The sequence below is a fragment of the Mucilaginibacter sp. A3364 genome (assembly GCF_059690715.1).
On the sequence record NZ_JCAWED010000002.1, the window covers coordinates 402,548 to 460,218 of the forward strand.

Consider the following 57,671-nt stretch of genomic DNA (forward strand, 5'->3'; position numbering starts at 1 on the left):
GCGGGTATTGAAGCCGGTATGGTAAATGGCAGCTTTGGCGAACAATACAAGACTGTTTTCGGTGGTTCTTTAAGGCTTGATTATCCTGTATTGCATAAATTATATGTTACGGCCAATGTAGGCTTTAACCTGATGAACCCTGCCGGCAGCTACACCGGTAATCAGGCCATTGCCGGCGTTTCAACCGCTGTTTTAAAAACTATCCCGGTAAAACTGGGCATTAAATACATATTATTTGATGGTTTTTACGCGCAGGGCGAAGTTGGCCAAACCCTGCTAACCAATCGTAAAGAGGCTTATGCCATTTACAGCCGCTCGTTTACTTTCGCACCGCAATTTGGCATGCTATTCCCTATACGCAACAACAAGGCTTTTATCGATGCCGGTGTACGCTACGAGCAGGTAGCTTCATTTTACAACACTAAAGACGGCTTTAATTTTTGGGCCGCTCACATCACTTATACCTTCAAGCTCTAATATTTAATACATTCTTACAGGCTTTGTTATTAACTATTTAACGGTAGCAATAATTGCTATTGCTTTATAAAAATTTAGTATAATTAGCATTTTTGTGTAACTTAACAGCTGATTACATTTACCTGTTAACACTTATTTGCTGGTATGAAAAAAATACTCATCATAGACGATGAAGTTAACGTAGCCCTGCTGCTATCAAAATTTTTAACGCGCAATGGTTTTGATGTAAGTACAGCATCTACAGGAAACTCCGGGCTTGAGTACCTGGCCAATGATGCTTTTGACCTGGTGCTGTGCGACTTCCGCCTGGAGGATACCGACGGCCGCGAAATGTTGCGCAAAATAAAAACCCAATACCCTAAAACGGGCGTAATTATTATAACCGGCTACTCGGACATTAAAATGGCTGTGGAGCTGATCAAGATGGGGGCCTATGATTACATTAGCAAACCCCTATATCCCGACGAGATTTTAAACACCATTAATAAAGCTATTGAAATGCATAACGCCATTATCAATAGCGAAGATGAAGCACCCGTTGCAGCCGCCAAGCCCGGCAAGCAAAAAACCGGCAATACTGATTACGTTGTAGGCGGCAGCCGTGCTTCAAAAGAATTGGCCCGCCAGATAGAACTGGTGGCCCCTACCGGTTATAGCGTTATTATTTTAGGCGAAAGCGGTACCGGTAAAGAAGAAGTGGCCAAAAGCATCCACATGCACAGTCACCGCCGCAATCAGCCATTTATCGCGATGGACTGCGGATCATTAACTAAAGAACTTGCCGCAAGCGAATTCTTCGGGCACGAAAAAGGATCATTTACAGGTGCTTTTGCAACTAAAATCGGTCACTTTGAAATGGCTAATGGCGGTACTTTATTTTTGGATGAAGTAGGTAACTTATCTTACGAGATACAAGCAGCGCTGCTGCGTACCGTGCAGGAGCGTAAGGTAAAACGCATAGGCAGCACCAAAGAAATTGATCTGGACGTACGCATCATTGTAGCCACTAACGAAAACCTGCAGGACGGCATCCAAAAAGGCCGTTTCCGCGAAGATCTTTACCATCGTTTTAACGAGTTTGGCATATACATGCCGCCACTGCGCGAGCGTGGTAACGACATCATCTTGCTGGCAGAGCATTTCCTGGAAATGGCTAACAAAGAGCTGGAGCGCCACGTAACACATTTCTCGCCCGAGGTGATTGAATGTTTTATGAACTACCGCTGGCCGGGTAATGTGCGCGAACTGAAAAACATTGTACGCCGCGCTGCTTTAATTAGCGAAGGTACCGAGATCACCACCAAATCATTACCGCTGGAAATATCAAACTATAAACTGCCGGTATTTGATTATTCGCAGCCGGCAAACCATGGTGGCGGTAATGATGCCCCCGAGGTAAAAGCGGCCCCAAAACACGACCTGAAAAACGCTGCATTGGAAGCCGAATACGAAACTATTTTAAAAGTACTACGCGAGGTTAATTTCAACAAAACCAAAGCTGCCGAGATACTGAAGATAGATCGTAAAACGCTTTACAATAAAATGAAAGCTATCAACTTAAAATAGTTGTACATGAGCGCTGATGAGGAAAAGCTGAAGATAATGAGGCATGATATTAAAAATCAGCTTTCAAACATTCAATTGGCTTTAAATTCGCTCAAATACGAAGTTGCTAACCCTACCGATGATGTTACCTTTTGTATTGACACGATCGCGCAAAGCGCAAAAAAAATTGATGAGCTTTTAGGGCAAATAGATTAAGCCTTACTTAACAACGATATAATACTGAACGTCAAAACTTTTTGGCGTTTTTTTGTTTTATAGGTGTTGCATACATAGCACCCCATATGTCAATTTTTAACTATAAACAACGTAACACCATTATCCTGGTAAGCATTATTGTGCTGGGATGCTTTTTGCTGTACGCACTAAGCGGCTTCTTCAGCTCTATTTTAGGAGCTGTGGTATTGTTCACTATTTTCAGGCCGGCGTACCTTTATCTAACCGAGCGCCGCGGATGGAACAAACCGGCTGTTGCTGTATTGGTCATTTTATTCTCCTTAACGGTTATTGTATTGCCCTTTATAGCGCTTAGCTTTATGGTAATAGGGAAGATATCCGAAATAAACAGCCGCACCTTCCCGATAGAACAATGGCTGCAAAAAATAGATCACTTTGCAGGCACTACTTTTAATCAGCCCCGCTTTGCCGAAAACACTATTCAAAAATTGGGTACTTACGTTACCGATCTGTTTCCATCCCTGATAGGCAGCGCGGCCAACATTATATTAACGCTTTTGGTAATGTATTTCCTGCTTTACTTTATGCTAGTGCAGATGCGTCAGTTTGAAGCAGGTATGATGAAATATGCACCCTTCCGCGAGCAGTATGCTTTGAAATTTGCGATGGAGCTACGTAACTCAACCTACTCTAACGTGCTGGGCCAAGGGCTTATCGCTATTGTACAGGGCGCTTTACTGGCCAATGGTTTTTGGTTATTTGGCATAGCCGATCCTATTTTCTGGGGCGTTATAGGTGCCTTTATTTCGTTTTTACCGGTTGTTGGCGCGCCTACGCTAACCATCCCTGCAGGCCTGATGTTGTTTGCCGATGGCAAAGAATGGCAGGGCATTGTGCTCATCGCATATGGGGTGTTGTTTATCGGCAATATTGATAATGTGCTGCGCCTTATTATTAACAAAAGGGTAGCAAATACGCATCCGCTGATATCGGTAGTTGGGGTATTTATCGGGTTGCCGCTGTTTGGCATTCTAGGGTTGGTGTTCGGGCCGCTGTTGTTGTCGTACTTTTTATTACTGGTTGAAATTTACGAAACCAATCGCCTGGCGGCAGATAGGCTTGAAAGGATACAAACCAGCCCCGAAACGATACAGACTAACCCCGAAACCTAAATTCATATTGTTCTAAACAATTTTGTGCAGGCTACTGTTAGAAATAATGTAAATATAGCTTAACTTAACAAAAAAACGGTTTGACTATATTTGACTTGACATTTGAGCCGTTATAGATCAAGAACCGAATGTTCAACTTAAAAACTTATTTAATATGAATGATAACACAAAAGTAGTTGTTGCCTTACTTGCAGGATTAGCAGCAGGCGCGGCTTTAGGAATTTTATTTGCCCCTGATAAAGGTGAAGAAACACGCGACAAGCTAAGCGAATCATTAAAAAACCTTGGCGACTCGATAAAAGAAACCGCTGCTGCCGAAATTGAAAATTTGGTTGGCTTTAAAGACAAAGTTGTAGAGAACATTAAAACAAAAATTAAAGGCGCCGAAGAAGAGTACCAGGACGACCTTGAACACGCATAAGGCTATTTTATAAACAGGGAGGTGACTCATCTGCACCTCTCTGTTTAAAAACTCACAACCTATCTATGGAAAACGAACAACAAGCACAGCAGCAGGAGCACGAACAACAACCGCAACCGCTGCTTGACCAACTGAAGGATTATGCCGAGATACGCTTTAAAATAGCCAAATTTAAAGCTATTGACAGGGGTACATCCATAGCAGGCAGCTTGATTGCCGATGTTGTTGTTGTATTGGGGATTTTGCTGGCATTCATCTTCGCCAGCTTTACCTTGGCCTTTTACCTGGCGGATGTTTTACAATCAACCTGGAAAGGTTTTGGATCGGTAGGGTTAATATACCTGCTAATTGCCATCATAGTAAAACTGGGCAAGGGTGCCATTTCAAGATTCCTGGCAAGCACACTTGTTCGCAAATTATTTAAAGACTAGCTATGAACATCTCTCCTATATACAACAGCAATGATCTGCGTGCCGAAATAGCTAGATTGGAAAACCTGGAACGCGAAAAGGGAGCTGTCATCAAAAAACACTTCAGTAGCCCGGGTGCTATTTTTTCTACCGTGATGTCTTTATTTAAAGGCGATAGCAACGAGAAGGATAACGACGGCGGCATATTTAAACAGGATTTTATAGGTTTAATATCCCGCTTTGTATTGCCTTTGGCATTGAATAAAACCCTGTTCAGAAACTCCAACTTTATCATTAAAGCTTTGGTGGGCCTGGTATCGCAAAAAGCCTCAACCTTTATTTCCGAGGATAGCGTAACCGGCGTTTGGGATAAAGCAAAAGGCTTGTTTGGCAAATTATTTCATAAAGAGAAAAAGCCTGCGCCATCTTTTAAAAAAATCAAGAAAGATTAAGCGTATAATCAAATAAAACAAAAACGGCCTGTTGATCAACAGGCCATTTTTGTTAGCAGAATGTTTTAGCGGCAATACTTATTGATCGCATCCTTACCCTCTTTCGACCCTAAACCAGCGGCAGTAGTAAAATCCTTACATGCCCCTGTCAGGTCGTTTTCTTCCATTTTAGACATGCCTCGCTTCACGTAAATATCAGCATTCTTAGGGTCGCTATTGATGGCTAACGTATAATAAGTTATCGCTTTACCGTGATGCCTTAAATTGATCTCGGCCTGCGCGCGTAACAGGTATATCTCTTCGTTTTTGGGTTGCAGTTTCTGCGCGTAATCAAAGTCTAGCGTCATGCGCGCCTCGTTTGGCACCAGGCTTTGGGCGTACGCGCGGGCCGCGTAGGCTTTAATGTTATCCAGGTTAACAAACAAGGTAGTATTATAATCGTCTACAGCGTCTGCATAATCCTTCTGCGCCATTTTTACCGTAGCGCGCATAAAGTATGCCTCATCGTTATCTTCGTTTATCTTAACGGCTTTATTCAGGTCTTCAATAGCTCCCTTATAATCAAGCAAAGCCGTTTTGGCGCTGCCGCGATTTTGATAAGCATATGTTGAATTCGTATCTATTTGCAGCGCCATATTATAATCTTCAATAGCGCCGGGCACATTGCCCAGGTTTTGGCGGGCTACCCCGCGACCAACATAGTACTGCGGGTTTTTAGGGAACTTTAAGATCAAGCTCTCAAACATGGCCTGGCTTTCTTTAAAAAACTTACCCTCGGTCATCACATGCCCCAGGCGCACATTCAAACTTGAGTCGCGCGAGTTCATGGCGGCTATGTGTTTAAAATCAGCCAGCGCGCCCGTTTTATCGCTTACACGCAAACGGGCGGTGCCGCGTTTCAGGTAGTTTTCGGTATTACTACTGTTGTATTGTACAGCCTTGGTATAATCGGCCAAAGCACCCTGGAAATTACTCTGCTTCATGCGTAGGTCTCCACGCACCGCGTAAGGGTAATCACTACTAGGGTTTATGGCGATAGATTTATTCAGATCGGCCATCGCGCCAACAGTATCTTCCTTCTTGATCTTGATCAACGCGCGAACAGTATAGGCAGCGGCGTTATTTTCATCAAGATCAATAGCCTCGTTGGCATCTTCCATCGCCTCATAATATTGCTTGATGCTAAACCTGGCATCAGCGCGGTACTGGTAAGCTTCCGAGTTGTCTTCCTTCAGTTCAATGGCTTTATCAAAATCGGCAATGGCGCCTGCTTTGTCATTTAAATTGGCACGCACCATACCGTTGTATAGGTAAAGTTCGGGGTTTTCGGGGTGAGCTTTGATCAGATCGCCGAAGAACGCAAGCGCTGTTTTTTCATCGTGTCCATTGGCTAACGCATTGGCGACATAGCGGTAAACGTTTTGCTTTTTAGGATCGAGCGCAATAACATTTTTGTAGTCGGTTATGGCTGCATCATACTCACGCAGGTTGCTGTAGGCATTACCACGGTAAAAAAGGGCATCGCTGTTTTTTGGGTCAAGCGCAAGGGCTTTGGTATAGTCGGCAATGGCACCTTTATAATCAGGGATATTTCCTTTCGCGTTAGCACGATAGAATATAGCCTCGGCGTTATTGGGCGATAGTTTTACCGCCATATCATAATCAGCAACAGCACTTACGTTATCGCCTAAATTAGCTTTGGCAACGCCACGGTACATGTACAAACCTGCGTCAGTCGGCTTTATCTGGATGGCTTTGGTGAAATCTTCCACTGCCGCTTTGTAGTCGCCCATGTTTGATTTGGCGTCAGCACGGTAGTGGTAAATATCCACGTTTTTAGGCATCAGCGTTAGTGCCTTGCTAAAATCGGCGATAGCCTCTGCGTAGTTTTTATTGGCATTATAAGCGTTACCGCGATAAAAAATAGCGAAGGGATCGGTATTACCCAGTTCGATGGATTTGGTAAAATCGCTGATAGCCGAAGGGTAATCTTTGGTATCAGAATAAGCATTAGCCCTATAATAGTAAACTTTGGCATTTTGTGCATTGAGCTCAATGGCACGGGTATAGTCGGCAATGGCGCCTTTATAATCTTTAGCGCCCGCCTTGGTACTGCCAGATGTTATGTACTGGTCGGCTGTTTGCGCGGCGCACCATAAGGGTAAAAACAAAAAGGCTATGAGTATTTTATACATAGTTTTATTCACTAAAACGGCTTGATGATAAACGCTGCCGAGCCACTTGAACCATGACCCGTGTTACGACCGTCAACAAATGTACCGACGGTTAAAAATAGCGACAATCTTTTGTTAAACGAATAACCATAGCTTGCCGATACCTGGTTAAACGCGAAATTTTTATTAGCGGCTATTTTAGTAGGATCATAACCCGAGCTTAAACTACTGGTTGAGTAAAACCCACCGAACGATGCCGAAAGCTGGTGCTTAAAGCGACGATCCAAAGTCATACCTACTGTTGCAGTATACCTGTCTTGTAACGGCCCCGAATCGCCGAAGTATTGGCGTATGCCGTTCTCAACCGTAAAATAATAGTTCTTACCTAAAAACTTGCCGCTGCCTGCAAACGATAACTTAATCTCGGCGCCTTCCTGTCCGTAACCTAAGTTTACGTTATTGCGGTAGGTTGGCATAATAAATGTACCCTGCAATGAGAAATAATAAATGTAATTAATATTGGCCAGGTAATATTTAATACCTAATTCCAGGTCGGTAAGGCCATTGGTACGGCTTTCGTAGCCGGTATCATCTACGTAATGGTTCATTACATAAGGCATCACCGCAACAGCACTAAAGCGTTTGCTAATACCATACTCGGCAAATAACGAATAGCTTATCGACTCGAACTGGCCACCATTTTTAAACGGAGCCTGCACACGCAGCGAATCCCAACCTTTATTGGCATAAAAGTAGTTTACAGACGGCGACAGCATAAAGCTACGCGGCCTTACCGGGAACCCACCTGCATGGCTATTGTTATTAAAAGCAAAAAGAAGCATGGCCGTTGCCAGCACAAACTTTAAACGCATTGTAGTAAATTTCATATCCATAGGTGCTTAAAATAAGGCAAACGCGTCTCGCATCCACCGTCCTTCTAATTCTTTATATGCCTGGTTAATTTCGTGGCCCAGATCTTTAAATACCATTATGCGTTTGTTGCCTTTTATGTTGTTATAAGTGGCATACTCGTTAAATGGCGGCGCAAAAGGGTCAAGCAAACCTATACCCATAATAGTAGGGCATTCCAGGTTGTCGGCAAAGTTTTTGGCGTCAAAATAATCCAGCTCGGTCAACACTTTATTTAGTGTAAGGCCGGGTTGTGTTCCTATATATTTTTTTATACTGGTCATGGGCCATTCATCATCCCACACCAGATTACGTACATCGCATAAAATTGGGTTCTGGGCCGAGCATAGTTTAACCCGTTTATCTAAACTTGCTGTCGCGATAGCTAAATAACCACCCATACTACCGCCCGATACCAGGATCTGGTCGCTGCGCAGGTCATCCCGCGAAACGATGAAATCAACCGCGCGCAAACAATCGGCCACTACACCACGCATTACATAGCGGTTACGGTCTTCAATATGGTAAAATATAAACTCGTCCTTACGGGTATTAATAGGCCCGCGACTAGTACCCTGCCCCCGCACGTTAAGGGTGATAATAGCCAGGTCATCATCCTGCCCCATGAGTGGCTTCAGGTCAACCTGGTAGCCCGGTAAACCTAACAATACCGAGAATTTTTTGTTCTTTTTAACAATGGGTATCGTCATCCAGCCGCTAATGGTCATATCGCCTAACGATTGCATCTCGAACATGTACACATGGCGGTTGTCCTTATCCATCTCGGGGTGTGCCGTAACACGGAAACGTGGAGCAACCTGCGCCAGTTCGCCTTTTAACCTGGCCCAAAAGCTGTCAAAATCGGCGGGTTTTTTATTGGGCGATGCTATTTTTTCGGGTTTTATACCAAAAACGCGGCGGGTAGTATCATCATACTCGCTCACGTTGATCATAAAATTCACTTTGTAAAAACCTACGCCGTTTGCCGGTATCTCGAAGTTATATTTGGCCTGGCTTTTTTTGCCGATCTTAACCGCTATCGAATCTGTGTGCAACAGTTTACCTTGATCGTTACGCAGGGTATAGGATACTTTACCCACCTGTTCGGTACCCGTTGGGTTAAACACCTCGAAGGTATATTTAGCCTTATCCTCAAACAACGCATTTTTATTGGCCGGGGTTAAAACGGTTGATATCTCCTCGCCGTGTTCTTCACTTGTTTCCTGTGCAAGGGCAACGCCGCTCCATGCAAGCATCGGCATAAAAAAAGCTAAGCTTAAAAATTTGTAAAGCGTTCTCATCATACTATAACATTCTATTTATAAGCCATGGTTAAAATAAGCCAAAATTATCGCGTAGCCAACGGCCATTATAACTCGTGTATTCCTGCCCAATCTCGTGCGCCAGATCTTTAAACACGATAATGTGTTTTTTGCCCGGTATATTGTTGTAAACCGCGTAAGCATTGGCAGGCGGCACCAGGTTATCTAACAAACCAATGCCTAATAACGTTTGGCACTTTAAATTGCTTGCAAAATTTTTGGTGTCGAAATAGTCCAACACGCCAAGCACTTTTTCAAAGGTAAGGCCGGGCTGTGTTTTTATGTATCGTTGGATATCCTCGATGGGCCAGTCAACCTGCCCCTCTAAATTACGCACGTCACTCATTATCGGATTTTGGGTAGCGCATAATTTAACCCGGTTATCCAGCGAAGCCAAAGCTATAGCCAAAAAGCCGCCCATACTACCGCCCGATGCCACAATCCTGTCTCCATCCAACTCGGGGCGCGACATAATAAAATCAACCGCGCGCACGCAGTCCATTATCGCCCCGCGCATTACATATTTGTTTTTATCATCAATATGATGAAATATGTATTCATCGCGCGTGGTATGTATTTCATCACGGCTCAGGCCCTGTCCGCGAACGTCCAGCGTCATGATGGCCAGGTCCTCATCATCGCCATACAGCGGCGCTACCGATACCTGGTAACCCGGCAAACCTAACAGCACCGGGAATTTTTTATTCTTTTTGGTTGATTTTGGCACCGTTAAATACGCGTTGATGAGTATACCATCTAACGAGCGCATTTGTATCTGGTAACCTTGTCTGTTCCCGCTTTTATCGGTAGCGGGCAACTCGGTTACTTTAAACTGTGGTACTACGCGGCCCAATTCGCCCAGGGTACCTGCCCAAAACTTATCAAAGTCTTTTGGTTTAAGGTGGGTTGACCTGATCTCTTCCGGGCGGATACCAAACGCTTTGCGGGTGGTGTCGTCATAATCGGTGGTGTTGATCAGGAAGTGCACCTTGTAAAAACCTGCCTTTAAGCCCGGTATATCAAAATTATAGCTGCTGCTGCCTTTGGCAGGCACCTTAACTTTTACCGATTGTTGCTTTAAAGTATCGCCCTTCCTGTCGAATACGCAATACCCTACGGTGCCTTCCTGCGGACGGGCATAGGTGTTTTTAACCTCGAACTTGTAATTGACCGACTTATCAAAAATTGCATTTTTAGTGGCCGAAGTAAGGAAAGTTTCCACCTCGCCCTCTTCCTCCCCCTCGGCATGATCCTGCGCCACAGCGCTGCTCATCCCCACTAAAAGAATAAAGCAGTAAAGTATAGCTAAAAATTTATATGCCCTGGTTGCCTGCATGCTGTTGTAAAGCGCTTTTTATTTTATTTGTGCCGATTCGTTTTCCGGATTGCGCGGCTTGTTTTTGATTAAAAAGTTTGACTTGCGGATGTAATGGTTCAGCGGCTCCTCGATCAACTTAAACAGGGTAACGGCTACTATGTTTAAAATGATGAAAGCGTACAACAAATTCAACTTATCAAACTCGAAGGGCGATTTCCAATCTACCCCCCATTTATCGTACAACTCAAACGCGTAATCGTTCAGCTTATCCCAACTGGTATGCAGCAGGGTATACATCCAACCTAAATGGATCAGGTAAAATATGTACGAGCTTTTACCTAGCAGTTCAATAAATGGTAAAGCCAGGAAGCGTTTAATTAAAGTATTCTCGGTTAATATACCGTAAAAGAATATCGCCACCGCTATACATAAAAAGTAATTATTGGTAATTATACCCGTAGGGCTTTGCACCCCGGCCACCCAGCCTTGCGGCACCGGCTGAAACGCCATTACCAGCACACACAGCGCCATCAGCAACAGACCGATATAGGTATAGGCAATTTTGTTGGTACGCTCAAAGCCCTTGTTCAATATTATCCGCGCCAGCTGCACCCCTACAAAAAATTCAAAGCAACGCCCGAAGAACGTAAACAGCATTACAAACGGAAAATTACCGAAGAAGCCATGCCAGTTAACATCTTTAAATATGAGCACCATGCCAATGGCAAAGGCCGTTATCACAATGGGCTGCAGGTAAAACTTATTGTATTTTTTGGCGATGAGGAAGATGACAGGCGCCGAAAAGTAAAAACATTCTTCTACCGTTAAGCTCCAGCCCTGGGCTATGCCGGTATCCCAAAACTGGTAAAAGAAACCACGAATGAAGGTGATGTTGAGCACCATCAGCAGAATCGGGTTATCATATCCTTTGGTAACCGCCTGGTCTTTGGTGATGAAATAATAAACAAAGGCCGCTACCGTGAGCAAAAAGTACATGGGATAGATACGCGCTACCCGGTTTTTGAGGTATTGCTTAAACCAATCGGTTGTAAGATGAAAATTATTATAATATCTGAAGGTGATCAAAAAGCCCGAAAGCACAAAGAAAATGGACACCCCAATGTGGAATTCGCCCAAAAAACGCTGCACTATATGGGGAAAAACATCATCAAACACATAGTAGTAATGCGAGATAAATACCAGGTATGCGGCCATTGCACGCACGCCCGTTAATGCCGGAATGTAGTTTTGTACAGGTTTTGATGCCAATGGGCTAAAATTTAATTCCCCTAAAAATACTGGTTATAGTTTTAAGTGCAAAATTTATGCCGATACCCCGTTACCCCACCCCAGCCCTCCCCGAGGGGGAGGGGGCTTTTATGAATAGTTTTAGATGCGTTGAATACCCGTTTGCTAAGAGCTCCTCCCCTTTGGGGAGGCCGGGAGGGGTTAAAGCGCGCTGCCCTGCACCACCCCGCTATTCAATATTTTCTGATCAATATAATACTGGATCTCTGATTTTTTCAAGCCCCAATTAGGCGCTATCAGCAACTCACGATCGCTTAGACCGAAGAGACGTTGGATCACTACATCGGGGCGTACCAGTGGTAATAATTCGCAAAGGAACTGCGCGTACTCATCCAGCTCAAAAAGTTTGAATGGGTTGCGTTTGTATCTAACACCCATTACCGAGCCTTCTACCACATACAGGTGATGAAACTTCACAAATTTTATCTGCGGATGGCGGTTGATCTCGTCAGCATATTTGAGCATCATCTCCCTGCTTTCGCCCGGGAAGCCGAATACGGTGTGCACGCAAATATCCAGCTTGCTATTTTCTACCAGTTTTAGTGCCGTTAGCAGGTCTTCATGACTACAGCCACGATTTATTTGATCGAGGGTTTCGTTGTAGATGCTTTCCATGCCCATTTCCAGGTCAACGTCAAAGCGATCTGTATAGCTTTCCAGCAGGGCCACTTTTTCGGCGTCTATACAATCGGGGCGTGTGCCTATGCTCAAGCCCACAATGTCTTCGGTGCCATAGCTCAGCGCCTCGTCATACATCATTTTTAAATAATGCGCCGGGGCGTAAGTGTTGGTATTGGGTTGAAAGTAGATGATAAATTTATCGGCCTTGTTGCCACGACGGGCACGCTCCATACCATCAATAACCTGCTGGCGCACGGTTGGCGCATCGCGGGTAACGGATGGGGTAAACGAGTCGACATTGCAATAGGTGCAGCCGCCATAGCCTTTGCTGCCATCGCGGTTAGGGCAGGTAAAACCGCCGTCAACTATCACCTTAAACACCCGGTGCCCCTTATACTTCTCCTTTAACCACGGCCCGTAGTTGTTATATCCCTTTTCCCAAATAGTTGCTGTAGTGTCTGTTAATTGCATTGCGGGGGCAAAGATACGGAATGATGTGCAGATGTGCGGATATGCAGATGTGCAAATTGCAGTAGGTCAACAAATCACCGCGAAAAATAACCCCGGAACCGCGGGGAGCGAAACGATACTTACACCAGCAGGCAACAATTTATAGACCACACCAATGTGCCTGTGGTTTTGCGTAAGTACCGCTCCGCTCCCCGCAGCCCGGGGTTATCGAAGTGTAAGGCGGACAAACATACACTTAACAAAAAACCGCCCTTACTTCCAGCCGCCGCCCAGGTCGCGGTATACGCGGGTTACGGCGTTTAACTGCTTCTGCTTGGTTTCTATCAGTTCAAGCTTGGCCTCAAGGGCATCTCGCTGGGTCATTAAAACCTCTAAGTAATCAGCTCTCGCGGCGCGGAACAGGTCGTTCGAGATATCTATCGAACGGTTGAGCGCAGCCACCTGCTGTTGCTTTAAACTGTAGCTTTTTTGCAGATTGCCCACAGCCGAAAGTTGGTTTGCAACCTCGATGTAAGCGTTTAGCACTGTTTTTTCGTAATTGTACAAAGCCTGTAACTGCTTCGCGTTAGCATTTTTAAATTCGGCCTTGATGGCGTTGCGATTGATCAGCGGACCGGCAATATCGCCCACCAACGAGTATAAAATAGACTCGGGGAAGGTTACCAGGTACGATGGTTTAAAAGCCTGCACACCTACCGCTGCCGATATATTCAGCGATGGATAAAACTCGGCCCTGGCAACTTTTACATCCAGTTTAGCGGCGGCCAGTTCCAACTCGGCTTGTTTAATATCCGGGCGCCGGGCCATCAGTTGCGATGGGATGCCCGCGCTAACCGTTGCCGGGTTCAGGCTCAAAAATTCGCCGCTGTAGCGTTGCACATGCTGCGGGTATCGCGCCAGCAAAAAGTTAATTTTATTTTCGGCTTCCTGTATCTGCTGCGCGATGTCAAACTCCAGGCTTTGCGATTTTAAAACCTCCGCCTGGAACTTTTGTACCGCCAGTTCGTTGGCACGTGCCGCCTGCTTTTGCGCTTTAATAATTTCCAGCGCGTTTTTTTGCAGGCTGATGTTTTGCTGCACTACCGATAGTTGGTTATCTAAAGCCAAAAGCTCGTAATACGACGCCGATACCTCGCCCACCAAACTGGTGATCACAAAGTTTTTACCCTCAACGGTTGACAGGTAGCGGATAACGGCTGCCTTTTTAGCGTTGCGCAGTTTCTTCCAAACGTCAACCTCCCAGTTGGCCTGGATGGCCGCGGTAAAATCGGGCAGCGGGTCGGGCGTCTCGCGGCCCGGCTCTATCTCGGTGGTGGCATCACCGGCACCCTGGCTGGTGTAACGGCCTACTTTTTCCACGCCTGCGCCTATCCGCGCCTCCACCGTTGGCACCAATTTGCCGTGGCGAAGCTTGATATCGTTTTGCGCCATTTCAACCTCCTGCAAGGTGGTTAGCAGTTCCTGGTTGTTTTTAAGGGCGGTATCTATCAGCGTTATTAAATTATTATCGGTAATAAAGTTGCGCCATGGCTGGGCGGCAACATTGGTAGTATCGCCACCGTTGGCATAGCCCTGCGGCACGGCGATGTTGGCCTCGCGTTGCGTAACGGCCGGTATTTTACAGCCTGCGGCGGCCAGGCAAAGGCCGGCCACTACTAAGCTTTTATATATGCTGTGCTTATACATTATGATCAATTTCTTCGGTTAACGGATTCTCATCTTCGTGTTTAGGCTGGTAACGCTCGGCTATGCGGCCAAATATGTAGTACAGGCCCGGGATAATTAATACCCCGAACACGGTACCGAATATCATACCTCCGGCGGCAGCCGAACCAATGGTACGGTTACCAATAGCACCCGGACCGGTAGCGAATACCAACGGTATCAAGCCGGCGATGAACGCGAACGAGGTCATCAAAATTGGCCTGAACCTTACGGCAGAACCTTCGATAGCGGCCTGCAATACCGTTGAGCCTGCACGATGCTTCTGCACCGCGAACTCCACGATCAATACCGCGTTTTTACCCAGCAAACCAATGAGCATTACCATGGCTACCTGCGCGTAAATGTTATTCTCTAACCCGGTTATCTTCAGCAACAAAAAAGCGCCGAAAATACCCGCAGGTAAGGATAGAATAACCGGGAACGGCAGCAGGAAGCTTTCATACTGCGCAGCCAGTAACAGGTAAACAAAGCCCAAACAAATCAGGAAGATGTAGATAGCCTGGTTACCACGCGCCACTTCATCGGCAGATATACCTGCCCAGGCAATACCAAAGCCACGTGGCAGCTTAGCCGCCGCAACCTCGTTAACGGCGTTGATAGCCGCGCCGCTACTGTAACCGGGGGCCGCGGCACCGCTTATCTCGGAAGCGTTATACATGTTATGGCGGGTGATCTCTGAAAGACCGTAAACTTTCTCCAAATGCATAAAGGCCGAGAAAGGCACCATTTCATCCTTGTCATTCTTAACATACAGCTTCAGCACATCCTCAGGTAAGGCACGGTATTGCGGCAGGGCCTGCACCATTACCTTGTACTGGCGGTCGTACTTAATAAAGCTGGTTTCGTAGTTACTACCTATCAGGGTTGATAGCGTGTTCATCGCGTTTTCAATGGTTACGCCTTTTTGCTGCGCGATGTCGTTATCAATGCGCAACATGTATTGCGGGAAACTGGCGCTGTAAAAGGTAAACACCGAAGCAAGCTCGGGGCGTTTTTCCAGTTCGCGCACAAAATCGCGGCTTACGGTTTCCATTTTCTTGTAATCGCCGCTACCAGCTTTATCCAACAAGCGCAACTCAAAACCACCCGCGGCACCATAGCCTGGTACGGCAGGCGGTTGGAAGAATTCGATAGTTGCCCCGGTGATATCTTTTGATTTTTCTTCTATCTCGTTAATAACCTCCTGTACCGAGTGCTTACGGTCTTCCCAGCTTTTCAAGTTGATCAAACAGGTACCCGAGTTAGCGCCTGTACCTTCTGTTAATATCTCGTAACCGGCCAGTGATGATACCGATTTTACGTCTTCAATACCTTCGGCAATTTTTTGCAGGCGTTCAGATATCTGGTTGGTACGCTCCAATGACGAACCCGGCGGCGTTTGTATTACCGCGTAAAACATACCCTGATCTTCGTTAGGGATAAAGCCTGCCGGTACGCTGTTGTTCAGGAAGAATATACCCGTACAAAAACCTATCAGCATTAAAAACGTAAGCGAACGGCGGTTAACAATTTTAGTTAACACATTTTGATACCTGCCCGCAACGCGGTTAAACCAGCGGTTAAAAGCATCAAGGCCTTTATCCAACACAGATTTCTTCCTGGCTTTACCATGGTTGTTTTTCAGCATCAGGGCGCACAGGGCCGGGGTTAGGGTTAACGCCACTACACCCGACAATATGATGGACGTAGCCATGGTGATGGAGAACTGCCTGTAAAATATACCCACCGGACCAGACATGAACGCTACCGGGATAAATACCGCCGCCATTACAAAGGTGATAGCGATAATAGCGCCGCTAATTTCGTGCATGGCCGCCTGCGTGGCTTTCAATGGCGATAGGTGCTTCTCTTCCATATTGGCGTGTACGGCCTCAATTACCACGATGGCGTTGTCCACTACAATACCGATGGCCAGTACCAGCGCGAAGAGCGTAATCAGGTTCAATGTTATGCCGAAATACTGCATAAACATGAACGTACCTATCAACGATACCGGCACCGCGATGGCGGGGATTAGGGTTGATCGCCAGTCGCCCAGGAAGATGAATACTACAATACCCACCAGGATGAAAGCCTCAACGAGGGTGTGCAGTACTTTTTCTATTGATGCGTCCAAAAACTTAGACACGTCATAACTGATCTCGTAATCCATGCCCTTAGGGAATGAACTTGCTTTGATCTCTTCCAGCTTGGCTTTAACATCTTTGATGGCCTGGCTGGCGTTACTGCCGTACGATTGTTTTAACACGATAGCTGCTGAAGCTTTGCCATTCAGGTTAGAATACAAATCGTAAAACGAGCTACCGAACTCGATAGTAGCTACATCTTTCAGGCGCAATATCTCGCCTTTATTGCTTGATCTGAGGATGATGTTTTCATAACCCTCTTTGGTATTGTACCTGCCGGGATATTTCAATACATACTCAAAAGCTTGCGAGCGCTTGCCCGAGCTTTCGCCCGTTTTACCCGGCGATGCTTCTAAACTTTGTTCATCCAAAGCTTTCATCACCTCATCGGCCGATATCTTGTAGGCCAGCATGCGGTCGGGTTTTAACCAGATACGCATGGCGTACTCGCGGTTACCCAAAATATCGGCGAAGCCCACACCGTCCACACGCTTGAGCTCAGACAGTAAATTAATATCCGCGAAGTTGAACAGGAATTTCTGATCCATTTTAGGATCAGTACTGAACAAGTTTACATACATCAACATGCTCGATTCCTCACGGGTAATTTTAACACCCTCGCGCACTACCAGTGGTGGCAGTTTATTAATTACCGAAGCCACCCGGTTTTGTATAGCTACCGATGCCAGGTTGGGATCTGTACCCAAATTAAATACTACCTGTATGGTGGCCTCACCGTCGTTACCGGCATCGCTGGCCATGTATTTCATGCCGGGTGTACCGTTAATGGCACGCTCTAGCGGTATTAAAACCGATTTGGTCATCAACTCGCCGTTGGCACCGGGGTACTCGGCGGTTACATTCACCTTTGGCGGCGATATGGAAGGGAACTGTGTAATAGGCAAGGTAGTTATCGCCAGCCCGCCCAAAAACACAATCAGGAGCGATATTACGATTGATAATACCGGCCTGCTTATAAATTTATTAAACATTGCTTTCTACGTTTTAAATACCTACTCTGCCTTTAACTGCAGGCTACCAATCACCTCTTTAGGCTGGCGGTATTCTGCCTCTATTTTGTCATCATCCTTCACTTTTTGAACGCCTTCAAGCAATATCTTGTCGCTGGCGGTAATACCGCTGCCTACGATGTATAGGTCGGGCATTTGGCTGGCAATGGTAATGTTGCGGGAGTGTACCACGCCTTTACCGTCCACCACAAAAACGTAAACCTTATCCTGAATCTCGTAAGTAGCTTTTTGCGGGATAACCAGCGCGTTACGCAAAGGAACCGTCATTTGTACTTTGCCGGTTTCGCCGTTACGTAGCAGCCTGTCGGGATTAGGGAATTTAGCGCGGAAGGCAATGTTGCCGGTCTCGCTGTCAAACTCGCTTTCGATGGTTTGCACATCGCCTTTGTATTTTAATAAGGTATTGTTGGCCAGCAGCAGGCCCACTTTGTTATCGGCACGACCTTTTACATCCGTTTCATAGTTCAGATATTCCGGCTCGGAAACGTTGAAGTAGGCAAACATGTTCGAGTTGTCGGACAGGCTGGTTAACAGCGCGCCTTCGTCAACCAGGCTACCTAATTTCAATGGGATACGGTCAATCGTGCCATCAAACGGTGCCCTGATCTCGGTAAACGAAAGGTGGGTTTTAGCCATAGAAGCCGCCGCTTTGGCCTGCGCCAGTTTAGCCTGCGCCATAGCCAGTTCGTTTTTTGATACGATGTCTTTATCGCTTAACGAGCGGGTATTTTGCAGCTCAATTTCGGCTGCTTTGGTTTCGGCCTCGGCACGGTCGGCTTCGGCTTCGTAAACTTTAGGCATGATACGGAACAGCAGCTGACCGGCCTTTACCGCCTGGCCCTCGTCAACATAAATGTTCTGTAAAAAACCTTTCTCCTGCGCCCGTATCTCAATGTTGCGCACCGAGCGTATTTGCGAAACATATTCTTTGGTGTACGAAGTATCCAGCTGCAACGCACTCGTGGTGGTGTATTTGTAGGCTTCTTCCTTCTCTTCTTTTTTTGATGTGCAGCCCGTAGCGTATAACAGCGCGCACAGGCCTATCAGCATTACATTTTTATTCATGATAATTAAGTGTTGTTTAGCAATTAAATTGTTAGATGCCCGGGGCGGGAAATTTGAAACCAGCGCAGGGCCAAAGCGGCGTACGGCGCAGGTAGCTTATGCTAAACCAAAGGTTATTGCTATAAAAATGTAATGGATATTTGCGGCCACCGCAGGCCGCTTAATCACATTGCTCTACCTGTACACGTAACGCGGGGGGAACGTGCGAATATCAGATACGCAATGCGCTTAGTATCGGGCTATAACCCGGGCCAAAAGCCAGCATATGCCCGCGGGGATGCAGGCTTTCTTTTATTTTATCAAAACCAAAAAGCACGAAGGCGGCATACACCATCACTAGCAAACTGCGCGAAGGCATGGCCAGTTTCCTGCCGAAATCAGCGTCCTCATCCTCATCGTCGGCTTTTACTATGTTAAGTTTGTTTTGGGCGGGGGTAGTGGCAGTAATTGCCGCATCGTGATGGGCAAATTCGTCAAAACGTATTACAGGGGCTTTTTCTACAGCGTGCGTTTTTGAATGCCCGTGGTTAAGTGTACGTCCGTGGGCATAGCGGTAGCCGCCAAACAGAAGGAGGCAGCAGCTTACCATATACACGATCAGGGTTTTCACGTTTTAATTGAGTGCAAAATTAGTACCGGGGGCCAAATGTAAAGCATTATTAACATTTTTTAACATACGGTATGTAATATGTTGGTGGCAATTGGGTTTGAGGCGGTTGGGGGATGTGGTGGGTGTTGCTTTTTTTGGGTAGGAGAATCCCCGAGAGATAGCAACTACTAATTGCCCGGCCTTAGCTGGTAAGATAACAGGCTAAGGCCGAAACGAGGCTATAATGCTACAAACTCACCATAATGTATTTTCGTACCCTTGAAGTATAAGCTATGGGTTGAGTTGTTTCGGTTGTAAATCCGGTAATGTTGTCTCTAAATATAAGTGTCAGCATTTTCAGGTCGTCAGATAGCGTGAACTCAACTTTTATTGTGCTCTCGGGAGCTGTAAATGGAGATTTGTACTTGTCGGGCTGATAGTAAAGATAGTTTTTGCCATTTTCAATACGCACGTCGGATGCCGTGTTATCGTTAATCGGGCTTTCGCCGCTTGCGTAGCTTACCGCGGTATAGCTCGGGTTAACTACTAAACCGTCACCAAATAGCAAATAAGCATTAGCGGGAACCGCTTTTGCAAAAGTACCAATCTCTATTGCTCCCGAATAATAAGTATAATAAACCTGCTTCAGGTTTTTGTTGCTGCCCTGGCTTAGTTTATTTAAAAGTATGCCTTGGGGCGTGCTATGGTCATATCCGCGCGGCGACTCTTCCGGCGTTTTGGTTTCAGCCTTTTTACATGAAGAAATTAATAGAAATAAGCAGACAATAGGGAGCAGTAGATTTTTTATCATGATGTGGTTTAAATTTAAGCGAAAGTAAAAAAAATATCCTAATACTCACGCAGCATTTGATAATACAAAGACCGGTAAAGTGCTGGCGTAACGATACCCGGCCCCCGCGCGCCGGCCACGTTAGCGATAGGAAGGGTTAGCCACGACGAAGGAGTGGCCGCAGCGAAGCGGAGCCCTGGATAGCGCGGGCCGCAGGCAACGCCCTACTTTAAATATCAAGTAGCTAGACAATGAAAAGCCCGATGGCTACCTAAAAAGTCCTGCTACCTGATACTAAATACATGATATTAATATGATAACCGTGTCAATGCGCCCATTTAAGGCCTTCAACATTAAATTCCATTTGCTGGTTACCTGATTGGTAAAACTCGGCTTCCAGGATAACTTTTTTGGCCGCTTTACATTTTTTGATGAACTGGCTTGCCGAGTTGATGAATAAAACTTCGGTACTACCGTCGGACGGGCCGCTGCAGCTATAGGTTTTCGGCTTTTCGTCATCAAACTTGGCCCGGATGCTGCAACCGTCGTACGAATTACATAGAAACTGGCCTTTTGATACGATCAGCATCACATCCGTACTGCCTTCTTTATTTCGTATAGAAATTGCAGCTGTAGAACCGCCGTCGTACGGAAATTCAAAATTCAACAACTCGTTGGCCACAACGCGGGCAAAATAGGATGGTTTACCCGCCATCTTATCCTCCTTTTCAGAATATTCCCAGGTGTTTGCAGCCGCCGCATCCGTTGTATCGCTGCCGGCAGCCAAGGTGGTGGTATCTACCAGTGTCGAATCGACAACTAAACTATCTGCAGCCGAAGTGTTTTTATCAGGAGCGTTACAGCCCATTAAATATGCCGCGCAGGCAATAAGAATTAGTTTTTTGTTCATGTTATTGTAATAAGGATAGCACAATATAAACACAATGCAACTACATACCAAATTTTTTAGCATTTTGCCACATACGGTTGGCGTACCTCTAAGCCATTGTTCAATAAACTATCGCGCAACCAAAGTCATAAACCTCAACCCCAACAACTTAACTAAAACAATTTCGGCAACGTTTGCGTATTAAGTAATAATCAATTTATCACCCTCCCGCACCCCCAAACCGGGACTAACCAACAAATCCCTACAATTATGAAAAAAGCATCTATGCTATTTTTAGGTCTTTGCCTTGCCTTTACCTCGTGTAAAAAAAACGGCACCGAACCGCAAACCGAAGCCGAAAAACTCGCCGGCGAGGAAACCGAAACAGTAAAAGCCAACCGCCTTGCCGTAGCAGCTTCTGTTTACTGGAACACCGCCACCGCCAACACCGCCTGGACCGCCTTTAACAACGCCTGCTACAACCCTACCGGCAAACTGTACTACGGCACCACGCAAAAAACCGGCGTGGCCGCCATATGGACCCAGGCCATTTTCTGGGACATGGCCATGGACGTGTACCTGCGCCGCAAACAGGCGGCCGACCTTACCCGCGTTACCGACATGTATACCGGTAACTACAACCAATATGCCGGGTACGACTGGAACAATACCACCGTTTGGTTTATTTATGATGATATTATGTGGTGGGTTATTGCCCTTGCACGCGCCCACCAAATTACGGGCAACGCCACCTATTTGGCCAAGGCCCAATCGGGTTTTGACCGGGTTTGGAACGGATCATACGACCCCGTTGGCGGCGGCATGTACTGGGATTTTAACCACACCGGCAAAAACTCGTGCATTAACTTCCCTACCGTTATTGCGGCCATGCGTTTGTATACCATTACCGGTAACAGCGCTTACCTAACTAAAGCGCAGAACATCTACTCATGGTCGAAAACCAATTTGACTAATACTACCACCGGCAAGGTGTTCGACAATAAAATTGGCAGCAACCCGCCGGGGGGCCAGGCCTATACCTACAACGCGGGCACGGCTATTGGCGCAGCGTATATGCTGTACAAGCAGTCGGGCAATGTGGCTTACCTTGACGATGCCAAACGCTATGCCGATTACGTGAAGAACACCCTTTGCACCAACAGCATACTGCCTGCCGAAGGCGACTTTAACGAACAGGGCACCATGAAGGCCATTTTTGCCAACTACATGATGCAGCTCATCAACGAAGGCAAGCAAACCCAATACCTAAGCTGGATAGAAACCAACGTTGATACCGGCTGGGGCAACCGCGACGCCTCGCGCAACCTAACTTACCGCAACTATGCCGTGCCATGCCCTACCGGCTACATACAAACTTACGAAGCCTGTAGCCTGGTGGCCTTTTTGCAACTGGCGCCGGGTGTGGTGTTTTACCAAAACACGCTGTACGGCGGCACAAGTTCGGGCATATTGCCTAAGGGGAATTACACCATAAGCCAACTACAAGCCCTGGGCTTTGTTAACGACTGGGCATCATCAGTAAAAATTCCACCGGGCTGGACCGTTACCATGTACAAGGATGATAATTTCACGGGCCAATCATGGGTGCTAACGTCTGATACGCCGCACTTCCCTAACCTATCGCCTACGGCTAATGATGTGGTTACTTCGGTGAAGATACAGTAATGAGGTTTTAAAGATTAAAGATTGGTTGAACTATCCAACTGATCTTTAATCTTTACTAACCAATCTTCAATAGCTGACCTTAATCCGCCAGTTCTATAATTACCGGGTGATCGCTTGTGCTTAGTATTACTTCGTTAGTGTTTTTTCGCGTAGCGATAGTTTGTGTGCCCGTGGTTGGGTCATACACATTCGCCCGCTTAAACTTTTTTCCGAGGCTGATTTTTAGCTCGTCGGTGGCGGTGGCGCGTTCATTCCAGATGATGAGATGCAGTTTGCCATTGCTATTTTGCAGCAGCAGATCGTGCACGGTTTCGGGTTGGTTGTATATGTAGTAAGCCAGTGATGTCAGCTTTTTAGGCGTTGCCCTGTCCTGCAATATGGTGGTAAAATTATGCAGGTAGCTGGCTGCTTTGCGTGGCTTATAATCTTTTGTGTAAAAGCCGAAGGTTTGGTTGCCGGCCTCGTCGCTCCTGTCGCGTAGTAAATAGATGGCGGTATGGCTGTAACCGCGTTTAAACTGGGCGAGGTAGAGGTTAAGGTACAGGCGGGCCTGTTTCTCTTCGGTAAAATCGCCACCAATGGTTACGCCGGTTTCGGTAGTAATGCGGGGGAGTTTGGCCAGCTCGTCATCATTATAACCTTTAAACTTTTTGAGCCAGGTGGTGCCGTAGTTGCCGTATAGTCCGTCCACTTTACAGTCCCGTCCGGGTGCTGCAGCGTTCCAGGTTTGGTTATCATACAGGCCCGGGTGCGAAGGGTGCGAAAAGTAATTATGCACATTGGCAGCATCGGCGAAGTGAATATTTCGGCCCGACGGCGTTTCTATATACTGCAGGTTTTGCAGACCCACGTTATCCGTCTGCGCGCCATTCTCGCTGATACTCCATACTGGATATTTACTAAGCGCGGCGTCAAACTTAACCGCGTTATAGAGGTCAGCCTGCAGGTTGGCTACGGCTTGCCAGCTTAGGTTTTTGCCGCCTTTTGTGCCTTTGTAGGTAATTGGCCAGTTATTGGGTTCGTTAACGCCCTCGAAGGCCAGCAACGCATCGGCATCTGCCAGTTGGCGACCACCTTGCAGCAGGCGGGCAATGTCGGTACCGCCACTCATCAAGCCGTAGCTAAATTTAGCCCCCGCCTCCCGGCGCAGGCGCAGGTAATCAGCCATAGGGGCATTCCCTTCATAGCCGCTACGGATCCAGCGCAGGCCGGTGTATTGCATGGCCTCAATGGTTTTATCAATCTTCTCGCCGCGTGATGAGATGGCGCTGTTAACGCCCATGCTATTTAAAAACGTGTTGGTAGCTATGGGCTGCACTGGTATCACCACGAGCTCATTGGCCCCCAGCAACATTACCGAAACGCAGGCCACGGCCAGCAAGCCTAAAGTTCTTTTCATTTCGTCGCCTCTAAAATTTCATAACTATACAGCGCATAAGTATGCTTCCCCGGCAGGGTAAAAAAAGCTTTACCTTCGGCATTGGTGGTAATGGTTTTTTGGGTACCGCTGCCCAGTAAAGGCGTTAGCTTAACCCGCTTGTTGGGCGGAAGCCAGGTTTGCAGTTGGGCGCCGGCGGCGGAAGTATATTCGCGCAGCAAAAGCAAATAGCCTGTGTTGCCTTTAATGGATTGAAAGCCGGTGAAACTTGCCCCGCTTGGTTCATTGCCTATGGGGAATATCCTGCCGGCATGAATATCGGCCTGCAGGCTACGGTATTTTTTAATTACCGGCGCCAGTGCAAAAGCCTTCTCAGGCAAACCCGTAGCCTCAAACCAGGCCAGCGGCTGGGCCATCATGGTCAGCGCGAAGGTGTATTCAAAGCTGATCTTCTGCGGAGCCAGCACATCCCCGGCAGGGTATTTATCGGCGTTGCGCGTGTTGTTTAAAAACTCTATCTGCAGGTTTTGCGCGGGTACGTAGCGCGATAGCATCCAAAGGTTGCGCAGCGTGGTGTGGGGGTAATAGTTGGCCCAGTCGGTGTAGCGGTTTTCCAGGAAAATGTTGCCGTACTCGTTAAAATAATGGTAGCCGTAGCGCCTGCCGGCGGTAACATCCAGGTTAAACATCACGCGGTTATTGCTGGCCGCCATTACCGTATCAAACATATGGCGCAGGTTTACTTCGCCTTGCTTATCCAGCACCTGCACGCCGTCTATCTTAAAAATGTTGATACCCTCGCGGTGCAGGGCCAGCAGGGCATCGGCGTCATTGCGCCAGTGCGCGTAGCTGCTATCCTTGCTGGGGTTAAACCACAGCGCCACCTGCACGCCCAGCTTTTTGCCCAGGGCCACTACAGGCGCCAGCCCGTTCGGGAACTTCACTTTATCGGGCTTCCAGTAATCGGGGTTGCGCCAAATATTGGTTAGCGTGCCGCCCGCGAAAGCCGAGTTAGCCGACCGCCCCGTTTGCCAGCCATCATCAATCTGGAAATGCGTAATACCCAGCCGGTGCGCCGCTTCAATTTCTTTCAGGGTAAAAGCCTCGCCTATATGTTTATCCTGGCTGCGGTCGCCCCAGGTGTTCATCAGTATCATGTCGTCGCGGGTGGGTTGGCGCGTGCGCACCTTTTCCTGGTATTGGCGCAGGGCCGTTAGTCGCCCTATCTCACCGCCGGTGGTAACGCCGGTTGCAAAACCGTAGCAGCGCAGCCATTGGTCGGGTTTAATATCCGCAGGTTGCACGCCAATGCCCACGGCCTGCACGCGCGCCGCCGAAACCAAAAAATCGAAGCCATGAAAACCCAGCTGCACCTCCGCCGCCGGCGATTCCTTCAACACAAAAAGCCCCCTATCTGCCAGTACCTCGTCGGCAAAAAGCAGGTTGCCCGTAAGCCTGCTTTCGGCCCGGTACGGCAGTTCCTCGCGCTGTTGCACCAGGTTGTTATTTTGGTCGGTAATGTCAAAAAATTGCACGGTTTTAATGCGCCAGTTGGCGCCCTGCAGGGTCAGCTGCTCCATCACCGTAACCGGCGAATAGCTTTTTTTGCCCTCGGCCAGGCTCTCAACATTCTTCAAATCAGCCGCCGAAACCATGGCCGAGCCTGCCCAGCTGGCCCTCACCGTGCCGCGCAGGTAAAACGTGCAGGCAATAGCCGGGCAGTCGGGGTAAATTTTAAAAACACGTTTCACTTCCAGTTGGCCCAGCTTGGCGCTGCACTCAGCCCGCAGGTAGGGGCCGCTTATTGCGGTGGCCGCCACCTGCCGCACTTCCAGCTTGCCCGCGCCGGGTTGTACCGCGCCGGCATTGGGTAACACCGCGTCGGGCCGGTCGGCTTTGTAGGCCCAGGTGTGGTTGGTTTGTTTATCGGTAATGCGCAGGGTTTTCAGGTCGCCATGGTTAAACTGGTAGGCCCGGGCCATGCGGCTGTTTTGCAGGGTGAGCACGCCGCCGGTTAAAGTAGCGCTGCATTGGGTTAGTCCGTCCGTCTGCGCCGGCACACTGTTGCCGAATAACAGCAGCAGGCCCGTCAACAAAATCGCTACGCGTACAGGTACTTTAACCATCCGGATGTTTATAATTGCCAGGCGCTAATATAACAAGTGATTGGTTGACTAGTGACTAGTTGATTAGTTTTTGTTGCAGGTTATCAACGCCCTCCCTTGGGAGGAGTGCGCCGGCTTGTGTAGTGGTGGGGAGGGGTTTCTGCGCCGTCCAAATATCCCCGGCACGTTGGCAAAACCCCTCCCTGCCCCTCCCGAGGGAGGGAATCGCGCGGGGCCATTGCACTATTGCGTTCTCGCCATTAAAACCCACGTTAATCATTTTTTTGAAAATAAATTTGCGTAATCAAATGATTACATATATAATTGCGTAACCAAATGATTACACAATATGGCAGCAGAAGCAAGAAGAGATGTTTTCCAGGCAATAGCCGACCCAACCCGGCGCGAAATATTGGGCCATATAGCCTTTACCCCTATGACTTTAAATGCCATTGCCGATAAGTTTGAGATAAGCCGACCGGCAATTTCAAACCACATTAAAATTTTAACCGAGTGTGGTATGGTGGTTATTAAACAGCAGGGGCGCGAGCGTTACTGCGAGGCTAAACTGGATACGCTGGGCGAGGTAAACGACTGGATAGATCAATACCGCCAGTTGTGGATGGAGAAACTCGATTCGTTAGATAAATACATTAAAAAAGTTCAACATAAAAATCAAGCAAAATGATAGATCACACTAAACCGGGGCTTAAAATAGTACGCCATTTTAACGCGCCCAAACAAATTGTATTTGATGCCTTTGCCAATGCCGAAGCCATGGGCGAATGGTGGGGCCCGGCAGGAATGGCGCTAACGGTAAAAACTTTCGACTTTATACCCGGCGGCAGGTTCCATTACAAAATGGAAGCCGGCGAGCAAAGCATGTGGGGCCTTTTTCAATATGTTAACATTAACAACCCCGACCTGATAGAATTTATCAGCTCATTTTCGGACGAAGAGGGCAACATCCGCACCTCGCCCTTCCCGATGGATTTCCCCTTAGAAATATTTAACCAGGTAACGTTCACCGAAGCCACTGGCCGCACTACCTTAACGCTGCAAGGCCACCCGGTAAATGCCACCGCAGCGCAAGAGGAAACCTACCATGCCATTAAAGAAAATATGGAGCAAGGCTTTGGCGGTACCTTTGATAAATTGGATCGTTATATTGAAGCGCGCCTTTCGGTTTAACAAGCACGGAAAAGTCTTTTTACAGGGCGAAGTTTAGCGTGGTGCAAACTTCGTCCTGAATATGTTGCGCTGGTTTGATACAGCCCGCTGCCGCAAGCGTCCTCGCTTGCGGCTTTTTGTTTTGTTACCCAGTTGCTTTATTATTTAGCGCTTACCCACAATCGGGGACGCTTGCGGTAGCGGAGAATGTCTTTTCTAAAAGGTTGATACAAATAAATTTATTGTTAACTTTATTCAACCTAAATTTTAAACCATGGATGATGATTTTTTCAAAGAGCAAACCTCTTCCTCTGAAGTTAAAGCTAAAATAGTTTCAGAATACTTCCCACAATATTGCCGAATCTTACTTAAAAAACCCCAAAAGACAATCAGGTACATTGATCTTTTTGCAGGGCCTGGGAAATACGAAGACCAAAAACATTCAACTCCTTTATTATTAGCGAAAGAATGTGCAGAGGATCCAATATTAAGCGAAAAAGTTCATTTGATATTTAATGACAAAGTATTTGCTAAAGAACTGGAAGAAAATTTCAATTCATTATTTCCGGCGGACACGTTTAAAAACCCACCCAGATTTGGAGATAAAACTGTAGGAGAAGATGATGCAATAAAAAAGTTTTTGAATAAAGAGCCTAGTAAAACGAACCCGAATCCTACTTTACTTTTCTTTGATCCGTTTGGTTATAAGGGTATCGATACATCTATTCTCGCCAAATTTTTAGGGAATTGGGGGAATGAGTTGTTTTTATTTGTTAATATAAAGCGAATAAACCAAGCCGTTTCGGTAGGGAAATTTGATGAAATGATGCAGGCTCTCTTTCCCACGACAATTAATGAATTAAGAAAAAGCCGCCAGTATAAAGCATCGGTACAAGAGAGATTAAATTTGATAATGAATAATTTAGCTGATGAGTTTAATAAAGCGGCGGGAGTCAAACTCTATCATTGTTCGTTTAGATTTCAAGAAGAAGATAGCACAGCCACAAGTCACTACATTATTCATTTTACTAAGAATGACAAAGGATATGAGCTAGTCAAAAATGTGTATCACTCGTATGATAACATTGGTGCAACTTTAGAAAAGGATGGTAATTATACATATGACGCAAAAAAAACGTCAAGCACTAACAATATAAATTTTGGCAATCCGAATATAGATGCGCTATCCGCTCAACTGGTGAATATTTATAATGGTCGACAAGTTACAGCTAAAGCGCTTTATGATGAGCACCAAAAAAATACAAAATTTAGTTGGTCTCATTATACAGATACTTTAAGGAAGATGGTTGAAAATGGAAAAGTAAAAGCTACTTTTACAGACAACGTTAACCACAAAGTTCGTGTTTTACTAACAGATACTTGCATATTGAATTTTTAAAAATGTCAAAATCGTCAATAGAATGGACCGAAATGACCTGGAATCCTACAACGGGTTGTGACAAGCTTTCAGCAGGCTGTAAATTTTGCTATGCCGAAACGATGACGAAAAGGTTGAAGGGGATGGGACAAGAAAAATATAGCCAGGGATTTAAATTTCGAATTCACCCTGCTACATTACTGGTACCATATACTTGGACTAAACCACAGTTGGTATTTGTCAATTCGATGAGTGATCTCTTCCACAAAGATGTGCCGTTAGAGTATGTACAAAGCGTTTTCAAGGTTATGAACGACACTCCACAGCATACATATCAAGTCTTAACAAAACGGGGAGATGTACTAGAAAACTATGCTCCATTTTTAACATTTACACCTAATATTTGGATTGGAGTTAGCGTTGAAGACGATCGCGTGCTAGATAGGATAGATCATTTAAGAAAAGTAAATGCTTACACTCGATTTTTATCTATTGAACCTTTGTTAGATGCACTGCCAAACCTGAATTTGGATGGAATTCATTGGGTTATAGTTGGCGGAGAAAGCGGATTTAAAGCTCGACCAATGGAAAGTAGTTGGGTTGAAGATATTAGATTGCAATGTGAAAATGCTAAAGTCCCTTTTTTCTTTAAACAGTGGGGTGGAAAAAATAAAAAGGCTGCTGGACGCATTTTAAATGGAAGGACTTACGACGAAATGCCTTCCACATTGAAAACCGCATGAGTTGGTTTATTTAATGGATATCGAGGAAATCATAGAGTGTTTTTCTGAGGAAATAGATTTAGTTAGCAGAAAATTATACTATACTAAATCAGATAAGGCTATTTTAAAATGGTTGCAGAATTTTGAAAATGATGATTGGTTATACGCACTAGAGATTTTGCAAAATATCTATTTTGTAAGTGAAGGGGACTTATACGCTGAGTGCGATAATATGATAGATAACTTACTGAAAGAAGTTGATCAAGAAAAACATATCTATTTTAACGCAATTGCGAAGTATGGTAAAAGCGCAACGCTTTTAACGTATTACATGGAAAAATCCAAAATATTTAGGAGATTGATGGATTCCGGTAAGGCAACTTACTTGGTTACTAAAAACGACCTTGAGAAGACTGTTTATAATGAGAATAGTGTAATTGTTTTTTTTGATGATTTTTTTGGAACTGGGGGATCTTTCAAAAGCCATTACAAGGAATTTCTGAAACTATCTGACACTTCGGCAAGCTTGGTAAGTGATACTTACAGTATCTGCATTTACTACATGAGTAGCGCAGAATCTCACATATTACAAGACTTTCCTAATGTTAAAATCAGGGGAAAAATTCATGATAAAATTTTTGGATACAACCCAAATCATTTTACTACTACCTCTATTTGCGACAAGCTAAAGAAAATCTCTCATGACTACGCAGCAAAAAAATTTTTATTCACCGGACGATCTAGAAGTCATAATTTGGGGTACAAAGATTCCGAAGCATTAATTAGCTTTGCATATTCTCCTCCGAATAATACAATACCAATAATCTGGTCAGCAAAATCTAACTGGACTCCTTTGCTGCCTAGGGATATTGACGAGGTTTTAGCGGCAAATAATCGCTTCAGAGAAGAATTAGCGTTCGCAGCCTCTAGGCTCGAGTTAAATATCCCTAACGAAATCCAGCTTGGCCATGGAAATTCGAAAAAAAAATTTATTGTATTTGGGTTGCTCCGATTAATAAACAAAAGCTATGCGTTGCCTATAATCGCAAAAAAACTGGGAGTATTAAGTCAAGACCTAGACCATTACATTGAAATTGCAAGACAAATGAAGTTAATTGATATTGAAAACCGATTGACTGCGGAGGGAAAATTGCAACTTGAAAAAGTTATTGAACATATAAAAACATTAAAAAAGGAAGAAAAAAGAGTTTTCAATTTTGCAGATGTTGATTACTTTCCAAAAAAATTCTCTGGGTAATGAAATGGTTGTATAATTAGCGTATTAATAACTTATGTTATTTGCTCGGTATCATTAGGACTGGGTTCCGTTGAAGTATCTTATTATATAAGAGATATTTATGTTGTATTTAATTTATGACTTTCTGTATTTAGCGTAATTAGCAATCATGGAGTTATCCAGGGAATTTTTTGAAAAAAATAAAGCCTTAGGTAGAAATCCAATCTTAATCGACCAGCTAGAATCTTATGCTGGAAAATTATTAGAGAAGGAGCTTCCTGTTATATTTTCACCCCAACATTTAGCGTTAATGATGGGGATTCGGTATGACATCCTAAACCTATTATTAGAAAATAGGCAAACACATTATATTGAATTTGGCATAAAAAAACGGCAAGGTGGAATACGGTATGTCATGGCACCTTCTGACGAAATTAAAGCTGTACAATATTGGATAAAAAAATACATTTTAGACAATTTAAAATTTCCTCAATATGTTACTGCGTATCAACATGGTAAATCAATTGTAGATAACGCCAAACCTCATGTCAATCAGGAATTGGTTATGAAGTTTGATTTAAAAAACTATTTTGACTCTATAAGTGAAGCTCGCGTATATGGCCTATTTAGAATAATAGGCTATAGCAAAGCGGTGTCGGTTGATTTAGCAAAAGCGTGTTGCGTTGCTCCTACTGAAACTCATAAAATGCGTCTGAAAAAGATGAATATATCGCCTGAACTTTACAGTCAACATATAAACTTTTTACCACAAGGAGCCCCAACTAGTCCTGCAATTTCCAACTTAGCAGCCTTTAGAATTGATATTAGGCTAAATGAATATGCTACAAAAAATGGGTATAGTTACACCAGATATGCCGACGACTTAACATTTTCCGGGCCCGTAAAAAAAAAATTAAAAAGAAGTGTAATAAAAAAGATAATTGAAGAAGAGCAGTTTAAACTCAACGAAAGAAAAGGTAGTTATAGAACGCGTGCTAACAGACAAATGGTCACTGGTTTAAATGTTAACGAGGGTGTTACTATTGGAAAAAAGTTTCGAAGAAACATAGAAACGCATTTGCATAACTGTATCAGCTTTGGGCCTTATCAAAATTTAAATAAAATGGGGCTTGGTTACAAGACTAACTACAGAGAGTGGTTACTTGGTAACATACTTTACATAATCTCGGTGCATCCTACTCAGGGTTTAAGAATGAAACACAAATTTGATAAAATTAACTGGCTTTAAAAGCCCACCTTAAACCCCACCTCATGAAAAAGATCGTTATCCTTTTATTTATACTAATTGCCGGCACTGTTGTAACGGTGCAGGTATTTAATTGGTATAATTCCACCCACGTATTGAGTTCGCAGGCTGTATTCAGGATATACCTGGATGTTAAGGAAGATGAGGTAGACGACTTTTTCGGCGCGGAAAAAGGCACGTTCGACCCGGCCAGACATACCATAATTTGCCAGGTACCCATCCTGGGTAGATCCAGCACCACCAAGACCGTAAGTGTACATTTAGCTTCGGACGGTATAAACTGCGACAAAGGATACGACCGCCGGCAAGACTATAAGTTTGACAGAAAGGACCTGGAAGGCAATGATTTTAGGGTAATGCTTGTAAAAAACAATATAGCGGGTGGATTTTTTGATCCGGATGAATCTGTATATCGCATGCTTATCCTTAAATCAAAATATATAACTGCAGAGTATAGCGGTGGTAAAATTAATACGATTGTTGTGAAGAGAGATAGCACGTATAATCCCTGTGCAAAGTAAAATGCAGGTGGGGTTATCCACACGGGCGCGGGTATGCAGGGCAGATAGAAGTATGGCGCATAAACCCCTCCCCGCTTTTGCGCACATGGCTTGCCGCACCCCTCCCGGGGGAAGGAGTTTTTGGGCTTTGTGCGTCGGCTCGCGTTAGTGATAGTAGCGGATACCGGCCGGCGAGGGCCTCAGCGCGGGCGCCGCGACTAAGGCTTCGTGCAGTATAAGCGGATAGCACGGGCCGCAGGCAACGCCATTATTTTTGAGAACTAGTAGCTAGTATCAAGCAGCTGGATTGCTTGCCGTTTTCGATAAACTTAATTTTGCACTGCCAACAACAAACGCCTATATTGCGCTACCCCAAACCTTATGTGTGCAATGAAGAAACTGATTTTTATTTCGTGCTTTTTAGTATTGACGGCCATGTATGCGCGCGCTCAAAACAACCGACCGGTGGCTAACGTGAATTCGGTAGTGGTGGATTCGAGCGGGATGAAGTACCCGGCTTTTGTGTGGCAAAAAATGGTGCAAAGCGGCGATTACTGGCTCAGGCCGGTTTACCCTACGCAGGCCGATACGCATTTTTTACTGGTGCCTTTTACCCAGGCCCAAAAAGAGGCCAACTATGCCCGCTGGCCTAAACCGGCCGAGAGCACCTTTTTTAAAACGGGCGACAAGATAAAACCTTTTAAGATACGCGACATTACGGGCAAAAAAATTGAGGCTAAAGACTGGGCGGGCAAAACGCTGGTTTTTAATTTCTGGTTTATTGGCTGCCCGCCCTGCCGCGCCGAGATACCCGAGCTTAACCGCATTGCCTTGAAATACAAGGACGACCCGAATGTGATATTCGTTGGTTTCGCGCTTGACGCGGAGGAGGATATTAAGGAGTTTACGGTTAAAAACCCTTTCGGCTACCGCCTGGTGAGCAACGCGCAATGGTTTGCCGGTCTGTTTAAAATTAACCTGTACCCTACCAACGTGGTTATTGATAAAACCGGTGCCGTGCGGCTACACTATGTTAGCGCCCCGCTACACGGCGGTTATTGGATCGACAAAACGATCAAAGAGAGCGCCGCCCTGTAATAACCAAAGTTTAGCCGTAGCGCGTTTACATAACATTTGCGTAATTAGCCCCGATGAAGTATTATTGACGCGTATACAGTTAAAGGCATGAATTATACTTTTAGACAGGCTACTTTAGGCGAAACCGGGCAGATATGGCCAATTTTAGAAGCGGCCATAGCGCGTCGCAAGGCCGACGGCAGCCTGCAATGGCAGGATGGCTACCCCAACCCCGATGTTATTAAACGCGACATTGAGCGCGGCTGCGGCTTTGTACTGCTGCATGATGACACCATAATTGGCTACACCGCCATTATGATCAATGATGAACCCGAATACGCCAAAATTAAAGGCCAATGGCTAAGCACGGGCGATTTTGTGGTGCTGCACCGCGTAGCTATTGCCCCGGCCTGGCTGGGCAAAGGCCTGGCCCGGCAGATCATAACGTTTGTGGAAGCCTATGCCCTTAGCCAAAACATATACAGCGTAAAAGCTGATACCAATTTTGACAATGCGCCCATGCTGCACCTGTTTGAAAAACTGGGCTATACCTACTGCGGCGAGGTATATTTTAGAGGCAGCGCCCGCAAAGCTTTTGAAAAGGTATTGAGCGACAGCAATGCCTGACGCACCTAATAAAACGCGCCATAAACACCCTGCTGACAAAACAGTGTCACCAAAAAATTCAAGCACCTGATAAACAGCGCTGTAGCGCTGCTACACCAGGTGTAGCGGTGTAGCGTGCTACGCATACGGCGCTACACTGCGCCGCCTTTACTTCAGCGCTTTCATGATGGCTTTTCCCCAGAACTCGCCCAGGGCTTCGGCGCCTTTTTGATTGGGGTGCAGATAAAATATGCCTGCGGGACCACGCTCAACCTGGTGGTCGGTTTTATAGTTTTTCTTGAAATAGTCGAAGGCCTTGGTATCGCCCACGAAAACCTGGTTGGGGTTGCTGGTTTTATAGCTCTTCACCACGGCATCTATTATGGGGATGTAGGATTGGAGTCGGTTAAGGCCATCTTGCAGGTACATCGAGCCGTTTTGGGTGCTGGGGCTGTACCATAGCGGATGGTGGATTACAATTTTACAGTTGGCAAAGTTGCGGAGTAATTCGTTAATGATGGTTTTCAGATTCAGCTCATAATCCGTCACCGAAACGGGGGAACCGTGGGGGCCTTTCATGGCGCTATCGTTAGTACCAATTTTAATGCTAAAAACCAGCTGAGCATCCTGGTTGCTGAAGGCTCGCGCGGCGGCTTGTGCAGCGTTTAACGCAGCTGTGCCCGGCACCCAATCAAGCGTGGTGTAGCCGCTGTGGCCCTGGTTGCTGTAATCTACCATACCGATATTGCTTTGGGCTTTGATGTAAGCCGCGGCAATGGCAGGCGGGGCTTGGGTTTGGCGGTCGGAAAGGCCGGCGCCGTAAGTTATGCTGTTACCTATGAAAACCAGGTTAACATCTTTACGTTGGGCAAAGGCTGCAATGGTATTTAACAATAAAACTGCGATGAGCAGCGCGGTGGTTTTCCTGATATTCATAAAGGCATATTTTGGTTATGCAATTTGCACAAAAAAAGCCCCCGAACAATCGGGGGCTTTAATATTTTTATTGGGGAGGCGATGGGTTACTTGGTAACGTACATCACTTCTTTTACCGCTTTAACAACGCGCTCGGCATTTGGCAGGTATTCTTGTATCAGGGTTGGTGCGTAAGGCAGGGGCACGTCGCCACCCATGATGCGCAGTATTGGGGCATCAAGGTAGTCGAAAGCGTCTTTTTGTACCTTGAACGCGATCTCGGTAGCGATAGAGCCCAGTGGCCAGCTTTCTTCAACCAGTACCAAACGGTTGGTTTTCTTAACGGAAGCTATAACGGTATCATAATCAATCGGGCGAACGGTACGCAGGTCGATCACCTCGGCGCTGATGCCTTCTTTTTCCAGATCGGCAGCGGCAGCATTAACCACTTTCATTATTTTACCGAAACCGACCAGGGTTACATCGGTACCTTCGCGGGTTACGGCGGCTTTGCCTATCGGGGTGTAATAAGTTTCTTCAGGAACAAGGCCTTTATCGCCATACATCAACTCCGACTCCATAAAAATTACCGGATCGGGATCAATGATTGCCGATTTCAATAAACCTTTGGCATCGGCAGGGTTTGATGGTACAACCACCTTTAAGCCCGGGCAGTTGGCATACCAGTTTTCAAAACACTGGCTGTGCTGCGAGCTTAACATACCCGCGTTACCGGTTGGGCCACGGAAAACAATCGGTACCGAAAACTGGCCACCACTCATTGACATGATCTTGGCAGCGCCGTTTATCACCTGGTCAATAGCCACCAGCGAGAAGTTGAAGGTCATGAACTCGATGATGGGTTTTAAACCATTCATGGCCGAGCCTATGCCTATACCGGCAAAACCTAATTCAGAGATTGGTGTATCAATAACGCGTTTAGCGCCAAACTCGTCAAGCATACCCTGGCTAACTTTGTAGGCACCGTTATACTCGGCAACCTCTTCGCCCATCAGGTATATATTCTCATCATTGCGCATCTCCTCCTGCATTGCTTCTCGAAGTGCTTCTCTGAATTGTATTTCTCTCATCGTTATTATAGTAAATGATGTTTTTTGGAAGCGCAAATATAAGCACTAATGTGTTAAATGCAATTTGTGAGCCGCTAAGGCATAAGGTTTTTACATCTAAAGCTTAAAATAGTTACATTAGATGGATATTAAACCTGAGCACATGAAGTTTCCATCCATAAAAAACCTGGCCGAAGGCGCCATAAATACCGTTAAACGCTTTCCTATCGAGATACTATTTGCGCTTACCGGCACTATCGCGGCTACTGTTAATGTCGAACTAACCAACATCAACCCCGTTGCTGAAAGCTGGTGCATACGCATTATCATGATGGCTAACCTGGGCTTACTGCTTAGCTTGGCGGCTACGTTGTATACGGGCAGCCATAAATTTAGTAAGGGTAAAACATGGGGCATCAAAGGAGCAGCCATCGTGTTAGCAATTTTATTGCTATTGCTGATAGATCCCAACCGCACGCAATCCGACTGGATACGGTTTTTCCTGCTTAGCCTGGCCTTTCACCTCGTGGTTGCCTATGCGGCGTATACCGGTAAAGGGCATGTACAGGGTTTTTGGCAGTTTAATAAAACGTTGTTTCTGCGGATCTTAACCAGCGCGTTATATAGCGCGGTACTTTTTGGCGGACTGGCCGCGGCATTGGGCGCTGTTAACCTGCTGTTTAATGTGACTTTTGAAGACGACACATTTATAATTTTATGGTTGTGGATAGTAGGTATGTTCAATACCGTGTTTTTCCTGGCGGGAGTACCATCCGGCTACGTTGAACTGGATGCCGATACCACCTACCCCAAAGGCCTTAAGGTTTTTACGCAGTTTGTGTTGATACCTTTGGCCACCATTTACCTGGCTATACTACTGGCCTACGAAGCTAAAATTTTAATACAATGGAACTTACCGAAGGGGTACGTATCCTACCTCATTTTAGGCTATGCAGTATTCGGCATATTATCTCTCTTGCTGGTTTATCCCATCCGCGAGCACGAGGAGAACAAATGGCTCAAAACCTTCGCGCGCAGCTTTTACTTTCTGTTACTGCCTTTGTTGGTGTTGCTTTTTGTAGCGGTAGGTACGCGCGTATTTGAATACGGTATTACCGAGCAACGTTACTTTTTAATAGCCCTGGCACTGTGGCTGTTATTTATATCGATATACTTTTTGTTATTTAAGAAGCAGAACATCAAGCTCATCCCCATCTCGCTATCCATCATTACGCTGATATCGGTTTACGGGCCACAAGGGGCATTCTCGGTATCACAGTATTCGCAAACGCGGATATTGGTGAATATCTTTAAAAAACATAAAGCCTTTAAGGATGGCAAGCTGGTAAAGGTCACCAAAATTGATTCGGCTGATGCCGCCAATGCGGTAGATAAACTGGATTATCTGATCAAACAACACGACCTCGTATCACTTCAACCCTATATTGATAAAGATCTAAAAGCGGTAAGCGATTCTATAGCCCAAATTAAAGGCACTTACCGCACCTATACAACGCTTAACCGTTATGAACAGCGGCAGAAAAAATTGAGCTGGATAATCAATTATCTAGGGTTAAAACAGTACGCCAACAGATATGACGCTATAGTAGTGTTACAAGACCACTATCAATTTAATACTAACAATTTGATCGATATAAAAGGATACGATTACCTGGCCGACGTTAATGAAGCAGATACTACAAAATTTAACGGTATTCATATCGAGCGTAAAGTGGTTGATGATACACAACTTATGCTAAAGGTTGATAAGGATCTCTTTATATTCAAAGACAACCAATTGGCAGATAGCCTGTTAAAGACACCTCATCTGTCTAAATATTTAGTTGACAGCAACGCCCACAAATATATAGTGCCGCCTGATATGTTAACTTTAACACAGCAAGGCAAAAAGTACAGCGTTAAGCTGATCATTGATAACTTTTCATTCGATAAAACCGGCAAAGAAAAAGTAAGACCGATGTATGTTTCGGGAGTATATCTGATCAAAAAGATCAAGTAACAAAAAAGCGGGCTTTAGGCCCGCTTTTTTGTTATCAGTTAATTTTAATTACCGATGATTTTTGTTCTGTTGGCGAAAAGCTGACTTTTCCAACTATGTTAAAAGTGTTTTTTCCGGTTGGTATAATCCGTACAGATAAAGTAGCATCCCTTGGCAAAGTTGGATATTTTTTAAAAACATCGGCAGTAGGCGTTAATACATAATTACAGTCATCAAGCCATTTTACTTTAAAAGTAGTAGGAACTTTTGCATTGTCATAATATTCAAGCTGTGTTTCCTTAAACCTCTTTATGATGGTAGTTTTACCTTTATAAACCATTTTAAAGGTGCCGGTTTTAAAATTCTTACAATCAACATTCTGAGCGTTAACCGTTAGCGAAAAAAACATCACGGCAACAAAAAACATTAAACAAATTTTCATCCTATTATTTCGCCTTCCTATCGCCTTTTAACTTACTGGCCAGTTGCAATGCTTTAGCGGCATTTACTATACCACCGGTTTTGCTCAGGCTGCTAAACTCAACCTTTTCGGTTTTGCTGCCGGGTTTTAAAGTTAAGGTACCGGCAGGCAGCGGCGTAGCCGAACCCATTATTACCTGTTTTAGTTGCAGGGCGCTCAGGTTTGGATAATACTCCAAAACCAAAGCAGCAATACCTGCTACAATAGGCGAGGCAAAGCTTGTACCATCGGCAGTGTTAAACTCTTCATCTTTATCTATTGATGTTACTTTGGCACCCGGTGCAAAAACGTCTACATTTTTTTTGCCGTAGTTGCTGAAAGTCGCCGCCAGTTCATCGCCAATTTTAGCGCCCGATGCGCCAACGTTGATCACGTTAGGCATATCGGTAACGGTACCATCTTCAAAAGTATCGCTCGGGAATTGCGGGGTTACATCAACATCCTGGTTATCATTGCCCGATGCCTGTACCAGCAATACATCTTTTGACGCGGCATATTTAAAGGCAGCATCAACCCAATCTTTATGTGGCGATATTTTTTTACCGAAGCTCATGTTAATGATCTTGGCACCGTTATCAACCGCGTAGCGTATCGCGTTAGCAATATCTTTATCATACTCATCGCCGTTAGGCACAGCTTTAATACCCATCAGGCGCACGTTATCGGCTACGCCATCAATACCATATTTATTACCACGTACAGCCGCTATTAAACCCGATACGCCTGTACCGTGTGATGCGTCAGGAAACTTGATCAGGTTGCTGCCGTAAGCTTTACCATCCTGCACATTCGGGTCATCGCCAACAATATTTTTGCGCGAGTTCAAATCGGGATTAACGTCGTTATTCAGCTTCTCCATGTATTGGGCAAGCTCTTTAATTACTTTACCGTTATCGCCGTCAACCTGCTCAAACATTTGCATCCATATGCTTTTGCTTTGAATAAGGGTATCATTACTAGCTGTTAACTTTTCCAGGTCGGCTTTGGTGAAAGTGGCCGATGGGGCCAGTTTCAAGCCGCGTTTAATAAAGCCGCTGGTTACCATCAGGGCATTCATCATGGGTTGATACTGCTGCAGTTCTTCTGCCGATTTGGTAGTGGTAGCCACATAAGTATCTTTCACTTTTAACCAGTATGCGTACTCTTTTTCGCTACCGGCGGGGGCCGAAGTTTTACCTGCGTATTTATCTTTCAGGCGGTTAAACTCGCGTACCTCTTCGGTGGTTTCGGTATAATCGCATTTTCCACCCGGGCCGCCTAAAAAGTTCCAGCCATGTATATCGTCAATGTATCCGTTGTTATCATCATCCTTGCCGTTACCGGGAATTTCTTTGGTATTAACCCACAGGATAGGCTTCAAATCAGCCTGCGCGGTATCAACACCACTATCAATAGTAGCCACCACTACCGTTTTGCTTTTTTTGCCTTTAACCAATTGGTACGCATTATCCAGGCTGATACCGTAGTAACCGCTGGTTTTCAAATCAAGCGTATGCCAGTTTTTTGGCAATTCGGCCTCTGCTTTAGGGGCTTGTGCGGCAGCGCCAAAGCTTAATAATAAAGCCCCGCTTAAGGCAGAGCCAAAAAGGTAGTTGCGTATATTCTTCATCTGTATCATTTGTATCTATTTAAAATCTAATGTATTAAAATTATTTACCATCCAAACAATCCTCCCTCCCCCTCGGGGAGGCCGGGGTGAGGTCGCGGGGTTTAAAGGTCAAACTTTATCCCCTGCGCCAAAGGCAAACTGCTGGAGTAATTAATGGTATTGGTTTGCCGGCGCATGTATACCTTCCAGGCATCCGAGCCCGATTCGCGACCGCCTCCGGTTTCCTTTTCGCCACCAAATGCTCCCCCAATCTCGGCGCCCGATGTGCCAATGTTAACATTGGCAATACCACAATCGCTACCGGCAGAAGATAAGAACGCCTCAGCCTCGCGTAAATTGTTGGTCATGATGGCCGATGATAAACCTTGCGGTACATCATTCTGCATCGTGATAGCCTCATCAAGCGTGCTGTATTTTATGAGATATAAAATTGGGGCAAAGGTTTCATGCTGCACAATAATAAATTTATTCTGCACCTCGGCCACGCAGGGTTTTACGTAGCAACCCGAGGTATAATCGGCCCCGCCAAGCTTGCCACCTTCAACCACAAACCTGCCGCCTTCGGCTTTACATTTTTCGATGGCCTGCAGATAGGTATCAACCGCATGGGTATCGATCAGCGGGCCCATGTGGTTATTTTCATTCAGCGGGTCGCCAATACGTATCTGCCCGTAGGCCTTTACCAGTTTATCTTTAAAGTTATCGTATACACTTTCGTGGATGATGAGCCTGCGCGTAGTGGTACAGCGCTGCCCGGCAGTACCCACCGCGCCAAAAACAGCTCCTATCAGGGCCATATCCAGGTCGGCGTCAGGGGTAATGATGATGGCGTTGTTGCCACCCAATTCTAACAAACTGCGGCCCAACCTCGCCCCAACAGCAGCACTCACCGCTTTACCCATACGGGTTGAGCCGGTGGCTGATATTAGCGGCAGGCGGGTATCATTAGCCATAAGCTCACCAATCTCTTTATCACCAATAATCAGGCACGACACGCCTTCCTCGATCCCATTCGCTTTAAAAACTGAGGCAGCTATATGCTGACAGGCAATGGCCGTCAATGGCGTTTTCTCCGAAGGCTTCCAAACACAAACATCGCCGCAAACCCAGGCCAGCATGGCGTTCCAGCTCCATACCGCCACGGGGAAATTAAAGGCCGATATAATGCCTACCACACCCAGCGGATGGTACTGCTCATACATGCGGTGCTGCGGACGTTCGCTGTGCATGGTGAGGCCATACAACTGGCGGCTTAACCCAACGGCAAAATCGGCAATGTCTATCATTTCCTGCACCTCGCCCAGGCCCTCTTGCAGGCTTTTACCCATTTCGTAGGATACCAGCGTACCCAATTGCTGCTTGTTTTGGCGTAGCGCCTCGCCTATCTGGCGCACAATTTCGCCGCGTTTGGGTGCGGGGATGGCTCGCCAGGTTTTAAAGGCTTCCTGTGCTTGGGCAACTACTGTATTGCAATCATCGGCAGTAGCCATATTAACCGAGGCAATTAACTGACCATCTACCGGTGAGGTGATTTTCTTCACTGTAGCACCGTTGCTGCTGCCCCAATTTTGGCCCGTGCTGTAGGCCGGGTTATTGACATCTATATGTAAATGTTTGATGATCTCGGTAATATCCACGCGCATATTTCGTACTTTTGTTAAAGATAAAATCTTTTAGGGCAAACATCAACTCACCTCACAGCCCGCATTATTTTGCTTTGTATTCATAATCAATGCTTTGCAATATGCGATGTTAAAAATGTTTGTATGTTGAAAACTTAATTGCCTTAAAGGGGCTTTATTAGTGTAATTTAAACTCAGTTAAAAAGCTGCCTAAGCCATATAACTGCTTTAATAAACTATTGTTCTGCAAACATTACTGAATGGAAGAAGAATTTGAATTTGGGTTCTCCGAAGATCCAAAATTTTCGGTAGAACGGTACGAGGAGATGATCAGGAATCACGACCAGTACTTTTTTGATGCCCAGGCGTTTGAGAACATTATCGATTACTACATCGAAAAAAACGACCCCGCCAAGGCGCAACAGGTAGCAGAGTATGCCATTAACCAACACCCTTTTGCCGCCGTATTTTTAATTAAAAAAGCCCAGCTATTAGTGCTTACCAATCGTATTGGCGAAGCCTTTGAGGCGCTGGACAAAGCCGCCATGCTTGAGGCATCAGACGCGGATATATACATCATACGCGGTAATATTTATGAGAGCATGGAGCGTTTCCCCGAGGCTTTGGAGAACTACGAAAAAGCGCTTGACCTTGCCGAGGAAACCGACGAAATACTTTTACACATTGCCTACGTTTACCAAAACATGGGCGATTATGAAACATCGGTTACCTACCTTAAGCTTTGCTTAAAGCAAAACATGGAGAACCAGGATGCCCTGTACGAACTGGCTTTTTGCTATGACGTGCTCGACAACCAGGAAGAAAGCGTACAGTTTTATCAGCAATATATTGATAACGAACCCTACAGCTATGCCGCCTGGTATAACCTGGGCAACGCTTTTACCAAACTAAGCTTATTTGAAAAAGCGATAGACGCGTATGACTATGCCATCCTGATAAAAGACAGCTTTGCATCGGCCTATTTTAATAAAGGTAACGCCCTGGTTAACCTGGAGAAATATGCCGAGGCTATTGAGGTTTACCGCCATACTTTTGAGTACGAGCAGCCAAACGCCGATACCTATTGCGCTATTGGCGAATGCTACGAAAAGCTGGAGCAGATGGATGACGCGCGTGCCTTCTACAAAAAATCGGTTAAAATGGACCCGCAACTGGGCGATGCCTGGTTTGGTATTGGTGTGACACTTGATTTTGAAGAACGTTATTTTGAGGCCCTGCACTTTTACCGCAAGGCTTTAGGGCTTGATATTGCCAATGCCGACTATTGGTTTGCCATTGCCGATGCCGAGTACAAACTTGGCCATTTAGACGAGGCCGAACAAGCTTATGAAAAAGTGGTTGAACTTAACCCGCTGGATATTGATGCCTGGTTAGATTACTCATCTATTTTATATGAGCAGGAGCGTTTAATAGGCGCGATCGAGATCATGTCGCAAGCTATTAAAAACAACCCTGAGGCTGCCGAATTGTATTACCGCATGGTAGCTTACCTGTTTGCCAAAGGCGAATACAACGAAGCTTTAAGCTTTTTAGAGCAGGCCCTGGCTGCCGACCCCGAGAAGCATTATATACTATTTGAATACCTGCCACAACTGCAGGAAAATAAGATAATATTGGATATCATCAACCGCTACTCGAAGTAACGCGTGGCTGTTAACCTAAATTTAAACTAAAACATCTTTCGGTGTTTTAGTTTTTTTTATGACTTTTACAGCCGATATTACATTTTGCCTGATATGAATTATACCATCAACAACCTTCCAACCCGAATTGAAAAACCGCGTGACAGCGGCATGACCATGGTGATGGACAAAGGCCTTAGCCTAAGGCAGGTTGAAGATATGATAGAGGTTGCCGGTGTGTATACAGATATTGTGAAGCTGGGCTGGGCAACATCATACGTTACCCCAAATCTTGATCAAAAACTAAAATTATATAAGGATGCCGGCATACCGGTGTACTTTGGCGGCACCCTGTTCGAAGCCATGATCGTACGCGGGCAGTTTGATGACTACCGCCGCCTGCTGGATAAATACGAGCTGCAATACGCCGAAGTATCCGACGGTTCGATAGAGATACCGCACGAGGTAAAATGCTCTTACATTAAACAACTGGCTACACAGGTTACGGTAATATCCGAAGTTGGCTCAAAAGACGTGCAGAAGATCTTCGCGCCCTACAAATGGATCCAACTGATGCAGGCCGAGATAGACGCCGGATCATGGAAAGTAATTGCCGAAGCCCGCGAAAGCGGCAACGTAGGCATCTACCGCGATTCGGGCGAAGTGCGCCAGGGTTTGGTGGATGAGATCCTGACCCAGATACCTGAGCAAAAAATTATATGGGAAGCTCCTCAAAAAGCCCAGCAGGTATGGTTCATTAAACTGATAGGCTCCAACGTTAGCTTAGGCAACATTGCCCCTGCAGATATCATCCCTTTGGAAACCCTTCGCCTGGGTATCCGCAGCGATACTTTTGATCATTTCCTGGAGCAATAATCCCGGTTATTATTTCTTACATTTACTAAGCAGCAGGGCTTCGGCTTAAACCGAACCATTACCCCCCCTTTGCGCCCTGATCTTAAACATTTGCATGCTCCGGCTGTTGTGTTAATGTTTTTAGCCGATTTCATTTTTTATATGTTAGATAGTTAGGCATTAAACCTAGCTGCAAACGAATGCATTGAATAAAATATTGATGATTTTATGGATTAATTTCTATCACATTTATAAAATACATAACAAATAATTGCAAATACTTCAAAATAAACTTGCAATTATCATAAAACAGTTCATATATTTCACTTTTAAACAACAATAAATCGATAAGATTTAAAATTAACCCTAATTTTTAATGCAGGAATCAGCCTATTTTGATAATTATTCGCCCGAAAGCAATGTTTGGGATGAAATGTATGGCAGCGATTCCCGCGTTCGCGATCATTACCGCAAGGTAATTGATTATATCTCGCGCGAATCGGCCGACGACCTGAATAAAAAAGAAGAGCTGGCCAAACGCTTGTTTATGAGCCAGGGGATAACCTTTACCGTGTACAATAGCGGCGAGGGTATTGAAAAGATTTTCCCGTTTGATATCATCCCCCGCATCATCACCGCGTCCGAATGGGCTTTTATAGAGAAAGGTATAAAGCAGCGCCTAACCGCGTTGAACCATTTCCTGAAAGATATTTACCACAATCAGTTCATCATAAAAGATGGCATTGTGCCGATAGATATTATTTACTCGTGCCCACATTTTCTGCGCGAAATGTGGCAGGTAAACGTACCGCACGATATTTATGTACATATATCAGGCATTGACCTGATCCGTGATAACGACGGCACTTTTTACGTGTTGGAAGATAACCTGCGTACCCCATCGGGCGTGAGCTATATGCTGGAGAACCGCGAAATAACCAAACGCCTCTTCCCCGATCTGCTGCCGCAATGCGGCGTACGCAGCGTTACTGAGTATCCGTCCATACTCTATAAAAACCTAATGGCGCTATCGCCTCGCCAGATATCAAACCCTAACGTGGTATTGTTGAGTCCGGGCATTTACAACTCGGCTTATTTTGAGCATACTACGCTGGCCCGCCTAATGGGTGTTGAACTGGTAGAGGGCCGCGATTTGGTGGTGAACAACCACAAAGTATACATGAAAACCACCACCGGCCTGCAACAGGTTGACGTGATCTATCGCCGGGTGGATGATGATTACCTGGACCCATTGGTATTCAACCCATCAAGTATGTTGGGTGTGGCGGGCATTATGGGTGCTTACCGCAAAGGCAACGTGGCCATTGTAAACGCCATAGGTAACGGCGTAGCCGATGATAAGGCTATTTACACCTATGTGCCGGATATGATCAAATATTACCTCAACGAAGAGCCGATATTAAAGAATGTACCCACCTACCAGCTAGGCAATCCCGACGAACGCAAGCATGTGTTTGCCAACTTGAATAAAATGGTAGTGAAACGCACTAACGGCAGCGGTGGCTACGGCATGCTAATGGGCCATGCGGCAAGCGAGCAGGAGATAGATGACTACAAAAAAGAGATCATTAAAGAGCCTCGCAATTTCATCGCGCAGCCAACTATCAGTCTTTCTGCAGCGCCGTGCTACATGCAGGGGCAACTAACTCCAAGGCGTATTGACCTTAGGCCATATGCTCTTTGCGGCCCCGACGGCATTGAAATTGTACCGGGCGGTTTAACCCGCGTGGCTTTGAAAGAAGGCTCGTTGGTAGTAAACAGTTCGCAGGGTGGCGGTAGTAAGGACACGTGGGTGTTGGCGTAGCCGATAAGCAGATGTGCAAATGAATAATCAATCAAAAAATTAAATTCGAATCGAACATTCGACATTCGAAATAAAAAAAGCATATGCTTAGTAGAGTAGCAGCAAGTTTTTACTGGATGAGTCGGTACATTGAGCGTAGCGACGGCATGTTGCGCATGCTGAAGATAAACTACGCCTCATCGCAGGATACGATACAGGAGTTTACCTGGGAAACCGTTATCCGTATATACGCCGGGTTAGAGGAAGGCGAGAACGACTATTTTAATAATGATAGTCGCGCGGTGCTGAAGTATATGGTTACCGGCAAGGATAATTCCAATTCCATTATCAGCATCATTACCCAGGCGCGCGAAAACGCCCGTGGTGTGCAGGAACATATCCCCAAGGACCTATGGCAATGCCTCAATGAATATTACCATGCGGTAAAAGACAACAAGCTTGATCGTCAACTGCAACGCGAGGACCCGATAAGTGTGCTCGACGTACTGATAAAACAGGTAATGCTATATTACGGCACCGTGGAGATTACCATGGAACGCGGCGAGGCCCGTTGCTTTATGAATATTGGCAAATACCTGGAGCGCGCTATCCAGTCGGTTGATATTTTGGATACCAAATTTGGGTCGATAAGTGAAAATCCCGATCTGTTAACAGATACCACCTATTGGAAGCATTTGTTGCTATCATTAGGCGGCTATGAACTCTACCTGAAAACTTACCGCGAAGGATTTGAGGCCGAAAACGTATTAGAGCAGGTGGTTTTGAATAATGATTTCCCGCGCTCGGTAATTTACTCGGTAGGTAACATACAGCGTTATTTTGAGCGACTGAAAAGCGATGCCAATATGGATGATTTCCGCGAAATGTCGTTTAGAATAGGCAGGTTACAAAGTCGTATTAAATATAGTTCGGTGCGCAGTATAAGGCAGGAGGGTTTACACACTTTCTTAACCCAGATACGCGGCGAACTGTACGGTATAGGCACCGCCTTGAATGAATATTATTTTGCTAATAGCTAGCGATTTGAAAATTTAAAGATGTGCTGATTTAAAAATGATCACCCCCATCTTCAAATCCTCAAATCTTCAAATCAATAAATCATAGTCCATGCCCGAATTTCAGATACAACATACCACCAAATACCTGTATGATAGCCTTGTGCGCGACAGTGCGAACCAGATCATACTATTCCCGATACAGGATGAGTACCAGGATGTGATCAGGCAGGATCTGATCATTACGGGCAATCCATCGGTGGATACGCATACCGATTACTATGGCAACAAAGTGGGCGATTTTACCTACAGCGAACGACATAACGCGCTTATCATTACCACGCGCATGGTTGTGTCTACCAGTCACAGACCCTTGCCGGTAAATGATATTTTCCCCGCGCAACAATGGGAGGACCTGAAGCCATTGATGAACATGGTTCCGTTTATAGATTTTTTAAGGCAGGAGTATTTTGAAGGCTTGACCGAACTGGAAAAAATAGTAGAACAGGAACGCTCAAAAGATGACACTCCTTACCAGGTGGCCCTGCGTTTTTGTCAGTATGTGTATGATAATTTTGAATATATAAAGGGTGTAACCAGTGTTGAAACAACGCTGGATGAAATATGGAAAATCAAAGCCGGCGTGTGCCAGGATTTTGCGCACATACTAACCGAAATGCTGCGCCTGGTTAAAATACCGGCACGCTACGTAAGTGGTTATATATGCACCTACAAAAACGGCATGCGCGGCGAAGGTGCCACCCACGCCTGGGCCGAGGCTTACATCCCCGACTATGGTTGGCTGGGCCTCGACCCTACCAACAACTGCATAGCCAACGAAACACACGTACGTTTGGCTGTAGGCAGAAATTTCACCGATTGCTCGCCGGTTAAAGGGGTTTACAAGGGCGCGTCGGGGCATAAGCTGGAGGTATCGGTAACGGTAGATGATGACAACCCGAATATCAACCGCGAAACATCGGCGGCTACCGTTGATGTGATATCGGCACCAAGCCCGGCCAGTGCCAACGTGGTAACCAAAAACAGTTACCAGCGGTATATGGAAATGATACAGCAGCAGCAACAACAGCAGCAGCAATAAAAATATTGGCTTTAGGCCAGGCATTGTGAAGCTTTCTGTGACAGGATAGCGAAAAGAAAATACGTATTAACTGATCTTATTATTTTGATAAAGGGCGCTGCAAAAATGAGGATTTGCGGTTTAGGGAAGCTTACGGGCTTCTCTATCCCCTTTGTCATGCAAGTTGCAAACAGAAAATGTTGTCATTGCCAGCGTAGCGAAGCAATCGCACAGAGAAAAGCAGCAGACTTGCAAATTTCGCGATTGCCATGCTTCGCTCGCAATGACATATCTCATCCCCCCCTCTCTCCATCACACAATTGATACAATAGTTAGAAACACTGAAACGTATTTACGATGAATTGCATTGTTTTTTTGCGTATTGTTGTTACGCCTTATAAACTGGTAATCAAATCGTAATGAAAAATTTAAAATACACCTTGTTAGGTGCTGTAATTTTGTGGGCCAATACCTCCCTGGCTCAAAAAAAAGATTCGCTCAGGGTTTTGTTTGTTGGCAATAGCTACACCTATGTATCTAACATGCCGCATATGGTTCAGCTGATATCCGACAGTACAAATACCAAACTCATTACCCGTAAAAGCACTTTCGGTGGCTCCACATTAGCAAACCATTGGAATGGCGAAAAGGGCCTTAAATCAAAAGAACTGATCAAAAACGGGCATTTTGATATTGTGGTGATACAAGAACATAGTATGGGCCCAATCAGTAAACCCGATAGCTTTTTAGTTTATGCTAAAAAGTTTTGCGACCTGATAAAAGCAAGCGGAGCCAAACCGTACCTGTATGAAACATGGAATCGCAAAAAAACTCCTGAAACCCAAAAGATCCTCACCGAGATGTATACCAAAGCCGCCAAAGAAAACGGCGCCCAACTGGTGCGTGTAGGCGAAGCCCGCGAACTTGCCTTAAAGCAAAAACCCGAGCTGGAACTTTACCTGAAAGACGAAAGCCACCCATCGCCTCCGGCAGCATTATTAGCAGCGTGCATGTTTGTTAAGGCATTCACAGGTCAGATTCCACGCGGTTTACGCGACAGGTATATCATTAGCGATAAAAATAATGAATCAGTAATTTTGATGGAGTTTATAGAAAAGGATGAGGCCAAATTTGATTTGGGGATAGTGGAGCAGATGTATAAGTAATTGCCCTATATGTCATTTCTCCCGTTGGTCAAAATGACATATTTTTCTTACAACTGCACCTTTTTAACCGTAGGCAAAACATCATCCAACTCCGGCGATTTATCAAATGATTTTACCAGTTTGCCAGCTTTGTTAAATACCGCAATAAAAGGTGTGGTTTGTACCTGGTAATAACGCTGTACCAGGTAGTTTGGATATTCGGTACCCAGGGTAATGTTTTTGTACTTGCCTATCTCGTAATCGCGTTTAAAGTTGCGCAGCATGCCCATCCATGGATATTCGGTTTTGTTAAACGATATCATTACGATCTGCATGTTTTTGAATGCCGACATCTTGTTCTTCATCTGCAGTGTAAACTTCTGGCAATGCGGGCAATCCGGCGAAAAGTAGATCAGAATAACGGGCTTCCCTTTTTTCAGGTCGGCCCAGGTTTTATAGGTGCTATCGGCCTGCAAAATTTTGTAATGTGGTATTGCGGTTGGCGTTTGCGCCTGCGTGCAGCCAACAAATATGATCAGGCTAAAAAATAGAATCAGTTTTTTCATTGTCTTTATTAAATATAAAACGGGCCTACGCTTCCAGCATTTCCATCTGCCAGCTCATATGCTCTTCTGTTATCGGATATAACGCATTATCACGCAAAGCATGATATACCGCGTAAAATAAATTATTGTAATCGCCTTTTATGGCAGGTGTATATTCAATACTTTTTTCGCCATCGGCACCAATGGTTAACAGTTTGCCTTCGCCGCCAACGGGTTCAATGCCATAAGCGTCGTCGGTAGGCAGCATCTCGGCAATTAACTGGGCTTCCTGTACATCTAAACGATGCTTACTGTAGCTACCCACAGTGCCATGCACCACAAAGGCCGGTAAAGCATCGGGTATAAGCAAGCCCGATACCACATGCACCACCATCCCGTTAGGATATAATAAACGGAAGCTTACGTAATCCTCCACCTCCGACAGATCGCGCTGTATGGTGGTAATTTTATCGAATGATAGCGGTTTTCCAAACAAATGAATAACCTGGTCAATCAAATGCGGACAAAGTTCATAAACAATACCGTTTATAGGCGTGTCCTTAGTTTCTTTAAATGGTTTGGGATTAAGTTGAGGTTTATACCTATCGTACCTGAAAGTAGCCTCGGTTATCCGGCCCAGCCTGCCGCTTTCCACCACTTCCTTTACCGACAGGAAATCACTATCCCAACGGCGGTTTTGGTATGGGAAAACCATTTTACCGGCCTCGCGCGCCACATCGTACAGTTCTTTGATCTCGGCAACATTACCTGCAACAGGCTTTTCAACCAGCACGTGTTTACCAGCCCGTAAAGCCTGTTTGGCAAAATCAAAGTGGGTGAAATTTGGCGTGTTAACGATGATCAGTTCAATCTCGCTATCGTTCAATATCTCTTCAACCGAATTATAGCTGATAATATCCGGGTAGCGATCGGCCATTTTTTTCTGGCTGCGCTCAACCACTGCTTTTAATTTAAACTGTGGATTAGTACTTAAAAAAGGCGCGTGAAATACCCGGCCTGACATTCCGTAAGCTAATAAGCCGGCTACAATAGGTGTTGGCATGCTGATAGATGATTTTATGCTGCCAAGTTATGCTTTTAACAAGGCTTATGCAAAAGCAGCTTAGTTTTTGCTGTCGCGGATAGCATCAATGGCGTCAAGATGGCGCATCAGGTTAAGGGCGCTTCGGCGGGCAAACTTTTTAATGTCATTATCAAAACGGTGTTTCCCTGCATCAACAAATATATCTATGGCCTGCCGGTGTTCACCCACCATGTATTTAATGTAGGCCTGGTCAAACTGGGGGCCGGTCATTTTATCCAGTGAGTCTATATGCTGAAATTTAAACTCCGCGGGGGCGTCCATCAGCATTATTTTTTTTGAATGAGCAAGGGCGACCAGGCGGCTATCCAGCTTCATGTAATCCTTCACCATCATGGCGCCGAAGTTTTTTATCCGTTTGTCTGACCCTTTGTTAACGGCCAGCCGGCCCAAAGCAATCTCTCCATTCAAAAACAGGTCGGCATCAACTATAAATTTAGCATCGTCCGGATCTGCCACTAAGTTTACTTCCCGGCGGGGATTTTTACGTTCGGTTTCTTCTTCATTAATACACCCCGGCAAGCAACCAGTTACGATAAGACAAAGTATAATTAGGTGTAACTTTTTCATACAATCAGGGTCGTTTAGCAGGCTGCAATCAGTATATTCAGTACAGCAGCAATTAAAAATAAGCTTTATTAGTTTAATTAATTATTGTTGCATAAAGTTTTATTATTTTTGGGCGAATCAAAAACTGATCATATGAATTTTCCTTCAGAATTAAAATACACTAAAGACCACGAATGGATAAGAGTTGAAGGCGATACCGCCACTATTGGTATAACCGAATTTGCGCAGCGCGAGCTGGGCGATATTGTTTATATCGACATTAACTCGGTTGGAAAAGAAGTAAGCAAAGACGATGTTTTTGGCACCGTTGAAGCGGTTAAAACTGTATCAGACCTGTTTATGCCGGTAACCGGTACTATTACCGAGGTTAACAAGGGCTTAGATAGCCAACCTGAGCTGGTAAACAGCGACCCTTACGGCGATGGCTGGATGGTAAAAATTACCCTGGCAAACGCTGCCGACGCTGACGGCCTGCTAAGCGCCGATGCGTACCAGGAATTGGTAGGCGAATAATTATTGGATGAAATTATTATTGAAATATCATAGGCTCACAATTTTGTGGGCCTTATTTGTTTTTGTGATGTGCAATATCGACATGGGCGGTATTGGCGGCTCGGGCCTGTTCTTCCCGGGTTTTGATAAGCTGACACATTGCGGTTTCTTTTTTTTGCTGGTAGTATTTTGGGCCAACGGAAATATACGACAACAAAACAATCAACGTTTAACGTATAAAGCAGCGTTAACCATAACGCTGCTTTCAATAATATTTGGTGGGGTGATCGAGTTATTACAGCTTTACATATTCACCTGGCGCAGCGGCGAGTGGCCCGACCTGTTTGCCGATACCGTTGGCGCCTGTATGGCCACCTTTAGCATTTTAATAACGCAACATGCTGTTAAACATGAAGAATAAATTTTTAATAATGGGCCTGTTGGCTATACTCTGCACCACCTCTTGCGGCATCTTTAAAAAAGACTGCGGCTGTCCTAAGTTTGGCAAAGTAAAAACTCACACTACTACCATAGCCTAGCTTACCACAGCTTCTGCTTTAGGCGTTTTACGCTTTAATATCAGGGCGGTAATCAAGGCAACAACCACACCTACAGGCAATATTTCCAGGTAGGTGGCTGCGGCTACTCCGAATGGCGTTTTATACATGGCTGCCCAACCGGCCATTTCCTCGCGCTTGGCTGCAATTTCCTGAGCTGATTTTCCGCTAGCTTTCATTTGCTCCAGGTTGTGGGCCGAGAATTTTTCCATAAAATCGGGATAATAATTATAGTACAGCACCATCCAGGTAAGCACATAAATGGTTGAGGTTACCAGCGCCATAAACAGGCCCATTTTAAGTGCCTCGCCGAAGGTTATAATACCGCCATGATGTTTGTCACGGTAATTTTTTACGCCGACGAATATTAACGAGAACGCCAGGAACATTGCCGCGAAGCCAAGCAGCATGTTACCTTCATAGTCGCCGGTGTTATAACAGTGGCCGATGGAGAATGTCATAAAGCCGGCTATCAATATGCCGGAAATTATTCCGTAAACCCATACATTTTTTTTCATGTTCGTTTTGTTTAAAAGTTTATGGCTCAAAGGTGAGATATAGCGGAAATATCGCCCTCATACTTTCGGGTGATTTTAATAAAAATAAGAAAATTAATACTAAAGTACGAGACTCGGCTACGGGATCAAACTCAATTGCCGCGCCTTTTCTACCGCCTGGGTACGGCGCTGCACTTCCAGTTTTTCGAATACTTTTGAGGAATGCGTTTTGATGGTGTTCAATGACACAAACAATCGCTCGGCTATTTGCTGGTTACTGAGGCCGCCGGCCATTAACTCCAGCACTTCCAGCTCGCGTTTGCTGAGGCCGAGGCGCACCAGTTCGGCTTCATTGAGGATGAAATTGTCGGTTTTGATGATCACCTGCTTTTCTACTACAACAGTTTTGGGGGTGGTGAGTTTTTTGGCGAGCCATATGCCCAGAAGGGTAAAGATAATGGCCAGCGCGCCCGCGTAAATTTCAAAGGCATGGTCAAGCACTATGAAACGCCATTCGAGCCATTTCATTAACAACAGTAATACTGCCAGCGTAACGCCATACAATATTACCGACTTATGCTTCTCCCAAAAACTTAATGCCATTTCAATTTTTAAATTTAACGGAATTTAAAATTATGGCAAATATTTAATGGCGTAAATGAGGGCGCAGTGTAGCGCTGTATGCGTAGCACGCTACACTGCTACACCTGGTGTAGCAGCGCTACAGCATTGGCTGTTAGATGGTTGTATTTTTTGGTGGCGGTGTTTTGTCAGTGAACTATGCTACAGTTAATTTGGTCTTTATTCACGTCGCTTTGTTGCTTTCCTTACTTCTGAAATCGGCCCTCTCTTTGTCACTTTTAGAGGCCCTTTACGCACGTGGCTTGCCCCGCTCATTTGCCGCGGCGGCTGTTAGTTTTTCGTGTGTTTAATTTGTTTTTTAAAGGTACTCAAGAGGGCTTCGCCGTTTGTCATAGCCACAAAGTAATTAAAAGGCCTAGCCGGCCCATAGGCTTCTTTGCCGCACTAGGCTTCTGCGCTGAAAAGCGGGCAGAAGCACGGGCTGCATTATTGGCTGCTGCTTCGCACGCACGAGGCTGCCACACACGCCAACAACGCTATGCCCTTCCCAGCGCACCTCCCACCGCCTTCTGCCCGCTTTCGCCCGAAGTTGAGGGCCGACGGTTCCGGTGCTAACCGAGATTTCGGAAAATAATGAGAATCAAAAAATGAGCGCAGTGGCCTGCCAGGGTGCGCGGCCGGGAGTCTGGCCTGTGTGGTGGCAGCGATCAGCCTGGCTTGATTTTTTTTGTTACTTTTTTGTATCAAGACAAAAAAGTAAAACGCCTCCGCGGCTATGGAGCGGGGCAAGGTACGTGCGTGAAGGGCCTGACCAAGCGACAGTCTGAGCGCTTGGAGAAACCCCTCCCTTCCTCTCCCGTGGGCTGGGAACCGCAAAAACGTTGCTTGCATAGTGATAAATAACAAAGCGAAGAACCTTATCGCTTGTATAAGATCCTTCGCTTTGCTCAGGATGACAATCCGTTAGTGCTTCTCCCCTTCGGGGAGGCCGGGGCAGGTTCTACTCCGCTAACCAAACCGCATCGATAAACCATCTCTTACTATCGTAAAAACGATTGATAGCTTTAAAGCCTGTGTTGGCGGCCATTTGGTCGGTTTGCATGATGGTGAACTTTTGCGAGATCTCCATGTAAATGTATTCGTCTTTGATGAAGCGGATGGTTTGTTTGCCTACCGTCACCAACTGATCGGCCAGGCTGATGAGGTAGCTTTTGCAGGCACCGCTCTCGGGGTCGTAAGTGGCGTAGTGGTCGAATTGGGTGGTATCAAAATCGGCATCCAGTTCGCGGTTAATGCGGTCCAATAAATTCAGGTTAAAACGCTTGGTTATGCCTTCCTTGTCGTTGTAGGCAGCCAGTATAGTTTTCGGATTTTTTTTCAGGTCGATACCGATCAGCACCATATCGCCGGGCGAAAGATGGTTGCGCAATTCGCGGCAAAAACCGATGGCTTCGTTCACGGGCATATTGCCCACGTTCGATCCCAGGAACATCACCACCTTACGGCGTTTAGACATGGCGGCGGCTTTATTCAGCATATCAAAATACTCGCCGTTAAGGCCTATAATATGCAGATCAGGCATAGTCAACGGCAGCGTGGCGTTAAGGTAGTTGATCACGTTGGTTGATATATCAATCGGCAGGTAATTAAAATCGGCCTTTTGCTCAAGCAGGTGCTTTAGCAGGTAGCTTGATTTCATGGCATCGCCGGCACCCAGTTCTATCAGGTCAAAGCCATCACCATCGGCAATGAGGGCTTCGGCCAGTTCGGCGGTTTTTTTCGAGAATATTTCCAGCTCGCAATTGGTGGGATAGTATTCTTTGCATTTCATCAACTCCTGGAATATCCTGTCGCCCACGGCATCATAAAAATACTTGGATTGCAGGCGCTTTGGTGTTGACGTTAAACCGGCTATCACATCATCATAGAACTGTTTTTTAGTATCTACTGATGCTTCTTCGGCTGGTTGGTTTTTCATAACAGGTTGGTGCATGTCTCTGTTGTTTTTTGGTAGATGTTTTTATTTAGCTAACCTGATGCCGGTAAACTGCCAGCGCAGGTTGGTTTGAAAAAAGTTACGGTAAGTAGCCCGGCTATGCCCCGGCGATGTCACTTCGCTGGCACCGCGCAATACCTTTTGGTTCACCATAAACTTGCCGTTGTACTCGCCAATGGCTCCGGGTGCTTTGGCAAAACCGGGATACGGCAGGTAGGAGCTTTCGGTCCACTCCCACGCCTTGCCCCAGGCAAATTTATCGCTGGCCGCTTCCCACTCAAACTCGGTAGGCAGGCGCAGGCCCTTCCAGGCGGCGTAGGCATAAGCTTCGTAATAGCTGATGTGGCAAACCGGCTCCTGCAATTTAAGGGCTTGCAGGCCATGGAAAGTGTATACATGCCACTCACCATCTATCTGGTGCCAGTACATAGGCGCTTCTACCTGGTTGGTTTTTACCCAATCCCAGGCCTCGGCGTGCCAGTGGCGGAAATCATGGTAACCATTGGCGTTAATAAACTCCAGGTACTCGGCATTGGTTACCAGGTTAGGGCTTATTTCAAAACTATTAAGGTAAACTTTATGGCGATTCAGTTCATTATCAAAGCAAAAGCCTTCGCCTTCAAAACCTATTTCATAAACGCCTTCGTCCAGTTTGATGAATTCGCCGTCGCTATTTTCCGCCGCAGGCGAAACATAATTCAGATCATAAGCAGGCATCAACGGGTTATTGCCCAAAATATATTTAATATCGGTATACAACAACTCCTGGTGCTGCTCTTCGTGGTTAAGGCCCAATACCAGCAGTTCCATTACATCTGCCGCAGGCGAAACACAAAGAAAACTCTCCATGGCCTCGTCCACATAATGGCGGTATTTATAAATATCGGCTACCGTGGGGCGACTTAAGTTACCCCTATCCGTACGCACTACGCGACTACCCACGGCTTCGTAATAGCTGTTAAAAACGAAGTTGTAGTTTTCGTTATACACTTGGTAGGCCGAAAAATAAGGCATCAAAATAAAGGTCTCGAAAAACCAGGTGGTATGGCCTATGTGCCATTTAGGCGGACTAACATCAACAACAGGCTGCACCACGTAGTCTTCGGTTTGCAGCGGGGCACAAATCATTTCAGTACGGGCACGAACTTGTTTATAGCGGGTAAGTATATCCATTTATTTATCAAGGTATTGTTTAAGGTTCGATATAGTTTTAACACCCAATTCCCGCGCTTGTTTTCGGCGCATCATTAAAGCGTAGGCATTATTAAACCCAATGGGTTTTAGCCAGCTAATATGATATTTGTTTTTAAAACCATTTTTAACATAAGTATAAGTTTTATCCTTATCGCCGTTCAGGGCATCAATTTCGCGTTGCGGAGGTTGTAAAATAGCTAACAGCCCGGTGCCGGTATATTCGGGATACAGATCTATCTGGTTGTTGGTCATGGCATCAAAACAAATTTTGGTGCCGCCCAGGCCGGTTTTAGTGCTCACGTTGTAGTCGGTATTGCCCTTTATTAGCATGCTGTACATTTCGGCCAGTATGTATTGTTCGCCAAATATTTTGGAGCCGATACGAACCGTGCCTGCATTACCGTTGCGCGAGGGCTTGAATAATTTGTGGGCCACCAAAAAATCTTTGGCTACGCGCTCGGGCGTTTGGTGAAGATAGTCGGTACGATAGTTTAAATCGGTCATTACGCTATCATTTATTTGGCCGGCCAGCAGGTTCAGCGTTTTTTCCAGTTCGGGGAATTTTACCAACGCATCCTCGCGCACGATGGGCGCGGCATAATACGGCGGGAAGATCTTTTTGTCGTCCTCCAGCACTACCAGGTCATAAGCCTTCAGGCGGCCATCGGTGGAGTAGCCGCTGATCACGTCCAGCTCCTTTTCAAAAGCGGCTTTGTACATCACCGCGTCGCTGATAACGATGGTGTGAATTTTCAAGCCG

At 45.6% G+C, this 57,671-nt stretch carries 54 protein-coding genes (2 of these 54 running past the window's edge); 27 read left to right on the forward strand and 27 right to left on the reverse strand.

The window, feature by feature from the left end; genetic code table 11:
• The 7 genes from AC59JT_RS14350 to AC59JT_RS14380 all read left to right on the forward strand — a co-directional run.
• Positions 1–477: the 3' portion of a hypothetical protein gene (locus AC59JT_RS14350; protein WP_497400072.1), read on the forward strand. Its footprint begins 102 nt before the window's first position; only the last 477 of its 579 coding nucleotides appear in the window; its start codon lies beyond the left edge, outside the window; its stop codon occupies positions 475–477.
• A gap of 144 nt (positions 478–621) precedes the next feature.
• Positions 622–2,043, forward strand: coding sequence for a sigma-54-dependent transcriptional regulator (locus tag AC59JT_RS14355; RefSeq protein WP_497400074.1), 1,422 nt, complete (start codon positions 622–624; stop codon positions 2,041–2,043).
• 6 nt (positions 2,044–2,049) lie between these two features.
• Entirely contained in the window at positions 2,050–2,238 is a 189-nt protein-coding gene (locus AC59JT_RS14360; protein ID WP_497400076.1) for a hypothetical protein, read from the forward strand.
• An 86-nt stretch (positions 2,239–2,324) separates the two neighbouring features.
• Positions 2,325–3,389, forward strand: coding sequence for an AI-2E family transporter (locus AC59JT_RS14365; protein ID WP_497400078.1), 1,065 nt, complete (start codon positions 2,325–2,327; stop codon positions 3,387–3,389).
• Between the two features lie 154 nt (positions 3,390–3,543).
• A complete protein-coding gene (locus AC59JT_RS14370) occupies positions 3,544–3,810 on the forward strand; it encodes a YtxH domain-containing protein (RefSeq protein WP_497400080.1) in 267 nt (88 codons plus the stop codon).
• Positions 3,811–3,875: 65 nt separating this feature from the next.
• Positions 3,876–4,241: a hypothetical protein gene (locus tag AC59JT_RS14375; RefSeq protein WP_497400082.1), complete on the forward strand. Its 366-nt coding sequence runs from the start codon at positions 3,876–3,878 to the stop codon at positions 4,239–4,241.
• A 2-nt stretch (positions 4,242–4,243) separates the two neighbouring features.
• Positions 4,244–4,672 (forward strand): hypothetical protein, encoded by a 429-nt coding sequence (locus tag AC59JT_RS14380; protein ID WP_497400083.1) that lies wholly within the window; start codon positions 4,244–4,246, stop codon positions 4,670–4,672.
• 65 nt (positions 4,673–4,737) lie between these two features.
• On the opposite strand, the gene AC59JT_RS14385 is transcribed toward AC59JT_RS14380, so the two are convergent.
• From AC59JT_RS14385 to AC59JT_RS14440, 12 genes are all read right to left on the reverse strand, one after another.
• Positions 4,738–6,867 (reverse strand): tetratricopeptide repeat protein, encoded by a 2,130-nt coding sequence (locus AC59JT_RS14385; RefSeq protein WP_497400085.1) that lies wholly within the window; start codon positions 6,865–6,867, stop codon positions 4,738–4,740.
• Positions 6,868–6,878: 11 nt separating this feature from the next.
• The gene (locus AC59JT_RS14390) at positions 6,879–7,733 is read right to left on the reverse strand and encodes a hypothetical protein (protein ID WP_497400088.1); all 855 of its coding nucleotides are present in this window, start codon (positions 7,731–7,733) and stop codon (positions 6,879–6,881) included.
• Between the two features lie 12 nt (positions 7,734–7,745).
• Positions 7,746–9,017, reverse strand: a complete 1,272-nt coding sequence (locus tag AC59JT_RS14395) for an acetylxylan esterase (protein ID WP_497400092.1) — start codon at positions 9,015–9,017, stop codon at positions 7,746–7,748.
• Between the two features lie 70 nt (positions 9,018–9,087).
• Entirely contained in the window at positions 9,088–10,413 is a 1,326-nt protein-coding gene (locus AC59JT_RS14400) for an acetylxylan esterase (RefSeq protein WP_497400096.1), read from the reverse strand.
• 18 nt (positions 10,414–10,431) lie between these two features.
• On the reverse strand, positions 10,432–11,664 hold the full coding sequence (locus AC59JT_RS14405) for an acyltransferase family protein (RefSeq protein ID WP_497400098.1): 1,233 nt from the start codon (positions 11,662–11,664) through the stop codon (positions 10,432–10,434).
• A gap of 180 nt (positions 11,665–11,844) precedes the next feature.
• On the reverse strand, positions 11,845–12,795 hold the full coding sequence (gene mnmL, locus AC59JT_RS14410; protein WP_497400100.1) for a tRNA modification radical SAM protein MnmL/YtqA: 951 nt from the start codon (positions 12,793–12,795) through the stop codon (positions 11,845–11,847).
• Between the two features lie 252 nt (positions 12,796–13,047).
• Complete coding sequence (locus AC59JT_RS14415; RefSeq protein WP_497400102.1) at positions 13,048–14,481, reverse strand: TolC family protein; 1,434 nt, start codon at positions 14,479–14,481, stop codon at positions 13,048–13,050.
• Positions 14,474–17,638: an efflux RND transporter permease subunit gene (locus AC59JT_RS14420; RefSeq protein WP_497400104.1), complete on the reverse strand. Its 3,165-nt coding sequence runs from the start codon at positions 17,636–17,638 to the stop codon at positions 14,474–14,476. The genes AC59JT_RS14415 and AC59JT_RS14420 overlap by 8 nt, the downstream gene beginning before the upstream one ends.
• 21 nt (positions 17,639–17,659) lie before the next feature.
• The gene (locus tag AC59JT_RS14425) at positions 17,660–18,742 is read right to left on the reverse strand and encodes an efflux RND transporter periplasmic adaptor subunit (RefSeq protein ID WP_497400106.1); all 1,083 of its coding nucleotides are present in this window, start codon (positions 18,740–18,742) and stop codon (positions 17,660–17,662) included.
• Between the two features lie 211 nt (positions 18,743–18,953).
• A complete protein-coding gene (locus AC59JT_RS14430; protein WP_497400108.1) occupies positions 18,954–19,352 on the reverse strand; it encodes a hypothetical protein in 399 nt (132 codons plus the stop codon).
• Positions 19,353–19,578: 226 nt separating this feature from the next.
• On the reverse strand, positions 19,579–20,142 hold the full coding sequence (locus AC59JT_RS14435) for a hypothetical protein (protein ID WP_497400110.1): 564 nt from the start codon (positions 20,140–20,142) through the stop codon (positions 19,579–19,581).
• Positions 20,143–20,446: 304 nt separating this feature from the next.
• A complete protein-coding gene (locus AC59JT_RS14440) occupies positions 20,447–21,031 on the reverse strand; it encodes a hypothetical protein (RefSeq protein ID WP_497400112.1) in 585 nt (194 codons plus the stop codon).
• A 249-nt stretch (positions 21,032–21,280) separates the two neighbouring features.
• Between AC59JT_RS14440 and AC59JT_RS14445 the strand changes: the two genes are divergently transcribed.
• Positions 21,281–22,696, forward strand: coding sequence for a glycoside hydrolase family 76 protein (locus AC59JT_RS14445; protein ID WP_497400114.1), 1,416 nt, complete (start codon positions 21,281–21,283; stop codon positions 22,694–22,696).
• A gap of 79 nt (positions 22,697–22,775) precedes the next feature.
• Here AC59JT_RS14445 and AC59JT_RS14450 read toward each other — a convergent pair whose 3' ends face one another.
• Both AC59JT_RS14450 and AC59JT_RS14455 read right to left on the reverse strand, forming a co-directional pair.
• Complete coding sequence (locus tag AC59JT_RS14450; protein ID WP_497400116.1) at positions 22,776–24,095, reverse strand: hypothetical protein; 1,320 nt, start codon at positions 24,093–24,095, stop codon at positions 22,776–22,778.
• On the reverse strand, positions 24,092–26,200 hold the full coding sequence (locus tag AC59JT_RS14455) for an alpha-galactosidase (protein ID WP_497400118.1): 2,109 nt from the start codon (positions 26,198–26,200) through the stop codon (positions 24,092–24,094). Before AC59JT_RS14455 ends, AC59JT_RS14450 begins: the two co-directional genes overlap by 4 nt.
• Before the next feature lie 328 nt (positions 26,201–26,528).
• Between AC59JT_RS14455 and AC59JT_RS14460 the strand changes: the two genes are divergently transcribed.
• The 9 genes from AC59JT_RS14460 to AC59JT_RS14500 all read left to right on the forward strand — a co-directional run bounded on the left by AC59JT_RS14460 (position 26,529) and on the right by AC59JT_RS14500 (position 34,157).
• Positions 26,529–26,867, forward strand: coding sequence for an ArsR/SmtB family transcription factor (locus tag AC59JT_RS14460; protein WP_497400120.1), 339 nt, complete (start codon positions 26,529–26,531; stop codon positions 26,865–26,867).
• A complete protein-coding gene (locus AC59JT_RS14465; RefSeq protein ID WP_497400122.1) occupies positions 26,864–27,370 on the forward strand; it encodes an SRPBCC family protein in 507 nt (168 codons plus the stop codon). The genes AC59JT_RS14460 and AC59JT_RS14465 overlap by 4 nt, the downstream gene beginning before the upstream one ends.
• A 253-nt stretch (positions 27,371–27,623) precedes the next feature.
• The gene (gene tcmP / locus AC59JT_RS14470) at positions 27,624–28,748 is read left to right on the forward strand and encodes a three-Cys-motif partner protein TcmP (protein WP_497400124.1); all 1,125 of its coding nucleotides are present in this window, start codon (positions 27,624–27,626) and stop codon (positions 28,746–28,748) included.
• 2 nt (positions 28,749–28,750) lie between these two features.
• Complete coding sequence (locus tag AC59JT_RS14475; protein WP_497400126.1) at positions 28,751–29,470, forward strand: DUF5131 family protein; 720 nt, start codon at positions 28,751–28,753, stop codon at positions 29,468–29,470.
• A gap of 13 nt (positions 29,471–29,483) precedes the next feature.
• Positions 29,484–30,707 carry a phosphoribosyltransferase-like protein gene (locus AC59JT_RS14480; protein ID WP_497400128.1) on the forward strand — a complete coding sequence of 408 codons (1,224 nt, stop codon included), beginning with the start codon at positions 29,484–29,486 and terminating at the stop codon, positions 30,705–30,707.
• Between the two features lie 148 nt (positions 30,708–30,855).
• A complete protein-coding gene (locus AC59JT_RS14485) occupies positions 30,856–31,935 on the forward strand; it encodes a reverse transcriptase family protein (protein ID WP_497400130.1) in 1,080 nt (359 codons plus the stop codon).
• Positions 31,936–31,958: 23 nt separating this feature from the next.
• Positions 31,959–32,474: a hypothetical protein gene (locus AC59JT_RS14490; protein ID WP_497400132.1), complete on the forward strand. Its 516-nt coding sequence runs from the start codon at positions 31,959–31,961 to the stop codon at positions 32,472–32,474.
• A gap of 369 nt (positions 32,475–32,843) precedes the next feature.
• On the forward strand, positions 32,844–33,551 hold the full coding sequence (locus tag AC59JT_RS14495; RefSeq protein ID WP_497400134.1) for a TlpA family protein disulfide reductase: 708 nt from the start codon (positions 32,844–32,846) through the stop codon (positions 33,549–33,551).
• A gap of 87 nt (positions 33,552–33,638) precedes the next feature.
• Positions 33,639–34,157 (forward strand): GNAT family N-acetyltransferase, encoded by a 519-nt coding sequence (locus tag AC59JT_RS14500; protein WP_497400136.1) that lies wholly within the window; start codon positions 33,639–33,641, stop codon positions 34,155–34,157.
• A gap of 147 nt (positions 34,158–34,304) precedes the next feature.
• Here AC59JT_RS14500 and AC59JT_RS14505 read toward each other — a convergent pair whose 3' ends face one another.
• Complete coding sequence (locus tag AC59JT_RS14505) at positions 34,305–35,072, reverse strand: GDSL-type esterase/lipase family protein (protein ID WP_497400138.1); 768 nt, start codon at positions 35,070–35,072, stop codon at positions 34,305–34,307.
• Positions 35,073–35,158: 86 nt separating this feature from the next.
• Positions 35,159–36,142 (reverse strand): pyruvate dehydrogenase complex E1 component subunit beta, encoded by a 984-nt coding sequence (locus AC59JT_RS14510; protein WP_497400140.1) that lies wholly within the window; start codon positions 36,140–36,142, stop codon positions 35,159–35,161.
• Between the two features lie 121 nt (positions 36,143–36,263).
• On the opposite strand from AC59JT_RS14510, the gene AC59JT_RS14515 reads away from it, so the two are divergent.
• Positions 36,264–38,141 (forward strand): DUF4153 domain-containing protein, encoded by a 1,878-nt coding sequence (locus tag AC59JT_RS14515; protein WP_497400142.1) that lies wholly within the window; start codon positions 36,264–36,266, stop codon positions 38,139–38,141.
• 34 nt (positions 38,142–38,175) lie between these two features.
• Here AC59JT_RS14515 and AC59JT_RS14520 read toward each other — a convergent pair whose 3' ends face one another.
• The 3 genes from AC59JT_RS14520 to amaB form a co-directional block, all read right to left on the reverse strand.
• Positions 38,176–38,562: a hypothetical protein gene (locus tag AC59JT_RS14520; protein WP_497400144.1), complete on the reverse strand. Its 387-nt coding sequence runs from the start codon at positions 38,560–38,562 to the stop codon at positions 38,176–38,178.
• Positions 38,563–38,566: 4 nt separating this feature from the next.
• On the reverse strand, positions 38,567–40,210 hold the full coding sequence (locus AC59JT_RS14525) for a S8 family serine peptidase (protein WP_497400146.1): 1,644 nt from the start codon (positions 40,208–40,210) through the stop codon (positions 38,567–38,569).
• A gap of 101 nt (positions 40,211–40,311) precedes the next feature.
• Positions 40,312–41,853, reverse strand: coding sequence for an L-piperidine-6-carboxylate dehydrogenase (gene amaB, locus AC59JT_RS14530; RefSeq protein WP_497400148.1), 1,542 nt, complete (start codon positions 41,851–41,853; stop codon positions 40,312–40,314).
• Between the two features lie 239 nt (positions 41,854–42,092).
• Between amaB and AC59JT_RS14535 the strand changes: the two genes are divergently transcribed.
• The 6 genes from AC59JT_RS14535 (at position 42,093) to AC59JT_RS14560 (ending at position 49,397) form a co-directional block, all read left to right on the forward strand.
• Entirely contained in the window at positions 42,093–43,496 is a 1,404-nt protein-coding gene (locus AC59JT_RS14535) for a tetratricopeptide repeat protein (RefSeq protein ID WP_497400150.1), read from the forward strand.
• 93 nt (positions 43,497–43,589) lie between these two features.
• Positions 43,590–44,351, forward strand: coding sequence for a phosphosulfolactate synthase (locus AC59JT_RS14540; protein WP_497400152.1), 762 nt, complete (start codon positions 43,590–43,592; stop codon positions 44,349–44,351).
• A 355-nt stretch (positions 44,352–44,706) separates the two neighbouring features.
• Entirely contained in the window at positions 44,707–46,155 is a 1,449-nt protein-coding gene (locus AC59JT_RS14545) for a circularly permuted type 2 ATP-grasp protein (protein WP_497400154.1), read from the forward strand.
• 83 nt (positions 46,156–46,238) lie between these two features.
• Complete coding sequence (locus tag AC59JT_RS14550) at positions 46,239–47,174, forward strand: alpha-E domain-containing protein (protein WP_497400156.1); 936 nt, start codon at positions 46,239–46,241, stop codon at positions 47,172–47,174.
• 88 nt (positions 47,175–47,262) lie between these two features.
• A complete protein-coding gene (locus AC59JT_RS14555; protein ID WP_497400158.1) occupies positions 47,263–48,252 on the forward strand; it encodes a transglutaminase family protein in 990 nt (329 codons plus the stop codon).
• A 398-nt stretch (positions 48,253–48,650) separates the two neighbouring features.
• The gene (locus tag AC59JT_RS14560; RefSeq protein ID WP_497400160.1) at positions 48,651–49,397 is read left to right on the forward strand and encodes a hypothetical protein; all 747 of its coding nucleotides are present in this window, start codon (positions 48,651–48,653) and stop codon (positions 49,395–49,397) included.
• Between the two features lie 47 nt (positions 49,398–49,444).
• On the opposite strand, the gene AC59JT_RS14565 is transcribed toward AC59JT_RS14560, so the two are convergent.
• Genes AC59JT_RS14565 through AC59JT_RS14575 form a run of 3 tightly spaced genes read right to left on the reverse strand, consistent with a single transcriptional unit; the run spans position 49,445 to position 51,593 of the window.
• Complete coding sequence (locus tag AC59JT_RS14565; RefSeq protein WP_497400162.1) at positions 49,445–49,942, reverse strand: peroxiredoxin family protein; 498 nt, start codon at positions 49,940–49,942, stop codon at positions 49,445–49,447.
• Positions 49,943–49,967: 25 nt separating this feature from the next.
• Entirely contained in the window at positions 49,968–50,984 is a 1,017-nt protein-coding gene (locus AC59JT_RS14570) for a Gfo/Idh/MocA family oxidoreductase (RefSeq protein WP_497400164.1), read from the reverse strand.
• A gap of 60 nt (positions 50,985–51,044) precedes the next feature.
• Positions 51,045–51,593, reverse strand: a complete 549-nt coding sequence (locus tag AC59JT_RS14575) for a DUF4142 domain-containing protein (protein ID WP_497400166.1) — start codon at positions 51,591–51,593, stop codon at positions 51,045–51,047.
• Between the two features lie 132 nt (positions 51,594–51,725).
• Between AC59JT_RS14575 and gcvH the strand changes: the two genes are divergently transcribed.
• The 3 genes from gcvH (at position 51,726) to AC59JT_RS14590 (ending at position 52,624) form a co-directional block, all read left to right on the forward strand.
• The gene (gene gcvH / locus AC59JT_RS14580) at positions 51,726–52,106 is read left to right on the forward strand and encodes a glycine cleavage system protein GcvH (RefSeq protein ID WP_497400168.1); all 381 of its coding nucleotides are present in this window, start codon (positions 51,726–51,728) and stop codon (positions 52,104–52,106) included.
• 67 nt (positions 52,107–52,173) lie between these two features.
• Positions 52,174–52,506 carry a VanZ family protein gene (locus AC59JT_RS14585; RefSeq protein ID WP_497400170.1) on the forward strand — a complete coding sequence of 111 codons (333 nt, stop codon included), beginning with the start codon at positions 52,174–52,176 and terminating at the stop codon, positions 52,504–52,506.
• Positions 52,496–52,624 carry a hypothetical protein gene (locus AC59JT_RS14590; RefSeq protein ID WP_497400172.1) on the forward strand — a complete coding sequence of 43 codons (129 nt, stop codon included), beginning with the start codon at positions 52,496–52,498 and terminating at the stop codon, positions 52,622–52,624. Before AC59JT_RS14585 ends, AC59JT_RS14590 begins: the two co-directional genes overlap by 11 nt.
• On the opposite strand, the gene AC59JT_RS14595 is transcribed toward AC59JT_RS14590, so the two are convergent.
• The 5 genes from AC59JT_RS14595 to AC59JT_RS14615 all read right to left on the reverse strand — a co-directional run.
• The gene (locus AC59JT_RS14595; RefSeq protein WP_497400174.1) at positions 52,621–53,160 is read right to left on the reverse strand and encodes a DUF4199 domain-containing protein; all 540 of its coding nucleotides are present in this window, start codon (positions 53,158–53,160) and stop codon (positions 52,621–52,623) included. The two genes, AC59JT_RS14590 and AC59JT_RS14595, sit on opposite strands and share 4 nt — an antisense overlap.
• A gap of 117 nt (positions 53,161–53,277) precedes the next feature.
• Positions 53,278–53,742 (reverse strand): helix-turn-helix transcriptional regulator, encoded by a 465-nt coding sequence (locus AC59JT_RS14600; RefSeq protein WP_497400176.1) that lies wholly within the window; start codon positions 53,740–53,742, stop codon positions 53,278–53,280.
• Positions 53,743–54,721: 979 nt separating this feature from the next.
• The gene (locus AC59JT_RS14605) at positions 54,722–55,699 is read right to left on the reverse strand and encodes an L-histidine N(alpha)-methyltransferase (protein WP_497400178.1); all 978 of its coding nucleotides are present in this window, start codon (positions 55,697–55,699) and stop codon (positions 54,722–54,724) included.
• A 42-nt stretch (positions 55,700–55,741) separates the two neighbouring features.
• The gene (egtB, locus tag AC59JT_RS14610; protein ID WP_497400180.1) at positions 55,742–56,890 is read right to left on the reverse strand and encodes an ergothioneine biosynthesis protein EgtB; all 1,149 of its coding nucleotides are present in this window, start codon (positions 56,888–56,890) and stop codon (positions 55,742–55,744) included.
• Positions 56,891–57,671, reverse strand: the 3' portion of a protein-coding gene (locus AC59JT_RS14615) for an ABC transporter permease/substrate-binding protein (protein ID WP_497400182.1). It continues 788 nt past the right edge of the window; the window shows 781 of its 1,569 coding nt (coding positions 789–1,569); the start codon falls outside the window, past its right edge; the stop codon is at positions 56,891–56,893. It abuts the gene before it with no gap.

What these genes read in the sequence shown, in the direction of transcription:
- AC59JT_RS14355 (WP_497400074.1), top strand. Translation starts at nt 622, where the DNA reads ATGAAAAAAATACTCATCATAGACGATGAAGTTAACGTAGCCCTGCTG.
- AC59JT_RS14360 (WP_497400076.1), top strand. Translation starts at nt 2,050, where the DNA reads ATGAGCGCTGATGAGGAAAAGCTGAAGATAATGAGGCATGATATTAAA.
- AC59JT_RS14365 (WP_497400078.1), top strand. Translation starts at nt 2,325, where the DNA reads ATGTCAATTTTTAACTATAAACAACGTAACACCATTATCCTGGTAAGC.
- AC59JT_RS14370 (WP_497400080.1), top strand. Translation starts at nt 3,544, where the DNA reads ATGAATGATAACACAAAAGTAGTTGTTGCCTTACTTGCAGGATTAGCA.
- AC59JT_RS14375 (WP_497400082.1), top strand. Translation starts at nt 3,876, where the DNA reads ATGGAAAACGAACAACAAGCACAGCAGCAGGAGCACGAACAACAACCG.
- AC59JT_RS14380 (WP_497400083.1), top strand. Translation starts at nt 4,244, where the DNA reads ATGAACATCTCTCCTATATACAACAGCAATGATCTGCGTGCCGAAATA.
- AC59JT_RS14385 (WP_497400085.1), bottom strand. Translation starts at nt 6,867, where the DNA reads ATGTATAAAATACTCATAGCCTTTTTGTTTTTACCCTTATGGTGCGCC.
- AC59JT_RS14390 (WP_497400088.1), bottom strand. Translation starts at nt 7,733, where the DNA reads ATGAAATTTACTACAATGCGTTTAAAGTTTGTGCTGGCAACGGCCATG.
- AC59JT_RS14395 (WP_497400092.1), bottom strand. Translation starts at nt 9,017, where the DNA reads ATGCCGATGCTTGCATGGAGCGGCGTTGCCCTTGCACAGGAAACAAGT.
- AC59JT_RS14400 (WP_497400096.1), bottom strand. Translation starts at nt 10,413, where the DNA reads ATGCAGGCAACCAGGGCATATAAATTTTTAGCTATACTTTACTGCTTT.
- mnmL (WP_497400100.1), bottom strand. Translation starts at nt 12,795, where the DNA reads ATGCAATTAACAGACACTACAGCAACTATTTGGGAAAAGGGATATAAC.
- AC59JT_RS14415 (WP_497400102.1), bottom strand. Translation starts at nt 14,481, where the DNA reads ATGTATAAGCACAGCATATATAAAAGCTTAGTAGTGGCCGGCCTTTGC.
- AC59JT_RS14420 (WP_497400104.1), bottom strand. Translation starts at nt 17,638, where the DNA reads ATGTTTAATAAATTTATAAGCAGGCCGGTATTATCAATCGTAATATCG.
- AC59JT_RS14425 (WP_497400106.1), bottom strand. Translation starts at nt 18,742, where the DNA reads ATGAATAAAAATGTAATGCTGATAGGCCTGTGCGCGCTGTTATACGCT.
- AC59JT_RS14435 (WP_497400110.1), bottom strand. Translation starts at nt 20,142, where the DNA reads ATGATAAAAAATCTACTGCTCCCTATTGTCTGCTTATTTCTATTAATT.
- AC59JT_RS14440 (WP_497400112.1), bottom strand. Translation starts at nt 21,031, where the DNA reads ATGAACAAAAAACTAATTCTTATTGCCTGCGCGGCATATTTAATGGGC.
- AC59JT_RS14445 (WP_497400114.1), top strand. Translation starts at nt 21,281, where the DNA reads ATGAAAAAAGCATCTATGCTATTTTTAGGTCTTTGCCTTGCCTTTACC.
- AC59JT_RS14450 (WP_497400116.1), bottom strand. Translation starts at nt 24,095, where the DNA reads ATGAAAAGAACTTTAGGCTTGCTGGCCGTGGCCTGCGTTTCGGTAATG.
- AC59JT_RS14455 (WP_497400118.1), bottom strand. Translation starts at nt 26,200, where the DNA reads ATGGTTAAAGTACCTGTACGCGTAGCGATTTTGTTGACGGGCCTGCTG.
- AC59JT_RS14460 (WP_497400120.1), top strand. Translation starts at nt 26,529, where the DNA reads ATGGCAGCAGAAGCAAGAAGAGATGTTTTCCAGGCAATAGCCGACCCA.
- AC59JT_RS14465 (WP_497400122.1), top strand. Translation starts at nt 26,864, where the DNA reads ATGATAGATCACACTAAACCGGGGCTTAAAATAGTACGCCATTTTAAC.
- tcmP (WP_497400124.1), top strand. Translation starts at nt 27,624, where the DNA reads ATGGATGATGATTTTTTCAAAGAGCAAACCTCTTCCTCTGAAGTTAAA.
- AC59JT_RS14475 (WP_497400126.1), top strand. Translation starts at nt 28,751, where the DNA reads ATGTCAAAATCGTCAATAGAATGGACCGAAATGACCTGGAATCCTACA.
- AC59JT_RS14480 (WP_497400128.1), top strand. Translation starts at nt 29,484, where the DNA reads ATGGATATCGAGGAAATCATAGAGTGTTTTTCTGAGGAAATAGATTTA.
- AC59JT_RS14485 (WP_497400130.1), top strand. Translation starts at nt 30,856, where the DNA reads ATGGAGTTATCCAGGGAATTTTTTGAAAAAAATAAAGCCTTAGGTAGA.
- AC59JT_RS14490 (WP_497400132.1), top strand. Translation starts at nt 31,959, where the DNA reads ATGAAAAAGATCGTTATCCTTTTATTTATACTAATTGCCGGCACTGTT.
- AC59JT_RS14495 (WP_497400134.1), top strand. Translation starts at nt 32,844, where the DNA reads ATGAAGAAACTGATTTTTATTTCGTGCTTTTTAGTATTGACGGCCATG.
- AC59JT_RS14500 (WP_497400136.1), top strand. Translation starts at nt 33,639, where the DNA reads ATGAATTATACTTTTAGACAGGCTACTTTAGGCGAAACCGGGCAGATA.
- AC59JT_RS14505 (WP_497400138.1), bottom strand. Translation starts at nt 35,072, where the DNA reads ATGAATATCAGGAAAACCACCGCGCTGCTCATCGCAGTTTTATTGTTA.
- AC59JT_RS14510 (WP_497400140.1), bottom strand. Translation starts at nt 36,142, where the DNA reads ATGAGAGAAATACAATTCAGAGAAGCACTTCGAGAAGCAATGCAGGAG.
- AC59JT_RS14515 (WP_497400142.1), top strand. Translation starts at nt 36,264, where the DNA reads ATGGATATTAAACCTGAGCACATGAAGTTTCCATCCATAAAAAACCTG.
- AC59JT_RS14520 (WP_497400144.1), bottom strand. Translation starts at nt 38,562, where the DNA reads ATGAAAATTTGTTTAATGTTTTTTGTTGCCGTGATGTTTTTTTCGCTA.
- AC59JT_RS14525 (WP_497400146.1), bottom strand. Translation starts at nt 40,210, where the DNA reads ATGAAGAATATACGCAACTACCTTTTTGGCTCTGCCTTAAGCGGGGCT.
- amaB (WP_497400148.1), bottom strand. Translation starts at nt 41,853, where the DNA reads ATGCGCGTGGATATTACCGAGATCATCAAACATTTACATATAGATGTC.
- AC59JT_RS14535 (WP_497400150.1), top strand. Translation starts at nt 42,093, where the DNA reads ATGGAAGAAGAATTTGAATTTGGGTTCTCCGAAGATCCAAAATTTTCG.
- AC59JT_RS14540 (WP_497400152.1), top strand. Translation starts at nt 43,590, where the DNA reads ATGAATTATACCATCAACAACCTTCCAACCCGAATTGAAAAACCGCGT.
- AC59JT_RS14545 (WP_497400154.1), top strand. Translation starts at nt 44,707, where the DNA reads ATGCAGGAATCAGCCTATTTTGATAATTATTCGCCCGAAAGCAATGTT.
- AC59JT_RS14550 (WP_497400156.1), top strand. Translation starts at nt 46,239, where the DNA reads ATGCTTAGTAGAGTAGCAGCAAGTTTTTACTGGATGAGTCGGTACATT.
- AC59JT_RS14555 (WP_497400158.1), top strand. Translation starts at nt 47,263, where the DNA reads ATGCCCGAATTTCAGATACAACATACCACCAAATACCTGTATGATAGC.
- AC59JT_RS14560 (WP_497400160.1), top strand. Translation starts at nt 48,651, where the DNA reads ATGAAAAATTTAAAATACACCTTGTTAGGTGCTGTAATTTTGTGGGCC.
- AC59JT_RS14565 (WP_497400162.1), bottom strand. Translation starts at nt 49,942, where the DNA reads ATGAAAAAACTGATTCTATTTTTTAGCCTGATCATATTTGTTGGCTGC.
- AC59JT_RS14570 (WP_497400164.1), bottom strand. Translation starts at nt 50,984, where the DNA reads ATGCCAACACCTATTGTAGCCGGCTTATTAGCTTACGGAATGTCAGGC.
- AC59JT_RS14575 (WP_497400166.1), bottom strand. Translation starts at nt 51,593, where the DNA reads ATGAAAAAGTTACACCTAATTATACTTTGTCTTATCGTAACTGGTTGC.
- gcvH (WP_497400168.1), top strand. Translation starts at nt 51,726, where the DNA reads ATGAATTTTCCTTCAGAATTAAAATACACTAAAGACCACGAATGGATA.
- AC59JT_RS14585 (WP_497400170.1), top strand. Translation starts at nt 52,174, where the DNA reads ATGTGCAATATCGACATGGGCGGTATTGGCGGCTCGGGCCTGTTCTTC.
- AC59JT_RS14590 (WP_497400172.1), top strand. Translation starts at nt 52,496, where the DNA reads ATGAAGAATAAATTTTTAATAATGGGCCTGTTGGCTATACTCTGCACC.
- AC59JT_RS14595 (WP_497400174.1), bottom strand. Translation starts at nt 53,160, where the DNA reads ATGAAAAAAAATGTATGGGTTTACGGAATAATTTCCGGCATATTGATA.
- AC59JT_RS14600 (WP_497400176.1), bottom strand. Translation starts at nt 53,742, where the DNA reads ATGGCATTAAGTTTTTGGGAGAAGCATAAGTCGGTAATATTGTATGGC.
- AC59JT_RS14605 (WP_497400178.1), bottom strand. Translation starts at nt 55,699, where the DNA reads ATGAAAAACCAACCAGCCGAAGAAGCATCAGTAGATACTAAAAAACAG.
- egtB (WP_497400180.1), bottom strand. Translation starts at nt 56,890, where the DNA reads ATGGATATACTTACCCGCTATAAACAAGTTCGTGCCCGTACTGAAATG.